This window comes from Spongiibacter sp. (genome assembly GCF_984394615.1).
The window spans coordinates 1-57,671 of sequence record NZ_CFHTQA010000013.1 but is presented as its reverse complement, the minus strand read 5'-3'; the positions used below and the strand labels follow the sequence as shown (position 1 = coordinate 57,671).

Genomic DNA, 57,671 nt, shown 5'->3' with positions numbered 1-57,671 from the left:
AGTCACCGTGATCACACATCTGCTGAATGATGATGCTGATGTCGAACGGCGTGTTAAAGCCGGTGGGGCTGTTGAAGGCCTTCTTCAGCAGCAGGTCAACGTCCCAGGTACGGCGAGTCAGCGGATCTGAGGTCGGCTGGAACGGCGGTTTGGACGCTGAGTTATCGGGCAGATAGTTCAGCAGCTCTTTGACCTTGCGCAGCGCCGCCACTTCATCGGGCACCACGAAATCGGTGACGCCAGACTGGCTGTGAACGCTGGGGCCACCCAGTTCGTCAGCCGTCACGTCTTCACCCAGCACGGACTTAACAACACCGGGTCCGGTCAGACCGAAGAACGTGTCGTTGGGCTGAATAACAAAAGAGCCCTGACGCGGCAGGTAAGCACCACCACCGGCGTTGTAGCCGAACATGCACATAATCGACGGCACCACGCCGTTGATTTTACGCAGTGCAGTAAAGGCCTCGGCGTAGCCATCAAGGCCGCCCACACCCGCAGGGATGTAAGCACCGGCAGAATCGTTCATACCAACCAGGGGAATACCCAGTTTGCCAGCCAACTGGAACAGGTTGGCGAGTTTGGTGCCATTGGTCGCGTCCATGGAGCCCGCGCGAACCGTGAAATCATGGCCATACATGGCCACATCGCGGCCGTTGACTTTGACGATGGCGGTCACCAGTGACGCACCGTCCAAATTCTTGCCCCAGTTCTGATACAGCACCTTGGGCTCGGTACCCGCATCGGCCAGCACCTGAATACGCTCCCAGATGGTCATGCGTTTCTTTTCGTGCTGTTTTTGTACCGCTTTGATACCGGCAGCTTTCAGGGGGCGTTGCTGAAGATCATGACCCGCTTGAAGCGCAGCTTCATAGAGGCCAGGTTCGTAATCAATTTGTCCCGGCACGGTAAATTCGAGTTCGGCTTTTAGCGCGAATGGATTTTCCAGTGAGGGCGTCAAATGCTCTTTTTTGCTCATGCCTGTCAGTCCCAAATGTCATTTTTTGTTTCCGAGACCCACATGCAGACTGAAGCTGTCCTCAGCACTGGCCGTAACCAGACTGTTCGGAGTAAGCCAGAAGGCATGTAAGCGACGGATGATTGAGAAGCCTTGCCGTTCTGTATGTGTTGCATTGACGGCTTGAAAGCTTTCTCAAAGCGGCGGCTAACCTTACTTTAGGGCGCTGCGGCTGTCAATCTGAAGGGGTGACCATATCGATCACTTGGAATGACCAAAATACTAGATTTTTCATAGGCCTAGCGCGTACAATCGCCCCCCTGTCAAAGCCCTTCAGGGAGCTTTTCCAACGCCATGTCCGGCCTTTGCCGCAGCCCGCTGCCCTACTTCCATGACAGCAGTCATTATCTCACCTGGCTGACGGAGGCCCCCTGCCCCCTATTGCTGGATTCCGGCAAACCCGACAGTGAGCGCGGACGCTACAGCCTGATTTGTGCAGACCCGGCTCAGTGCTTTGCCTTCACGCCTGACGACGCAACGCCGGTGGCCACACAAATCGACAGGCAACGGCAGGCCATAGAGGCCGCGATCACCGACTTTGAACATGACCCCGAGCTACCCTTCTGTGGCGGCGCCATCGGTTATATCAGCTACGAGCTGGGGGAGCAGCATCTGCTCGCGCGGAAGACTGGCGACACACTGCCCAGCTGGTTTACCGGCATTTATGACTGGGTCATCGTTGTCGATCATCAACATCAGAAATGTGAACTCGTCGTGCAAGCCGGCAGCCGCAGTGCCTGGCCCGACCGCCTCCGCAACGGGAGTTGCTCTGACAATAAACTCCCCAGTTTCGCGCTGACCGAGCCGTTTGCCAGCTCACTGGACTGGCCCGCCTATCTCGAGGCTTTCAATGCGGTACAGGACTACATTCGGGCGGGTGATTGTTACCAGATCAACCTCACCCGGCAGTTCAATGCCCGTTATCAGGGATCACCACTGGGCGCGTATCGCCAGTTACGCAACACTGCCGCCGCGCCGTTCTCGGCCTACTGGGATTTCGGCGCCGGGCAATTGCTGTCCCTCTCACCCGAACGCTTCATCTGCGCGGAAGACGGGCGACTTCACACCCAGCCTATTAAGGGAACAGCCCGGCGTTCTGACAATACGCGGGAAGATCGACAACTGGCTGACGCGCTTCAGAGCAGTGAAAAGAACCGGGCTGAAAACGTGATGATTGTCGACCTGCTGCGCAATGACCTCGGGCGTAACTGTATCGCAGGCAGCGTGAACGTTGACGCACTCCTTGAGCTGCAGAGCTTCCGCACCGTTCACCACTTGGTCAGCACCATTTCCGGCGAGCTAATGCCCTCGCGCAGCCCCTTGCAGGCCCTGCTGGACTGTTTTCCCGGCGGCTCAATCACCGGTGCTCCCAAACGCCGGGCGATGGAGATTATCGCGGAACTGGAGCCCAGCCGACGCTCGCTGTACTGCGGAAGCCTGTTTTATTTGGGCAGTGATGGGCGCATGGACAGCAATATTCTGATTCGCAGTTTTGTCTGCCAAAACGGTGAAATACGCGGCTGGGCCGGTGGCGGGATCGTGGCGGACTCAGTCGCCGATGAGGAGTTTCGTGAAACAGAGGAGAAACTCGGCAAGCTGATGACAACGCTTGCCGAGTCGGTCTCGGATTAGAGACTGAGGTTGCGATTGGAGGCCTTGATGAACTCCAGTTTCAGTGCCTCGTAATCGTGAACCGCAGGGAATTGCGGAAATTCCTCGATCACATTGCTGGGAGCCTTGAACAGAATACCGGCGTCGGCTTCGGCCAGCATTGTCGTGTCATTGTAGGAATCCCCCGCCGCAATGATGCGGTAGTACAGGGTTTTCAGAGCCAGTACCGATTGGCGCTTGGGGTTTACCTGGCGGATTTTGTAATCCACCACCTTGCCCAGATTATCGGTTTCCAACTTGTGGCACAGCAGCGTTGGCCAGCCCAGTTGCGCCATCAGCGGCGCAGCAAATTCGTAGAAGGTGTCGGAAAGAATCACCACCTGGAAACGCGCGCGCAGCCAGTCTAGAAACTCCCGCGCTCCGTCCATCGGCCGCATGTCGGCAATCACTTCCTGAATATCTGGCAGGCCCAGTCCGTTCTCGTCGAGCAGACGCAGGCGCTGCTGCATGAGCACATCGTAGTCCGGAATGTCGCGAGTGGTGGCCTTCAAGGCTTCAATTCCGGTGCGTTCGGCAAAGTCGATCCAGATTTCCGGAATCAGTACACCTTCAAGGTCAAGGCATGCGATTTCCACGGCTACAGTCTCCTAAGGTCAAAAAAGGCGGTCAATCTAACGGCTCAGCGGGGATAAAGCAATTGCGGGGCCAGGGTATCAGTAGGTCGGCAGTTCGATCGGCGCAAACAATTCGTCCAGCTCCTGTTTGCTGTGGCACTGATAAGCCTGATCGACGAGCTCTCTCGTCAGGTGTGGCGCGAACAACTCAACGAAGTCATACATGAACTTGCGCATATACGTCCCGCGCCGGAAGCCGACCTTGGTCACGCTCGGTTCAAATAAATGGCTGGCGTCCAGTGCGACCAGATCGCTGTCGGCAACCGGGTCGTAAGCCATCTGAGCCACGATGCCAATCCCAAGGCCCAGCCGCACATAGGTTTTAATGACATCGGCATCGGTTGCGGTAAACACCACCTTGGGCTCGAGACCACGCTCACTGAATGCCTCGTCGAGTTTCGAGCGCCCGGTAAAACCAAACACATACGTGACGATGGGATGCGCGGCCACATCTTCCACACTCAGACGGGAAACCGCCGCCAGCGGATGGTCCCGCGGCACCAGAATGGTCCGGTTCCAGCGATAACAGGGCATCATTATCAGGTCAGAAAACAGCTCCAGCGCTTCGGTGGCGATAGCAAAATCCACCCCGAAGTTCGCCGCCAGCTCGGAGATCTGCATGGGCGTACCCTGATGCATGTGCAGCGACACATCCGGATAGCGTTCGATAAATGCTTTGATAACCGGCGGCAAGGCGTAACGCGCCTGGGTATGCGTGGTCGCAATGGACAGGCTGCCTTTGCTGGGATTGCGAAATTCCTGGGCAATACTCTTAATGCCCTCGGCCTTGTGGAGGATTTCCCCGGCCTCCTTGAGTATTGCCTCCCCGGCGGGAGTAATCCGCGTCAGGTGTTTGCCATTGCGGGCAAAGATCTCCACCCCCAACTCGTCTTCGAGCATGCGAATCTGCTTACTGATACCGGGTTGCGAGGTAAACAGGCTCTGTGCAGTTGCCGAGACGTTCATATCGTGGTGGGCGACTTCCCAGATATACCGCAACTGCTGCAATTTCATTGTTATTGGCTCCAGTAAAACAACACTGATCGCGACCAGTATCAGTCGTCATCACGGTGATTGGCAATGCCGTGGGGAACGTGACCCGCGGGCACGTGCTCGCTCGCCGATTCACAGTGACTATGCTGATCGTCAAAGAACACATCTGCGCCATAGGCGCGCAAAAACTCGCCTTTCTCCAAACCACCGAGAAACAGCGATTCATCGATACGAATATTCCATTCCCGCAGGGTGCGAATTACCCGCTTGTGTGCGGGGGCCGAGCGGGCGGTGACCAGCGCGGTGCGAATTGGTGGCGCATCGGCGGGCAACTCGCGTTGCAAGGTATACAGCGCCGACAGGAAAGGCTTGAACGGCCCGCCACTCAACGGCTGGTCAGCGGCCGCTACCTCGCTGGCGGTAAAGGCTTCCAGTCCCTGGCGCTTGAAGACCTGCTCGGCCTCGTCGGAAAACAGGACGGCATCACCGTCAAACGCAAAGCGCAGCTCGCGTCGCGGCGTCTGGTCGGCCTTGCGGGTACGCGGCATCAAGGTGGCGGCCGCCACACCATTATCCAGCGCCCGACGGACATCTTCAGCGTTCGTTGAAAGGAACAGGTGGCAGCCAAATGCAGCAACATACTTATAGGGGCTTTCGCCGCCACTGAACGCGGCACGGCGAATATCCAGGTCGTAATGCTCGATGGAATTAAATACCCGTAGTCCGGTATCGGCAGAGTTGCGGGACAACAGAATCACTTCAACGCGGGCTTTATCCAGCACGTCATTGAGCTGTAACAGACGCTCGACAATATTGAAGGCCTCGCCCTTCTCCAATATCTGGTCTTCATGCTCGATCTGATATTGCTGATAGGCATCCAAGCCCTCATTTTCAAAGACCTGATGGCTGTCGTCGAGGTTAAACAGCGCCCGCGACGAAATAGCAACGACCAGCTTGTCTTCAAATCCCTTGGGCATCAGCATCCCCTTGTGGCAAGAGCTGTAATATACATCACCGCTGCACCGGGGTACTACCGCTGAACATGGCGCCAGTGCACAGCTCGGGGCTTTTCGTTGCGCAATATGCGCTGAATATCTGCCAGTAGCGGTGCCGAAAAGCTCGCCGCAATGGCGCGCTTTTCATGCGCTTGAGTAAGATTTGCCGAGAGAATCGCCACCCCGTTCAGCGGCTCCCCGGGCTGCCACAGCAGAGCCCCACTCTGTCCTGGCTGGCTGTCGCAATCCAGTGACAACAGTCCCATTCGTACCTTGTCACTGCTTGAGATGCTGACAGTTTCTTTCCTTTCTGGGAGGCAAACACTTAGCCACAAACTACTATCGGGCGTGTTTTCAGCGAAGGCATAGCTGTACAGCAGCGAGGAGTCACGACTGGAACCCAGAGTCGGGCCAACCACCTCACCCGGAAGGGCAGCGTCCAATCTCAGCAGCGCCAGATCACTGCCTGCATAGGCTGCAATATCGCCGTTCAGTAGCTGGCGGTGGTTATTCTGCAGCATCCATAGCTGCTCGACGCGAAATGCCTGCGCCGCGTCATTGCCGTTTTTAGGGAAGAATCGCAGAACATCGGCAAGGGGCGCATCGGCCTCTGGCGGGTAAAGGCAATGCGCCGCGGTGATTAGCCAGCGATCGCTGAGCGCAGTAGCCGTACATTGCCCACTCTGGCGGCCATCGTAATAACTGTACAACTGCCCGATGATCAAGTGCCCCACTGGCGCCTGCCAAGCTCGGAGGGCAAACGACGCCTCTTGGCTCCGTGGGTAGAATACGGCTGGCGGAGGCTGCTGAACCTTGCCATAACCCCTGCCATAAGCCCTGCTTACTAGCCGTTGGATATTGCCCTTTTTGTCGCTGGCAAGCAGGCTGCCATCCGGTAACTGCAAGGCATAATGGTCTCTGGATTGGCGCACATCCCCTCGAGCAGCAAGTTGATTCAATACCGCCCAGGCGCGCTGCCTGCGCAGCATTTTCTCAGTCGCCAGCTCCCGCTGAAACACCGCGATAGCTGCGTCCACATCCCCGTGCTGCCGACCGAGTAATACAAAGCCGGCATTGATCAAGCGTAATTGCCATTTCTGCGACGGCGCCACATTGGCAAGCGCGGCATACCGTTGCGTCTCGACAAAGTCAGCCGACCAGTCCGCGCCGCCCCAGAAATACGCCTGCGCGAAATCGGCGGCAAGCTGTGGACATTGGCGTGAGCGGTCCCGCAGCTGCTGCATGGCCTGCCAATGCGCCGGGTCAATAAGCAGCTTGTCGCTGTAAGACGGCGGAGAGAAACGTGGCGGACAGGTCTCGACCAGATCCGCGGCCAAGGCGGGAGAAATCGGCAGTAACAGCAGCACAAGGACTGACAGGCATCGCCCCACAGCGGTAAACTTGGCAACCTCATCGACCGCGTGGCGGTCTCTCTTATCGTGGCAGTGGAGCACTGGCAAACCTTGCGTAATACAAGCTGGCTGGAATTTGACGTGACGGCCCTGCGTCACAATATCTCGGTAGTCAAACAAAGGGCGCCGTCGGCCCGTATCTTAGCCATGCTGAAAGCCAATGGCTACGGACACGGTGCCGACTGGGTGGCCGCCAATATCAGCGCCCTCGCTGACGGCTATGGCCTGGCCCGTCTCTGCGAGGCAGAGTCACTGAGGGCCAGCCAGCCAGAGGCCCGCCTGCTGTTGCTGGGCACCCTGATCGACCGGCCCCTGCTGGAGCGCTGCTCAGAACTGCGATTGGACCTGGTCATCCACCGGCTGGACGATGCCCGTCAACTGTCCCGAACCCCACTGCCCCAAGCCATTAACGTTTGGCTGAAGCGCAATATCGGCATGAACCGACTCGGCATGAATCATGAGGCGTTTGTTGAAGCGCACCGATTGCTGGCCGACAGCCCTCAGGTTGCCGATATTATCCACATGAGTCACTTCAGTGATGCCGATGAACCTAGTACCCCGGTGACCGCAGAACAGTGCCAGCGACTGTGCAGCAGCAGTGCGGAACTTGGTCGGGTGCCGCGCAGCATGGCCAATTCGGCGGCGATTATTGCGCACCCCTACAGTCACTTCGACTGGGTCCGTCCCGGTATTATGCTGTATGGCGACGACCCCACCGGCTATCTGCAAGGTGGCCAGCAGTTGCAAGCGGTGATGCAGTTTAAAAGCCGGATCATTGCGATCAAAGACGTGGAAACGGGTGACGGCGTGGGCTACAACCGCCGCTGGACAGCACCCTCCCCGCGACGCATTGCCACGGTGGGCGTCGGTTATGCCGATGGCTATCCCCGACACGCCGAGGACGGCACACCGATGGTGATTCGCGGCCAGCGCGTGCCGCTGGCAGGTCGGGTGTCGATGGATTTATTGACCGTTGACGTCAGCACCCTGCCCGACGTTGAGGTCGGCGACGAGGTACTTCTGTGGGGACACGGCCTTCCGGCCGCCGAAGTTGCCAGCCATTGCCAGACCATCAGCTACGAGCTGTTCACCGGCATCAGCGATCGCGTGGAGCGTCATTACCCGGACTGACAGCAGTCTCCTAACTGCCTGCGGATTCCGCCTTGCCCAGTGCCGAGGCCAGCCGTGTCTGTGTCAGTTTAAACACCAACGGGCTGAGCAGAATCAGCGCGATCAGGTTAGGCAGCGCCATCATCGCATTGAGGGTATCTGCCAACAGCCAGATAAAGTTGAGCTGCGCCATTGCCCCCATCGGTATCGCCGCGACCCAGGCCAGTCGGAATACCAGCACAGCCTTAGTCCCGAAGAAATACACGACACAGCGCTCGCCGTAATAGGCCCATCCGAGAATCGTGGTAAACGCGAAGATCACCAGCCCGAGCGACACCACATAGTGTCCCCCACTGAGCAGATGATCAAAAGCCGCCGCTGACAATGCCGCCCCGCTCTCGCCGGTTTGCCAAAGACCCGACAGTAAAATTACAAAGCCGGTAACACTGCACACCAGCAAGGTGTCGATAAACGTCCCCAACATGGCAATAAGCCCCTGGCGTACAGGGCTATCCGTGTGCGCCGCCGCATGGGCAATGGGCGCGCTACCCAAGCCGGCCTCATTGGAAAACACGCCCCGAGCCACCCCGTAGCGGATGGCGGCCGCAACACCCGCCCCGGCAAAACCACCAACGGCGGCCGCACCACCAAAGGCAGAATCGAGCACCAGCATCAGCATCTCGGGGATGCGATCGAGGTGCATCCCCAGAATAATCAGCCCCAATACCATGTAACTGATCGCCATAAACGGCACCAGCACACCGGCCACACTGGCAATCCGTTTCACGCCGCCCAACACGACCAGTGCCACGCAAACGGCTAACGCCGTGCCCGTCAGCCACATGGGAACCGAAAACGTGCTTTGCAAAGCGTCCGCAACCGAATTGGCCTGAACGGTATTGCCAATACCAAATCCGGCGAAGATGCCGAAAAACGCAAACGTCCCTGCCAACCATCGCCAGCGCGGCCCGAGACCATTGCGGATGTAATACATCGGTCCGCCGCTGAAATTGCCTTCGCTGTCGCGCTCGCGGAACTCCACCGCACAGACCGCCTCGGCATATTTGGTCGCCATACCAACCAGCGCCGTACACCACATCCAGAACAGCGCACCGGGGCCACCCAGCGCGATCGCGGTCGCCACACCGGCGATGTTCCCGGTGCCGATGGTGGCAGAGAGTGAAGTCATCAATGCCTGGAAGGCACTGATCTCCCCCTTGCCTCGCTCTGCACTGCTGCGACTGAGCAGCAGCCCGAACGCGGCGGGAATATGCCGCAGCGGCATCAGACGCAGCCCCAGCATCAGATACGCGCCCGTACCGAGAATCAGCACCAGCATCGGCCAGCCCCAAACGAGACCGTTGACGTAGCCTATTGCGGTACTGAGTGTGTCCATTTTGTCGCCTTACCGTTGTTGTTGATGATCAAGCGTTGTTAATGATCAAGAAAAGAAAAGTGTTCGCGGTGGGGAAAGACCCCAAAAAGACCGCCGGTGTGCACAAACACCATGTCGCCATCGGCACCAAATCGCCCAGCCTTACGCTCGGTCAGCAAGGCATGGAAAGCCTTGCCCGTGTAGACCGGGTCCAATACCAGCCCTTCACAGGCCGCCAGCTCGGCAATGCTGCGATATATCTCCTCGTCAGCGCGGGCATAGCCAGGCCCGACGTAACCGTCGATAACCCTCACGTCTACCGCATCGACATCGGTATCCAGTGCATAACGCTGTCGCCACTCATGCAGGTCTCGGGCCACTTTATTCAAAAACCAGCGTTCGTCGTCGCAAACATTTACGCCCCACACCGCCGCTTCCGGCAGGTGATAATGTGCCCCCACACTCAATCCAGCCTGAGTACCGCCCGAGCCCGTGGCACACAAGATATGCCGGGGGGAAATCCCCACACGACGACAGTCTGCTGCCAGCTCTTCGCTGGCCTGAAAATACCCCCAGACCCCAATGCCATCTGACGCGCCGGTGGGAATCACAAAAGCACGACGCCCCTGCGCCGCATAATGCTGCTCCCAGTGTTCAAAAAGGGTGGTCAATTCGCGCGTAAACTGCGGCGCCGGATAAACCGAAATTTCCGCACCGGCCAACTGGTCCAGCAGCAGATTGCCATCGGCTGGGGGGCGATGCTCTCCGCGCAGCAGCAAGTGGCATTTCAGCCCCAACTGCGCACAGAGCAAGGCGGTGGCGCGGCAGTGATTGGATTGCAAGCCACCACAGGTGATCACCGTGTCGCAGCCCTCTTCCAGCGCCTGAGCCAGGCTGAACTCCAGTTTGCGGATTTTATTGCCCGACAGCGCGCAGCCGGTAAGGTCGTCGCGCTTCACCCAAATTCGGGGGCCGTCTGGGTAGCGCTGCTGTAAGCGGTCGAGGGGTTGTAAGGGCGTAGGCAGTTGAGCAAGGTGGCGACGCGGGGGACGGGCGTTGACGGGGGAAGTCATGACCGAGACCTATGGCGAAGTAGAAAAAAGGAACAGGCAGAAATAAAAACGGGACGCCGTGGCGTCCCGTTGTGACTTATATCGCTTTCAGCGTGCCTTTCGGCAGTACCGCGTGTACCGCAACACGCTGGAACTTCAGCTCGGTGTTGTCGGCCACCTGAAGAACAACGTAGTCGTCGTCCAGTTTGATGACTTTGCCGAGAATACCTGCCGACGTCACCACTTCATCGCCCTTGGCCAGCGCGGCGACCATGGCAGCATGCTCTTTTTGGCGCTTGCGCTGGGGACGAATGGCAATGAAATAGAACAGGCCGAACATCAGTACCAGAAAACCGATCTGGAACAGCTCGCCACCCGGAGGCGCACCGGCGGCACCGGCAGATTGGGCGTGGGCCTGAGAGATAAAAAAGCTCATGGTATTTCCTTCAACAAGACCAATAGAAACTGGGTTCAGCGCCAGCCAGTGCGGCGCTGTAAAGAGGCTGATAGTACACAAGGCACCGGGTCAAAGCGAGCCATCGTAATCCATAATAAAGGGCGCGTGGTCTGAAAACCGCTCGTCGTTATATACCCAGGCATCGCGGATGCTATCCACCAGCCCCGGTGTGATCACCTGGTAGTCCAAACGCCATCCCACATTGTTGGCGTAGGCCTGCCCGCGGTTGCTCCACCAGGTATAAACCGCCTCTTTATTGATCTCGCGAAACGCATCAACAAAGCCTGCCTCGTCGTAAAGTTTGTCGAGCCAGGCGCGCTCATGGGGCAGAAAACCCGAGTTTTTCTGGTTGGGTTTCCAGTTCTTCAGATCGATTTCCTTGTGGCAGATATTCCAGTCAGCGCAAATAATCAGTTCCCGCCCCTGCTCTTTCAGCTCTACAAAGTGGGGATAGATACGCTCAAGAAAATCGTCTTTCTTGGCTTGCGCGGCGTCACTGCTGGAGCCCGACGGCATATACAGAGAAATCACGCTGATGTTGTCGTAGTCTGCACGGATGTATCGCCCTTCGCTGTCTGCAGGGTCCCAGCCCAAGGCGGTTACGAACTGCTTCGGTGGCGTTTTGCAGTACATGGCGGTGCCGCTGTAGCCTTTTTTCTCGGCATCGCTGTACATCACACTGTAGCCCTCAGGATGAAACTGCGGGTCGTCGAGCTGATCCCGTTGGGCCTTGGTTTCCTGAATACACACTACATCCGCGTCCTGAGTCGCCAGCCATTCGAAAAACCCCTTGCGGGCGGCGGCCCGAATCCCGTTGGTGTTGGCGGTAATAATGCGCATGCGCGGCGGCACTCCTTTCAAACCGAAAAACGGCGACTAGCTTAACAAATGGCAGTGACGCATAGCGATGCTTTCCGGACATTGCTCACGAGGACACGTCGCGGAAAAAATAGCAACGCCTGAACTCGCCCTTACTTCACCCATACAGAGCATGTTGAAAACCCAAACATGCCCCTACAATCGGCGTCAGATGTACAGAACGTGCTCACTGTTTATAACAACACTAAGACAGGAATCCGAACTCATGACTTTAACGTCTGCTGATCAGTTGTTGCTGATCGAAGCTATCAAACGCCTCAAATATGTCTACCTGCGCGCAGTCGATACCCACGACTGGGATCTGCTGGAAAGCACCCTGAGTGAGGATGTAGTCGCTCGCTATGACGGTGGCAAATACAGCTATGACAATCGCAAAGCGCTGATCGACGGCCTGCGCGGCCACATGGATTCGCCCTCCGTCATCACCATGCACAACGGTCATCACCCCGAAATTGAGCTGCTGAGTGACACCGAAGCTACCGGCAAGTGGTATCTGCAGGATCTGGTTTTCAATAAAGAGCAAAACTGGATGCTGTTCGGCACGGCCATCTACACCGACCACTACCGGTTGGAAAATGGCGATTGGAAAATCTATCGAACCGAGTACGAGCGCATTATGGAAACCATCAATGCGCCCATTCCGGCCACGCTCAGCTTTACCCACAATATGTTTGAAACAAAATAATCCAGGGTCTTATCCATGACATCCATTGCCCAAACCCTAAAAGACTGCGAAGCACAACTCTGCGGCCCCGGCGCTCCTTACGAGCTGGAAGAACGACTGGTCAACGGCCAGCCGATGCGGCACTTCAAGAACGCGCCCAACTCCATGCGAGAGCTGTTGGATGCCGGCCGTCAGCATGGCGACGCCGAGTTTTTGGTGTATGCCGAGCCCGGACAGCCCGAAGAACGCTTCAGCTTCAATGACTTTTATCGGCATGTCGATGCACTCGCCTACCAGCTCGTAGCGCGCTTCGACCTGCAAAAAGGGCAGCGTGTGGCGATCGCCATGCGCAACTATCCCGAGTGGATGATGGCTTATGCAGCAGTCGTATCGCTGGGCGCGATTGTGGTTCCGCTCAACAGTTGGGGCACCGCTGAAGAACTGGAGTTTGTGCTTCGCGACAGCGCAGCAGACATCGTATTTGTTGACGAGCGCCGTCGTCAGGCGCTCACCCCCCTGCTGATCGACTTGCCCTGCAAACTGATCGTGGCCCGCGGGCAGGCCGACGAGCATGCCGTTGATATGGCCGCCCTGATCGATGAGGCCAGCGGTAAAAGTATGCCTCAGGCCTGGGAGTTTGACGCAGACGACCCGGTCCAAATCATGTACAGTTCAGGCACCAGCGGCAAACCCAAAGGCGCACTGTCCACCCACCGGAATATCACCCAGGCGCTATTCAGCTTCGAGTGTCAGGCGATCTGCGCAGCGATGGCCAACCCTGCGGCCATCGAAAAAATGTTCGCCGCAGGCAACGCACCCTGCTCGCTGCTGTCGGTGCCGCTGTTTCATGTTTCCGGCTGCTATGCGGCGTTTCTGGTCAACCTGCGCGGTGGCCGCAAAATTGTCATGACCTACAAATGGGACGCCAGAGAAGCTCTGCGACTGATTGAGCAGGAAACCGTCACCGTATTCAGTGCGTCGCCGTCGATGGTTATCGACCTGATGCAACACCCGGATTACGACAAGTTCGACACCAGCAGCCTGTTTTCAGTTGGCGGCGGCGGCAGTGCCTGCCCACCCGCGTTTAAGCGTGTCATTGACCAGCGTCTTGAAAGCGCCTTTGTGGGCACCGGTTACGGCATGACAGAGAGCAATGCTATTGGCTCCAGTTGTGCCGGCGGTGCCTACGAGGAACAGCCCGGCTCGGCGGGAACCCTGTCGCCACTGGTAGATTTTAAAACCTGCGACGAGGACGGAAATGACTTGCCTAAAGGCGAGAAAGGCGAAATCTGGCTGCGCTCCGTAACCAACATTCAATCGTACTGGCACCGTCCGGAAGCCAACGCTTCCGCCTTCAAGGATGGCTGGATGATCACCGGGGATATTGGCTACATCGACGATAACGGCTTCGTCTTCCTTGCAGACCGCGCCAAAGATCTCATTATTCGCGGCGGCGAGAACATCTACCCCGCCGAGATCGAAGCCCTGCTCAGCCAGCACCCCGATGTTCTGGAATCGGCAGTATTTGGGGTACCCGACGAAACGCTGGGAGAGTCCGTAGCCGTGTTACTGCGCCTGAACAATGGCAAAGTCTTGAGCGAAGACGAGGTCAGAAACTTCCTCGCCAAGCACCTTGCAGCCTTTAAACTGCCTAAATATATTGAGTTCGCCAGTGCTCCCCTGCCCCGCAACCCGGCGGGCAAAGTGCTGAAGAAGGATATCAAGGCGGAATACGCTACACTGGCGCAAGCCTAATTCGCGCGGGAGCCTCCCGCTGCGGCGGGAGGACAGCATGAAGTGGTTTTCGGCGCGTCGCGCAAAAAAAATTCTCGATGACGGCGCCAGCCAGGTCGACGAGCAACAGCTCGAAGACACGCTGGCAGAGCGCCAAAAGATTCTCGACAAGGTAGTGCAAAGTCGCCGCCTTGCGCCCTATCTCAATCAGGCTTCCATTCTCTTTCAGCTCCTGCAGGACTATGTGCGCGGCAATTACCGGGAAATCCCCTGGTGGACTCTCGGCGCTGTCGCCACCGCGCTGACATACATCCTCATCCCGCTGGATGCGATTCCCGACGCCATTCCGGTAGCCGGGTTTATTGACGATGTAGCAGTACTCAAATTGTGCCTGGAACTCGTCAGCAAAGACCTGGACAGCTACCGGCGCTTTCGCGATGCGCGGGACAGCATTGAAGAGCCCGTCCGCGGCGCTGACGACGGCAAACCCCAGGCATAAAAAAACCGCGCCGTAGCGCGGTTCTTGTCAGCCGATGGCGATTCAGTTCAGACCCAGTTCGTCCAGTGCCGCCAGTGCAACCTCGTGGTGATCTTTGGTTTTGAACTTGTCCAGCACCTGACGCAGCACGCCGTCTTTATCGATGATAAAGCTGGTGCGCAGAATGCCGTCGAACTCTTTACCCATAAACTTTTTCGGCCCCCAGGCCCCGTATTTGTCGGCGACCGCGTGATCTTCATCAGACAGCAGGGTGAAATTCAGTGCGGCCTCTTCTTTTTTGGGGTTTTCCTCAAATTTTTTGAGCTTTGCCACCGGGTCCGGGCTCACGCCCAGCACCACGGTATTGCGCTTGCCGAATTCCGCGTAGGTATCGCGAATACCACAGGCCTGCACGGTGCAGCCGGGGGTTTTGGCTTTCGGATAGAAGTACAGCAGCACGTTCTTTTTGCCTTTGAAGTCGGCCAGTTTTACCGTGTCGCCATTCTGATCTTTGAGGCTAAAGGCCGGCGCCTTATTGCCCACTTTCGGAAATGCCATGCTTCCCCCTGTTAGTCGTTGTCGTCACTGTCATCCTGCTGAACATCGGCGCGCTCGGTCAGCGCCGTCGGCAGGGTCTTCTTCACTTTTGCTCCGAGCTGTTCAAGGCGCGCCACCCGGCCAACCAGATTGCCCCGCCCCTCGGTCATGCGTTTTATCGTTTTCTCGTAAGCGCTTTGACCGCGATCCAGATGCTTGCCGATGTCTTCCAGCGACTCCACCACCAGCGCAAACTGGTCGTGCAGCGCCCCGGCTTCCCTGGCGATTTTCTCCGCGTTCAGGTTTTGCCGCTCGTAGCGCCAGATACTCTGCACTGTACGCAGGGTCGCCAGCAAGGTGGTTGGCCCCACGACAATAATGTTCTGCTCATACGCGTTGCGGAACAGCTCCGGATCATGCTCAAACGCGGTCATAAAGGCCGCTTCGACCGGAATAAAAATGAAGACAAAATCCAGCGTGCGAATGCCTTCAATATGCTGATAGGCCTTGGTGGAAAGCCCGGCAATATGCTGGCGCACCGACTGGATATGCGCTTTCAGGTAATCCCTGCGCTCGCTCTCACTCTCCGCACTGCAGTAGCGCTCATAGGCGATCAGGGACACCTTGGCGTCGATGATAATGTCTTTCTCATCCGGCAAGCGCACAATCACATCGGGCTGACTCCGTCGGCCTTCGTCATTGGTAAAGCTGAGCTGGGTTTCGTACTCGTGCCCCTTGCGCAGCCCCGACTCCTCCAGCACGCGCTCGAGAATGACCTCGCCCCAGTTGCCCTGTGCTTTGTTATCACCCTTGAGGGCGCGCGTCAGATTCTGTGCCTCGCGACTGATATTGGCGTTCATGTCCTGCAGTGATTTGAGCTGCTCGCGCAGCTCGCCATGCTGGCGGTTTTCGATGTCGTAAATCTGGTTCACCCGCTCCTGAAAGCCTTTCAATTGCTCGCGAAACGGATTAAGAGACTGCTGAAGGTTTTGATGGTTAGCCTCTGAAAACCTTCGACTTTTTTCATCAAAAATGCGATTCGCCAGCTGCTCGAACTGACGACTTAACTCCTCTCTGGCCTGCTTCAGCAAGGCGATCTGCTCGCTTGAGGATTCCTGCAAATGGCGGTAGTCACTCTCCTTGCGGGCCAGCGCTGCCTGCGCATCGGCCTTCGCACGGTCGGCATCCGAGCGCTGCTGCTCACTGTGCGCCAGCCGCTGGCTGACATCCGTCAGACTGCTCTCGGCAACCGCTTTTTGCTGAAGCGCCGCATTCAAGCTCGCCTGCAGTTGTTCACGCTCCTGCGAGGCAGTGGTAAGGCGCTGATTCAGACTCTGCAGCTCTTCCTCCAGCGCTGTGATGCGTCCCTCTTGCAGCTTCTGCTGACGACGGGACAGCAGCAGACCCAGCATCAGCCCTGCTGCAATACACAGGGCTCCGGCCAGCAGAGCAAAGAGGTTAATGTCGTTCATTGCGGTCTATCCCTGTTGCGAAAAAGCCCGCCGGGACAGTTCAGTCGCCGGACTTCCAGTTGACGTGCTCGGCCCACAGGGCGCCGGGCTTGCCGAGCCGGATAGGATAATCATCCCGGCGAAGGTCATCAAAATAATCCACCAGAATATCGGTGACGACCGGAAAGGCCAACTCGGACCAGGGGATCTCGTCTTCGCTGAACAGGCGGCTCTCCAGGCTCTCGGGACCGACGCCAAAATCGCCGTCCAGCTCGCCCCGGAAGAACACATACACCTGATTGATGTGGGGAATATCGAACATGCGGTAGAGCTTTTCGCCGCGCACTTTGGCGGCGGCCTCCTCGCGGGTTTCCCGCAGAGCGCCCTCCAGCATGGTTTCGCCGTTTTCCATAAACCCGGCGGGAATCGTCCAGAAACCGTGGCGGGGTTCGATGGCACGACGACAAAGCAGCACTTTGTCGCCGACCGTAGGCAGGCAGCCCACGACCACTCGCGGATTCTGGTAGTGAATGGTATTGCAGCTCTCGCAGATATACCGGGGCCGATCATCCCCCTCGGGGACTTTCAGACTGACGGGAGCTCCACAATCACAGCAATACTTCATTGACTATCGTTCTCGGCGGCAGACGCAATCAGCGCAGCTCGCGGTAAGCGCCGCCCTGGAACACCAGTGGTTTTCCAGTGGGGCTGAGGTCCATTTCAGTGACTTTACCCACCAGAATCAGGTGGTCGCCACCATCGTAACGCTGCCAGATATCACATTCGAAGCTGGTCAGTGCACCGCGCAGCACCGGCAGACCGCTCTTGCCGATGCGGTAGTGATCCTTGGACAGCTGATGAGCATCTTTTTTCGAGTACTGGTTCGACAGCGCCGCCTGCTCCTGCGTCAACACATTCACCGCAAAGCCGTCGGCAGCTTCGAAGGCCGCGTAGCACTCGGAATCATTGCGCAAACTCCATAGTACCAGCGCAGGGTCCAGAGAAACCGAGGCAAAAGAATTAACGGTCATGCCAAACGGCTCGTAGCCTTTTGGGTTGGCGGTAATCACACAGACACCGGTTGTGAACTGGCCAAGGGCATTGCGGAAGGTCCGGGGATCGAAGCTCATAGTTTTCCTGTCTCGTCGTTTTATGTGCCGGCCGACTAACGGGCGCGGTCGTAGAAGCCGCAAATTATACCTTGGCTTCCTTGAGCATAGCGAGAACTCCAACTAGTCCCAACGGAGGGCAGCGGACGCATCACTGCTTCGGGCATCCACCCAGCGACTGCGTCCGTCGAGCAGCTGTTCTTTCTTCCAAAACGGCGCCTGGGTTTTCAGATAATCCATGATGAATTCGCAGCCGGAAAAGGCCGCCTGCCGGTGGGCAGCGCTCACCGCGACCAGCACAATCTGCTGCCCCGGCAGCAACTCGCCGATTCGGTGAATCACCAGCACCTCGCCCAGCGACCAGCGTCTGGCAGCCTGCTCGGCAATGTCAGTAATACTGCGCTCGGTCATACCGGGATAATGCTCCAGCCGCATTGAGACGACCTCATCACCCTCGTTGCGGGCACGCATTACCCCGACAAACTGTACGATGGCGCCACAGTCTGATGAGGTCAATGCGCGACAGGCGTCACCAGCGTCAAAGTCGGCCTCTTGAACACTCACCCGAATCGCCACGCTCAGCCTCCCGTCACCGGCGGGAAAAAAGCCACTTCATCTCCGGCGACGATCGTCTGCTGTTCAGATGCCACCGCCTGATTCACCGCGCAGCGCAGATTTTCTCGAGACAGCGCCTCCGCCCATTCCGGCCCGCGTTCGCCAAGCAGCGCCTTTAATTCCGCAACGCTGCCGTTGAATTCCAGCTCCAAGGACGCCGTACCCACGTCTTCCCGCAACTTGGCGAAAAACAGCAGCGTAATCATGAGCCGCCCTGCTCCTGATTCTTCTCCTGGGCCTGCCAGTCACCGGAGCGGCCACCGCTCTTGCTGAGCAGGCGGATGTTGTCGATGCGCATGCCCTTGTCCACCGCTTTGCACATGTCATAGATGGTGAGCGCCGCTACCGATACGGCCGTCAAGGCTTCCATTTCCACGCCGGTCTGGGCGGCAAGCTTGCAGCGACTGCGAATATGCACGGCACTGGCCTGCTCATCGATAGCAAATTCCAGCTTCACTGATGACAGCATCAGCGGGTGACAAAGCGGGATCAGATCGCTGCACTTTTTGGCGCCCTGAATGCCTGCCAGCCGCGCTACGCCAAGCACATCGCCTTTCTTATGATCACCGCGGGCGACCATGGCCAGGGTTTCGGGCTGCATCACTACACTGCCCGCTGCCTCGGCAATGCGCTGGGTGACCGCTTTATCGGTCACATCGACCATGCTGGCCTGACCCTGCGCATCAAAGTGCGTAAAACGCTTCTCGCTCATCGCTTCATCCATAGCGGCTGTCAGCAACAAAGGGATTGCTCTGTCGCTCGGCGCCAAACGTGGAGGTTGGGCCATGTCCCGGTACGAAGGTAATGTCGTCACCCAACGGCCAGAGTTTTTCGCGAATAGAGGTAATCAGCGTATCGTAGTCGCCGCGCGGAAAATCAGTGCGGCCGATAGAGCCCTGGAACAGCACGTCACCCACCAGCGCCAGTTTGCTGGGCGCGTGATAAAACACCACGTGCCCCGGTGTGTGGCCGGGACAATGCAGTACCGACATCGTTTGAGCACCGAAGCTCACTGTGTCGCCATCCTCAAGCCAACGGTCCGGGGTAAAGGCATCGGCATGGGGGAAACCAGACATCTGGCACCATTCCGGCAGCTTGTCGATCCAGAACGCATCTTCCTTTTGCGGGCCAATAATCTTCACACCGTATTTCTGACGAAGAACATCCGCCGCAGCACAGTGGTCCATATGGCCATGAGTCAGCAGAATGACCTCCAGCTCTCCGCCGAGCTGCGCTAAGGCGCCCTCAATACGTTCAATATCCCCACCGGGATCGACCACTGCGGCTTTGCCGGTTTCTTCGCAAAGCAGCACCGAACAGTTTTGCTGGTAGGCCGTTACTGGCACCAATGCACACTTCATGCTGTTTCCACCCTCTCAATTCAGGCTGCCAATGATAAGCAGTCAGGCCAGAACTTCATAGGGGCCGCCAGCGCCGGGAAGCACTGGCACAGCGATTGCTTCACACAAAATACGCAATGCGTCATTGCGAAAACAGTGATGTTGTCCACCGCCAGGGATTTGCACTACCCGACGATGAGGTCACCCCCATGCGCCACACTATGCCCCTATCGCGCCGGCGACGGTCTGCGATGCTTTTACCTGCACTCACCCTGATGCTCGCCGCCTGTGGCGGCTCATCCTCTTCCAACAGCGACAATGACACGGCGATAGAGCCGGGCGTCTTTTCGCTGGAAGAAGCGACTGTCGCCGATATCCATGCCGCATTTCGCGGCGAATTACTGCAAGACAATGGAGAGCCTCTCAACTGTGAAGCGCTGGCAAACCTCTATATCCAGCGCATCTTTGCCTACGATAAAACCCCGCAACCCAGTGGCGGCCTGGCCATTCGCAGTGTATTGGCGATTAATCCGCTGGCGATCGAACAGGCCAAGGCGCTGGATGCCCTCTACGCCCGCGACGGTGGTATTGGCGACCGGCCGATCCACTGCATGCCGATTCTGCTGAAAGATAACTACGACACCTACGATTACCCCAGCACCCAGGGCTCCTACAGTATGCTCGGGCATCAGGCCGGTGTGGATGCGAATTCCGTAGCAGGCTTGCGCAAGGCCGGCGGACTCATTCTCGGCAAAGCCAACCAGGATGAATTCGCCTTCTGGACCACCGGCTTTTCCAATCGCGGCATTCAGGTTTCCAACCCCTACAACACCTCCCAGAGCCCGGCGGGTTCCTCGTCGGGAACCGGGGCAGCCATTGCCGCCAACTTTGCGCTGGGCGGCACCGGCAGTGATACCTGCCAGTCCATCCGCCACCCCTCCTCCGTCAATGGCCTGGTGGGTATTCGCCCCAGCCTCGGCGTTATCTCTCAACACGGCATCTTTCCGCTCAGCCATCAGCGCGACACCGGTGGCCCGATGACCCGGACCGTCAGTGACGCTGCCTTGATGCTCGACGCCATGGCCGGCGTGGATTTCCGAGACCCCAAAACCCTCGCGTTTCCCTCGGAGTTACGGCCCGACAGCTACACCGACTTCCTCGATCGCGGACAGCACGGCTTGCAAGGCAAAAACATCGGCATCGTTCGTCAGCTTGGCGATAACAGCGAGGCCGCTGGCACCGACGCTCAGGGCGCACTGATCGCCGAGGCACTCAGTACCATGGAAGCCCTGGGCGCCACGGTGTACGACGTTTACCTGCCGGGGTTTGAAAGCAAGGGCGCTGGCTCCCGCCACTACGATATGAACGAATACTTCGTCACCTTTGAGGCTGAGGGCGGCAACAGCCCCCGCGCCTGCGTCAGCAGCCTCGCCGTTGCGCTGGCTGGCGGCGACGTCGCTCACGGTCGTGATATCTGTGAAGGACTGGACGGAATTATCGAAACAGGACGCGTCGGTTTACGAACTGCACCGCTATTGGCTAACGTCGCCGTCGACGACCTGAACCGGGCACCGACGGAAGAAGAACTTGCCAACATTATCGCCATGCGCGAATACACCACCCAGCAAATGGACACACTGCTGGATGAAAACGGTGCACAGGTCTTCGACAATGACGGTAATCCAGTACGCCTTGATGCACTGATTCTGAGCCCCGGCCCCACAGGAGGGCGCACCTGTGACTTCGGATCGACCACACAGATGGGCTCCATCGTCGTTCCCGTTGGTTTTGATGACAGTGTCGGCGTGCCGAGAGGCATGGAAATTTTTGTTCGTCAGTTTGACGAAGGCACCGGCATCGGTATCGCTTACGACTACGAACAGGCAAGCCAACACCGTCGCGCTCCCGAATTGGTCGCCTCGCCGCTCAGCGGCAATGAAACCATCTCCGGCTTCAATGCCAGCGTGCAACAGGCCTTGATGGATGCGGCCGCCGTCGCTCCAGAAGACCTGCCACTGGAATACTACCTGGAGATTCTTCAGGGCATTGGCGGTTAACTATCGGCCACAAAAAAGCCGGCCTGCGCGCAGTGCGAAGGCCGGCTATTTCTCTGAGAAGCCCGAGCGGCGCTACTTGTTGACCACCTGCCCCCGGTATACCCGCTTGGTGCCTGTCGATGACGCGGCCTCTGCGGCGGGGGCAGCCTCTCGCGCCACCTCCAGCTTGCGCCCTCGATACGTGATCTCTTTATAGCCCTCAGCCACCTCTTTCTCGTCCTTGAACAACAGCGGCCGCCCTGCCAGCGACATCACCTCGGCTATCGTTTTTCGGGCAAAGGGATCACGACTGCTCGGCCCCAACTCCGCAAGCTGATCCAGCAGACCGGGGTCTGCAAGACGAATTCGCACCCCAAATTCCGCGTATATCCGCGACCGCAATTGTTGAAGACGATGCAGCATCTCCGGGGAATACATCATGCCAGCTCCTTACGCTTCGCTCTGCCATGTACACCAAATGCCAATTCGCTCGCAAAAAACATTCCATAACACGCACAACCAGGCATTGATTCCCGACTAAAAATTCGCAATTGCCATCGACAGTAAAATCCCTTAGAGTAGCCGCCCTTAAAACATGAGGCATCCAACGGACGCGCATGTTTACCCGTTCCGGTGAGGTGTCTGAGTGGTCGAAAGAGCACGCCTGGAAAGTGTGTGTACGGCAACGTACCGAGGGTTCGAATCCCTCCCTCACCGCCATAAAAAATCATTAAAGCCCTGTTTTTACAGGGCTTTTTTGTTTTCGCCAATTGTTCAGACCGTCACTCGACCCGTCACTTAATTAGATGCTATTCGCCGAAACACCGCATCGTATACTTCATTCAATGCAGGGGTACGACGTATCAGAGAGAGGTGGTCATCCATAGTCCAAGTCTCAGCGTCAACAGGCTTTCCGTCATGTGTTTCCAGAGCAATCTCCGCGATCGCATACCGCCTAAAAACCTCCTTGAAGCTTTCATCATGCCCCGACTTAGTTAACTTCGCTTCAGCCAGGCGTCGGTCGGAAATCTTGCTAATGAGTGACACGGGAAAGAAAGCTAGATCAACAAAAGGCATACCCCTCTCGAACAACTTGACCAAAGCAGATACGGGTATCGCGTGCTCTGCAATAAACGGCTCCGCCTCATCAAGATTCTTTTCAATATAAAGACAACCAAACCGCCTTGAGCCCGCAGCCATGCCGAGCACGTTGTTAACTGCTCGGAGGCGCCTATTGATTTCGTCCCGGATCTCTCGCTCAGTATTAAACTGAGATATACGCCGGATGGTGGCAATATTAGCCTCACAAAGGGAGTTTATCTCTTGCACTAAATCTGCCGTAGACGCCCCTTTTTTTCCTCTGACGCCCGGCAGCCTATAGCGCTTTTCGTGCACAAATTTTCTAATTAGCGCAAGCAACTTTAGGGCCTCCGCCCTATCCCATCCAATGTCAGACTGGCGCCCTCGTCGTTGCTCGAAGAACAAGCACGCTCTTACCCTGCTAAGGCTTCTATGATCCTTGCTATTCGCAATCACCGCACAGCTGTCCCTACCAGAATTATCAGGAAATTCCGCGTAACCATTGAATGTAAGGGCGAACTCCTGCAGTTCAAAATCAGGTGCATCATCACCTGGAATATCAGCTAAGCGTAATTCTTGATTTGATATTTCTCTCATGCGCCCCGCTAAACCTCAGTTAGTGATGTCGTGCTGCTTAAAATTCTCCGCCTGCTCAAAGATCTCCTTGTAGACCTCATCTCTATCTACCGGCGGGTAGCCGTGTTTGGCCAACACCAGTATCAGCCCTACCTTTAGCTCGGCCTTGATGTCGTCGCGCTGGTTCCAGTCAGTGTATTTGACCTTGTCTTTCACCACGGCCTTCACTTCCTGAGCCAGGGGCAGCAGCTTGTCTTCGGGATAGCTGAAGTCGTACTTCACTGCCAGGCGCTTGAGGATGTCGTAGAAGGCCTTTTCTTCGATGTCGATGCCCAAGTCTTCAAAGGAGGCGTACTCGTCCTTTAGGGCATGGATCATGTCCATGATCTCAACCGAGAAGTCTTCGAGCACATCGCTGACCAGAACATCGTCTTCCTTGCGCTCGTTGTAGGCATCTACCAGTGCCTTGAAGCGCTTGGAAAAGTCTTGCGCCTGCACCTTGTTGACCTTCTTGAAGTCTTCAATGGCTTTGGCCAGTAGTTGCTGGAGGAGCTTGATTTTGGTGTTGGGGAGTTTGATCTTGTCGATCTTAGCCAAGTAATCAGGGTCGAACAGGTCGGAGACGCCCTCGCTTTCCTCGCCCATTTTGAAAATTTCTTCCACGCCATCGGCTTGCAGGGCGTCTTTAATCATTTCCCGCACTTTGGCATTCATCTGCGCAGTATCGGGTGCATTGCCCTTGGTGAGCTTAAAGACGATAGAGCGCACCGCCATATAGAAGTGGATCTGATCACGCTCAGCCTGAGTGATGCCCTCTGAGCCACTGCAGATGTCATAGGCTGCTTTCAGGCGCTTTACCAAGGCCATAAAGCGCTTCTCGATCTTATCGGTGACCTGCACAAACTCAGCAGCACGATTCAGGCAGTGCAGCTGCTGCACCGGGCTGCCGTGGTAGTAGTCGTTGGTATCAAACTTATGGAACAACTTGTTGAGCAGGTCCAGGTGGTCTTTTACCACCACAATGGAGTGGTTGATCTCTTCGATGTTCTGCTGATCAGCTTTGTTGTAGTGGGCCAGCGCCAGGTTCATCTGCTTCTTGATGCCGATGTAGTCCACCACCAGGCCTTTGTCTTTGCCCTCGTACTTACGGTTCACCCGAGAAATGGTCTGAATAAGGTTATGGCGCTGGATGGGCTTGTCGATATAGATAGTGTCGAGGAACGGCACATCAAAGCCCGTCAGCCACATATCCACCACAATGGCGATCTTGAAGTTGGACTTGGGGTTCTTAAACTGGCGGTCCAGCTCTTTGCGGTATTCAGCGGTGCCAAGCATATCGTAGAGCGCTTTGGGGTCATCCTTGCCCCGGGTCATAATCATCTTCACCCGCTCTATGGGCTTGACCTCTTTCTGCTCTTGCTCGGTCAGCGTAGCGCCCGCCTCGCAGGCCAGCACCTCGTTCCACTCCGGCCGAAGGGCTATCACCTCCTGCCAGAAGTCGTAGGCGATCTCACGCTTGCTGCACACAAACATCGCCTTACCTTTAACGGTGGAGCCCTCCTCCAGCCGTGTTTCATAGTGCTGAACAAAGTCTGCGGCAAGTGCCCGCAAGCGGTCGGGATCGCCCAATATGGCGCTCATATTGGCGCTGGCTTTCTTGCTCTCTTCTATTTGGTAGTCGCTGGCGCCTTCTTCGGCGCACTCAGCGTAGTACTGCTCGATCTCTTCCAGTTTGCTGTTGTCCAACAGCACCTTGGCCGCGCGGCCCTCGTACACAATGCGCACGGTAATCTCATCTTTCACTGACTCGGTCATGGTGTAGCTGTCGATCACCTCGCCAAACACATCCAGGGTGGCGTCGATGGGGGTACCGGTAAAGCCCACATACGTGGCATTGGGCAGCGAGTCATGCAGGTACTTGGCAAAACCAAACGTCCGACTCACACCCTTCTCGGTGACCCGTACCTTTTGGTCCAGGTTCACCTGGCTTCTGTGCGCCTCGTCTGAAATACAGATCACATTGCTGCGGTCGGTGAGCAGCTCGGCATCTTCGGTGAACTTGTGAATGGTCGTCAGGAATACCCCGCCACTGCTGCGCCCTTTTAGCAGCTCTCGCAGCTTGGCGCGGCTCTCCACACTCACAATGGTCTGGTCGCCCACATAGGTTTTGGCATTGGTGAACTGCTTGGAAAGCTGGTCGTCCAGGTCGGTGCGATCGGTAATCAGCACAATCGTCGGGCTTTCAAAGGCCAGGCTCTTCATCAGCAACCGGCTAAGAAACAACATGGTGTAGCTTTTACCGCAGCCGGTGGCACCAAAGTAGGTACCGCCCTTGCCGTCACCCTCTGGCTTGCGATGACGCAGAATGTTCTCGTAGAGCTTGGTAGCCGCGTAGAACTGGGGATAGCGGCAAACGATCTTCTCTTCTTTCTTGGACACATCGGGGAAGTAGATAAAGTGACGCAACACCTCCCGCAATCGGCGCTGGTCGAACAAGCCGTCAAGCATGGTGTGCAGAGCATTGATGCCATCTTGCTCGATGGTTTCATCACCGGTGACTTTGCGCCAGGTGTAATAGAAGTCGTAAGGCGCAAACAACGAGCCCACGCGGCTGTTCACGCCATCACTGATCACACACAGGGCGTTGTACTTCATCAACTCGGGAATATCGCGTTTGTAGCGGGTGGTCAGCTGCACGTAAGCATCATGGATTGTTGCCTCTTCCCGCACCGCGCTCTTGAACTCAAACACCACCAAGGGCAAACCATTGATGTAGAGCACCGCATCGGGAATACGCGTCTCGTTGCCCTCAACCGTTAACTGGCTGACTACCCGATAGGTATTCCAGTCATCGCGTTCCAGGGCATAGCCCTCTTCGTCATGCGCTATTACGGAGTCCAGCGAATCGGGGTCAGGCATTCTCGCCTCGGGCAGCCCCGCGTAATCAATGAGCTGGATATAGAGGTCTTTCTGGTTTTTGTGCCGGGCATCGGCCACGGCTTCACGTTTGAGCAAAAAACCATCCGCCACCAAGCGGTGAATCGCCCGGTTAGAGTCATACAGGTCAGCCGCAGAGAAGGCCTCAAGCTTACGGATAATGGCGTCGATTTCACCTGAGGTGATGTTGTCGCTGGCATAGCGGCGCGTCAGATACGCCCGCAGGTCGTCTTTAAGCAACACCTCCCTCGTGTCGCGGGCTAGCTCACCACCCAGGCTATGGGGGTAACCCTGCTCACCCAGCAGGTCGATAATGGCGCGCTCTAGGGCAGACTCATTAAATGACATGTAGCATCCGTTGCTTCCATACTGAGGCAAGATAGCACCCAGTAAATATTCTTATTACACAGCCCCTTAGCGGGCATTCTAGTGAGCTTACTTCAACACATTCCACTGCAAAGGCCAAGCTTTGCCGAGCCTATGCGGCGCTCAGCATGTGCATAATCAGGCGAATCAACACTTCTTTTTGCTTGGGGTCAGACTCCGCTACCAGCAAGGTTAACGCCGCCAAGCCAGTGTCGTTAATTACTGGGTTACCGCTGACATCCAACAAGCGACCATTGCGGTGCAGAAAGTCCACAAACAAAAACGCACCACTGCGCTTGTTGCCGTCCGAGAACGGGTGGTTTTTCACCACAAAGTACAGCAGGTGCGCCGCTTTACTTTCTACTGAGGGATAGGCTGGCTCGCCAAACACCGTTTGATCCAGGTTGCCAAAGATCCCCGCCAGCCCCTCTTCCCGCGGTCGGGCAAACAAGTCTGTCGCCTCACCCTTCTCAATTAACTGCTGCTTTAACGCCAGCAAAGCCTGCACCCCCTCTTCGGGGCTGGGCAATGTGCCGCCGCTCTGCCCTTCAGGCTCTTCTAATAGCCCCTCGTCGTAGCGCTGCAGCCAGAGAAAAGTCTGGGTATAGCGAGAGACAATATCCACCAAGCCACGGCCCGCCTCGCTGCTCAGCTCCGGGCGCTTCGCCGTGCGCTGAATCAACAACAAGGCCTGCTCTAACTCGGCCGCGTTGCGCTCAAAGCGCGCTTTATCCAGCGCATAGCCTTGAGTCAGGTATTCCCGCAGCACACGAGTAGACCACTGCCGAAAACGCGTGGCTTGACTGGAGTTTACCCGGTAACCCACAGAAATAATGGCATCGAGATTGTAGTGCGTCAGAGTTCGACGTACCTGCCGCTTACCTTCCTGACGAACTACCGAGAAATCCTCGGTAGTTGCCCCCTCATCCAACTCCTTGTCTTGATAGATGTTCTTCAAGTGAAGACCAATATTGTCGGTAGAGGTGGCAAACAGCTCCGCTATCTGACTCTGAGTTGCCCAAAGGGTCTCGCCCTGCAGGCGCACCTCCACTTGCTGCTGGTCGGTTTCAAAGATAAGCAGTTCATTCATCGGATTGGTGCTCATATACCCGCCCTGCGATCGCTACACAGGCAAAACACCATCATGCCCAACGCCCAACCCATGATCTACAGCGCCTCGGCCAGCTGTTTTTCCGCCTCGGGGATGCGGAGTTCGCCGGAGAGGAGTCTGGGGAGCAGGGTGTCGCGGAGTTTAGATAGCTGATTAATCTGCTCCGAAGTCACCAATATTCGGCTGTATAGAGATGACGCCTGCTGATTAAACTCAGCTAGCGACACAGAGCCTGGAATCAAAAATGGAATGGGACGAAAATTTTTCTTACTGATCTCGAGAAACGTGCTCCCATTAGCCCGATCTTTAACCTTATCCATATTACTCTGCGCCCAGCAAAGTAAATACATCGGGCCATACAACTCACTCGGTAGTAGGGCTATAACCCCCTGGTTGACTGAGAGAGGTATATTGCTGATCGCTAAATAGCCTATAGGCGCCCTCGAAGACATCAAAACCGTACCCGACGGCAGCAACCCCGAAGACACCTTTGCGATGCCGGCATCAGTCAGGTACCTCTCGGTGTCGGTAAGCACAAGCGAACCCAACTGGGACATATCCTTAGGGGTACAGAAGGCATGTACGCCACCATCCCAGAAAGCGGACTCTTTCGTACTCGGAGTACCGCCACCTGTTGTCTCTACGGCGTCGCCGATAGTGCTTACACCCCACCCCTCCGGCACCCACCCCATTTCCTCGGTAAACACAAACCGATCTGGGAATTGCAGTTGTAGGCCGTCTGGCAAGGGTTTGCGCTTAGCGCCGAGAGTTTTACGCTTGGCAGCTTTGGCTTGCAGAGCGTCAGGGATGTCATTGCCCGCCGCCAGGGCATTGTCGATAACGGGGTCAAAGTCCACAAACCAGCTTTTGAACAGGGCCTGCGCCATGGATTCCAGGGTGGTGTTGATTTGGCGGTTGAGCTCGATTTTGTCGTTCAGGGCATCGAGCTGATCTACAATCCAGTCCTGTTCGTGCCTTTTAGGGATACGCGCTGGAAGGGCATAAAAATCGTCTCGACTTGTAGAGGGGATCGCAGACCCTGAGTCCATTCCATTAATATCCACAAGAAGAAGCGCGTAGTAAGCCCACTTGAGATTGATGTCTGTTTTCGGGTTGATGTAGAAAGCTGTGTCAATAACATGGAACGGCTTATCCGAAAAATGAATGCCTCGGTACGCACCTTTTCGTCCAACAATGACACTAGGAAAGGCGCAAAGAGGTTGTGAACACCAACCAACCGGGCCATTGGTCCCGAATACGGGGAACTCCCCTTCGGCGTCCTTGTAGCCTTTGAGAGCTTTACCGTACTTAAGCTCTACAAGGTTTCCCCAAGAAGTCGACTCCCAATCAGCGGACATAACCCATCCCCGCCAAATTCTCCCGAATCACTGCATCCAGCTTCTCGGCCTCTTCCATCTGCTTGTACAGCTTCTGGGTCAGCTCCGCCATTTTCTCCTCAAAGGGAATGCCGTCATCCTCAATCTCAGCGGCGCCCACATAACGCCCTGGCGTTAGTACATAGTCATTGGCTTTAATGTCGTCCAGCGTGGCGGCTTTGCAGTAGCCGGGCTTGTCCTCGTACTCACCATCCTTCGCTTCACCGCGCCAGGCATGGTAGGTACGGGCAATCTCAGCAATGTCATCACCGGTGAGTTCTTTGTGGGTGCGGTCGATCATGCTGCCCATATTTCGGGCGTCGATAAACAGGGTTTCTCCCTGGCGGTCGCGGTGGTTACTCTCAGGGTGGCCGGGTATGGCCTCGGCCTTTTTGTTTTTGGTGATAAACCACAGGCAAACGGGAATCTGGGTGGTGTAGAACAACTGGCCCGGCAGCGCGATCATGCAGTCCACCAAGTCGTTCTCGATCAACTTTTGGCGAATGGCGCCCTCGCCTTTGGTGTTGGTGCTCATGGAACCGTTAGCCAGCACAAAGCCCGCCACACCGCGATCAGACAGCTTGGAGACCATGTGCAAGATCCAGGCATAGTTGGCGTTTCCCACCGGCGGTACGTCATAACCTGACCAGCGCGGGTCGTCGGTGAGTTCATCGGCGCCGCGCCACTGATCCAGGTTAAAAGGCGGGTTGGCCATAATGAAGTCGGCCTTTAGGTCTGGATGCTGATCTTTAAAGAAGGTATCGGCCGGCACCTCGCCCAGATTGGCGGAGATACCCCGAATAGCCAGGTTCATCTTGGCCAGCTTGTAGGTGGTGCTGGTTTGCTCCTGGCCATAGATGGAGATGTCTTTCTTGTTGCCCTGGTGGTTGTCGATAAACTTAACCGACTGCACGAACATGCCGCCCGAGCCACAACAGGGGTCGTAGATTTTGCCGTGGTAAGGTTCGATCATTTCCGCCAGCAGGTTAACCACGCACTTGGGGGTATAGAACTCGCCCCCGCCCTTGCCTTCAGTGGCGGCAAACTTACCCAGGAAGTACTCATACACCCGCCCGACAATATCCAGCTCGCTGGCGGCCTGCTGCTCCGGGCTGGCCATATCGCTGCGCACCAGGGTGTCGATATTGTTAATGGAGTCGATCAGCGCCGACAACTTGCTCACATCAATGCCCAAACGGGAGAAGTAGTTGTCGGGCAAGGCGCCTTTCAGCGCGGGGTTGTTCTTCTCCAGGGTGTGCAGTGCGGTATCGATCTTCACCGCGATGTCGTCTTGCTTGGCCTGTTTCTGGATAGATGACCAGCGAGCCGCTTCTGGCAGGTAGAACACGTTTTTCATGGTGTAGAACTCCACCATGTCCACGTAGTCGCCTTGCCCTTCGTCGATAAGCTGCTGCTTGCGCTGTTCGAAGGTGTCACTCACAAACTTGAGGAAGATCAGGCTGAGCACCACATGCTTGTACTCAGAGGACTCCACCGTGCCGCGCAGTTTGTCGGCGGTGTCCCACAGGGTTTGCTCAAAGCTCTTTTGTTTGGCGGGGGCTTTCTTTTTCGGCGGGTTCGTTTTGGCAGTTGTCGTCCTGGCCATGCTGCGTTTTCATCCTACTGTTAAGTGCGTTACCGGGTGGGCAACAGAGGATTGTACCAGCACCGAGCGTTGAGTCTTCCCCCCGCCACCGCTATTATTTGCGCCGATTTCCCCATCCCTTATATGCAACCGAGAGCCTCATGGAAAAGCTGTTTGAGAAGTTGATGTATTCCTCGCGCTGGATTATGGCGCCGATTTATCTGGGGCTGAGCCTGGTGCTGCTGGCGCTGGGTATTAAGTTTTTCCAGGAGATTCTGCACGTTTTCCCGCACATCCTGGAGATGAAGGAAAGCGATCTGGTACTGGTGACGCTGTCGCTGATTGATATTGCGCTGGTCGGCGGACTGATTGTGATGGTGATGTTCTCGGGCTACGAGAATTTCGTATCGCGGCTGGATGTGGATGATGACGCCGACAAGCTGGGCTGGTTGGGCAAGCTGGACGCGGGGTCGCTGAAGAATAAGGTGGCGGCGTCGATTGTGGCGATTTCGTCGATTCACCTCTTGAAGGTGTTCATGAATGCCCAGCAGATCAATAACGACAAGATCATGTGGTACCTGCTGCTGCACATCACCTTTGTTGTGTCGGCATTTGCGATGGGTTATCTGGACAAAATCACTCGCAAATAAAAGCGAGTTGGCGGCGCCCACTGTGGCGCCGCCGGTTCTCTCAGCCTGCGGGCTGCGCCTCTGCCTCGCCCTGCTCTTCGCCGCCAAATGCTTCCAGTACCGCCGGAACAAACTTGGCAAACTCCCCGGCCATAATGCTGAAGTCAGCATCGAACTGTTCCGCCATGGTATCGGTGTGCACGTCGTCGGCTTTCTCTTGAACCAAATCGGTAAAGCTCAGGCGCTTGAAGCTGAGCTGATCGTCGACAACAAAATCAATGCTCTCCTGCCAGCTCACAGCGAGTTTGCTGACAAACATGCCAGAGTCGAGGTGGCTTTGGATTTGTGCCGACGACAGGTCCTGATTCTTGGCACGAATCACGGCACTCTCATCAGCGCGATCGCGCAACTCACACTCGCCACCAACCGCAAAGCCCGCCGGGCTGCCACTGCGCACCCATTCGGTAAGAATGTGTTGAGCGATGTTTTTGGCCTTGAGCGGAATGACCGGCAGGCTGCCAAGCGTTTCGCGCAACAGGTTCAACAGTGCCTCGGCACGGTTGTGTGAGGCGCTGTCGACCATCAGCAGGCCGCTGCGGGTGTCGATATAGGCGTACAGACGACGCGAACGCGCAAAGGCTTTGGGCAGCAGTTCAAAGGTGATTTCTTCCTTCAGCTCACTGCGCTCTTTGCGGCCGGGCTTGCGGCCGTCATTGGCTTCGATTTCGCGAACCTTGTCGTCCAGAAATTCGTTGATCACCGCAGAGGGCAGCACTTTTTCCTGCTGTTTCAAACAGAGCATGATGCAGCCATCGGTGGCGTGGTGATACAGCTCGCCGGCATCGCCAAGGGGCTTGCTCCAGCCGATGCTGCTGGGCTGTGTGCCGCTGCATGGCGTGAAGGCGGCGGCGGTGAGTTGCTCTTCCAGTGCATCAAGTTCTGTGGTGAAAGGACGGGTAAAACGGTAAACAAGCAGGTTTTTAAACCACATAATAATTCGGTATCCAGTGACAGGCCTTGGCGAAAAAGCCGCTCATTGTAGAGGGTTTTGTCGGCAAGGCCAGAGAGAATTCAGGGTTGCTGCCCGGCCGCATTCGCCTGCAAGGCCGTCTGCATGGCTTCGCAGCGATTGATGCCATAGGTGTGCTGACACAGCTCGAAAATCGCCGCTTCGGGCTCGAGTCGACACTCCCAGCGCAGGGCATCAAAACGCTGCCCGGACGCCAGGCAGTGCAGTCGCGCCGCGTCGTTGAGCAACGACTCCTGACGTTCGCGGTACATCGCTAATTTGCCGAGCAGCGCGTCGCGCAGCCGCGCGATATCCGTGGCATTTCGACGGCTTTGCCAGGGCCAGTTATCGACCATGGTCGCTGCCTCGGTCTGCCATTGCTGGTACAAGCTGATCAGGCCGAGATAGTCGGCCATCATCGATGGCGCCGGTGCTGCGATGTGCGCCTCCAGCGCAGCCTTTAACTGCTCGGCACGGCGTTCACTCAGACGGCTGCCCACCATCAAGCGCGCAAAGTCCTGACGCATGGCTTGCTGTCGCTCTGTGGCACTGACTTTAAGGGTTTCGATGAGACTGGTCGATGGGAACTCTGTCTGGCTGTTTTCCAATCGATGGCTGACAAACACGGATTCGGTGTGATGCGCCAGCCCCATACCGACCCCCACTGGCTGGCCGTGGCTGGCCATGTAGGCGGCGTGTAACTGACCGTAGTGCCACTCGGTATAAAGCCCGTCGGCGAGTAGTTCGCCTCTCAGCAGCGCCTCGGCATCAACCTCGAATTCACTGGTGTTGCCATGATGCAGAATACGGATCTGATGAAAACGCCCGCTGTTGTCCAACTGCTCAGCGGCAATGCTCAGCACCGATGCTGGCATGGACTCACTCAAGGCGTAGAAGTTACCGTCGTCACAGTCGTAGGCGTAGACGCTGATCAACTCGCGAGGCACCGTGATGTTTGGCGCTTCGCACTCACCAATGACGCTGACGCGCTCATAACTGCCCGGCTCAAAATAGTAGTAGTGGTTTCGCTGATTAGGCAGCTGATAATTGAAGTACTGGCGCTCAACCACATAGCGAGCACCGTCGCTCAATTCGGCGGAGACTTTAGCGACACCCCGAGGCAAGCCCTCTTCGTAGCGGGCATTCACAATAAACGGCCCGGACATGGGACGGTGCACGGTCAGAAAGCGGCGAGGATCACTGGCCGGACTGATATCGCGGCGATACTGGCGGTAGTGGCGCTGCCCATCCAGGGCGAACAAGGCCGGCGGTAGCCGGAACAGCGGTGAGCGATAATCGCTGCCCCAAACACTCTCCCGTCCTTCGGCCAACAGCCGCCCTTCGCTGTCACTGATTTGAAAATCACCCTTGAATTCCAGACGCTGACTGCTGCCACGGTGCTTGAAACGCCCCTCGAGGATAAGCGTCAGCGTCTCGCCCTCCGCGTCGACATAGTGTTGCGTCAGTCGCCCTTTCGCGGGGAAGCCCTCGCGATCAAAACGGCCCTCGAACTGGCTGCCGTTAGCAAAACTGAGCTGACCTTCTGCAGGTAAACCGCTGTGCATGCTTCCTGTGAACTGCACCGGCTGTCCGGATTCTGCGTACAGGGTCTGTGGCTCGCTGGGGCTCATACTGCAGGCGCTGAGTAAACTTAAGCTAACGATCAGTCCCGCTGCCAAACGCGGCAATGGCATGTTCATGCTTTTCTCTCTGTGTCGATGGCGCCATCATACGAGCTTTGCCGGGGCGAAAGTATGAATACCGTCCCAGCTTTACTTGCCCTTGTCAGTCGTGACAAGGTGGCGCTTTTTGTTTTGGAGTGTTCCGTTTTATGACCCATGCGTTGGTCAGTATTCTTGTTTTAGGTATCGGCTGCCAGTGGCTGGCTTGGCGGTTTCGGCTGCCAGCCATTGTGTTGCTCGCCGCTGCCGGTCTACTGGTCGGACCACTGACCGGATGGATTTCTCCACAACAGGATTTCGGGGCAGGATTACAAGCCGTCACGTCCCTGTTTGTGGCAATCATCCTGTTTGAGGGCGGACTCAACCTCCAGTTCCATGAATTGCGGGAAACCGCCAAAGTCACACGCCGACTGACCTCTGTCGGCGTGATTCTGGCCTGGGGTATCGGCACTGCCGTTGCCCATTTCGTCGGGCAAATCAGCTGGGGGGTTTCCGCCCTGCTCGGCGCGATCCTGGTTGTTACTGGTCCCACGGTCATCATGCCCTTGCTGAAACATGCCAAGCTGAATCGCCGCACGGCGTCGTACCTGAAATGGGAAGGCATTATCAACGACCCCATCGGCGTATTACTGGCAGTGCTGGTTTACCAGTATCTGCTCTACTCCGGTGAAGGTCCGGCCATGGGCCATGTACTGACGAGTCTGGCGCTGGCCGTCTCGGTGTCATTTGCATTGGGCGGCGGTATGGCCTGGGCATTGGCGCAGTGTTTCCGGCAAGGCTGGATTCCCGAATACCTTAAGGCCCCCTCAATTATCGCGTCAGTGTTGACGGTGTATGCGCTGGCTGACCTCGTGCAGCACGAATCCGGCCTGCTCGCGACCACCCTGATGGGCATTGTGATGGGCAATATGCGCCTTCGCAGCCTTGAGGAGATGCGCCGTTTCAAGGAATACCTGACGCTGATCCTGGTGTCCTTTCTGTTTGTGGTGCTGACCGCCTCACTCACCCTCGACACCTTGCGCGCCATTCATATGCCGCTGATCCTGATGGTTGCCGCATTTTTGTTTATTGTGCGCCCGGCGGCGGTGTATCTGGCCACTATTGGCGCTGGCTGCGACTGGCGCGATCGCCTGTTAATTGGCTGGATTGCCCCGCGCGGCGTGGTGGCGGCCGCCTCTGCAGGGGCCTTCGCCCCGGCGCTGATCGAGGCGGGTTTTGAGGATGCCAAATATCTGGTGCCCGCGGTCTTCATGCTGATTTTCGTGACGGTACTAGCCCACGGCTTTTCTCTCGGCCCATTGACCCGGATGCTGAAACTGGGCTCCCCCGGCAAGGGACGTGTATTAATTGTCGGGGCGTCGCCCTGGGCCATTGAACTGGCGCTGGTGCTGAAGAACCTCAAACAGGACGTGATTATCGCCGACAGCGAGTGGGCGCGCCTGCAAACCGCACGTCAACAAGGGATTGAAACCTGGTTTGGCGAAGTGCTCTCCGACATGGCTGAGGAAGCCATGGCCCTGGATAACATCTACACCGTGTTAGCCGCCACAGGCAACAACCACTACAACTCCATGGTCTGTAATCACTACGCCCCGCATATTGGCCGCCACCGGGTATTCCAGCCCCATGACGCCGGCAGCGATCGCGAGAAACACCAGGTTCCGGAGACCCGACGCGGTATCACCGCGTTCTCGCAGCCGGTTTCCTACGCCGAAATGTGGACACGACTGATTCGCGGCTGGGGCTTTCGCAAAACCAGCATCACCGACAGCTTTTCCGAAGCCGCTTTTCTGGAGAGCTTGCCAGACAACGCCGTGCAGCTGGCGCTGATTCCCGAAAACGGCAAGCTGGAGTGGATGAGCAAAGGCACCCGGCATCTGCAACGAGGCGATGTCGTGGTGAGCTTTGTGCCGGCAGAGGCAAAAAGCAAACTGGCTAAAGCTGACAAGCCCAGTTCAGCCGCCGAGATTGGCCCGACAGAACTGCCGGGCTGACGGGCTTACAGCGCCATAAAGTCTGGAACGTTGAACACCCAGCTTTTTTCCTCGCAGCGGCTGGCAATCCGCCAGCCCTGCTCCGTGCGGCGGTACTCGTCGACGTACCACAGGCCGAGCATGAACACCTGTTTTTCATCGCCAATGGGCATTTCCATCGGGTTGAAGCACATCACCCGCCCGGTGGCGCGGTCGCCATCCACGCGAATCTGAACATTGGCATTCAGATGCTGGGTGTTGCTGAAGGCCGGCAGCGCTTCTTTGAGAAAGGCAATCGTGGTCTCGAGATCTCCGACCACACCGCCAAAGGCACTGTAGTCCACCGCCGCATCATCGGTGAATACATCGCGAAGCTCATCGGCCGCCTGACGATCAATAATATCGGCGTAGTGATAAAGCATGTCCTGAATTTCAAAACGGTCGGACATTTCCTGAAGGCTGAGCGTCATGGTGGTTTTCCTCGTTTATTGTTGTTATGTGCCGCCTGGGCAAAACAGCAAGCGCAGAAACAAAAACGGCAGTCTAGTGACTGCCGTTTTGTACTGCATGACCCATCGGGGTGAGATCAGTCCAGCTTGAACACGCGGCGCGCATTTTCGCTGAGGAACTTCGGCCACACCTCGTCTTTAAAGGGCACGTTGGGCATGTCTTTAAAGATGCGGTCCAGCGACAGGCCCATGGGGAAATAGCCAGCGTACATCACCTTGTCCGCACCGCGGCTGTTGGCGAAATTGACGATTTCCTGCGGGTAGTGCTTGGGCGCAAAGGCGCTGGTCATGTAATACAGGTTGGGGTACTTGAGCATCAGCTTCCAGGCCAGCTTTTCCCAGGGCTCGGCGCCGTGGCGCATGACCACTTTCAGCTCGGGGAAGAACCAGCAGATTTCATCCAGCAGCTCGACTTTCTGTGGTGCCATCGGCAGACGCGGACCGGGAACGCCGACACAGGGACAGAAAGGAATATCCAGCTCCACCAGCTTGGCGTAGATCGGGTACCAGCGTTTGTCGTTGTAGGGCACCTGGGGGCACAGGCCCGATGCGAAGCCGGTCACCGCCTTGATGCCGTATTCCTCGTGCAGGCGCACGATCTTGCGCACTTCTTCCATGCCATTGTTGGGATTGGCTTCGTAGCTGCAAATGAAACGATCCGGGTGGCGGCGCAGAGCTTCTTTCGCCACTTCGTTGTGATCGTCGATGCCCAGCATGGCGATTTGAATATTGTGCTTATCCATCTGCTCGACGGTGTAAGCAACGTAATCTTCTTTTTTGCCGGTATCGGGAATGTCTTTGAACATGTACTGAGCCGGCATTTTGAACATGGTGCGGCTCTCTTCGTCCATCAGCAGCGGCTTCATGAACTCGTACCACTGGCTGTTATCTTCGCCGGGCACACTCAGCATCAGATCAACGACCTTGATGTCACTGGGCATTGGCATGGCATGGCTCCTTGTTTTCGTTGTGTGGGCACATTCTCGGGGCAAGCCAGTGATGCCTCAATAGCATTAGACGCCAGCGCATGGACAAAATCGGTCAAATCACAGGGCGTTTTTCAGGGCTTCGCGCAATTCACCGGCAAGTTCCGCCAGTTCCTCAGGCTTACCCGGTTCCCGGCCGTGAGCCTTGGCGGGCCGCCCCGCGTAGGCAGGCACCAGATGCATGTGATAGTGAAAAACGGTCTGGCCCGCTTCGGCGCCGTTAAACTGATACACCCCCATGCCGTCAGCATCGCAGTGCTGTTTCAGCAGCGGTGCAAAGCGGCGGGAGAATTCAGCAACGGCAGCCAACGCCTGCTCGCTCATACAGAACAGGTCGTCGTGGTGGGCCAGTGGGACAATCAAGGTATGGCCCGGTGATGCCGGGGCAATGTCGAGAAAGCAAATCAGCGACTCGTCTCGATAAATTTCATGGCAGGGCAGCTCGCCCGCGATGATCCGACAAAAAACACAGTCCGACATCGTCAAACCTCCAGCGGGCCATCATCGGGCTCATGGGGACAACGTGCATAGGGGCTGCCATCGGGATCGAGACTGCTGTAGCGATAGGCGCCCTGCTCGTCCAGCTCGCGCTTCAAGCGCCCCTGGTAATACAGGTAGTGCAAGTGGGCTACCGATTCACCCAGTGCCAGCGTTAACTGGTTCATTTCAATCTCCCGGGCAAACAGCACACTGAACAGCTCCACGGCCGTTTTCGGGGTTTCACAGGCCTTTTCCACCGCGGCCAAATGCCCTTTGTGGTGATCGACCAGATACTCCAGCCGGTAGTGCACACCGTAGAACGGTGCATTGTGAGCAGGCATTACCAGGGTATCGGCGGGCAGCGCCTCGCGGAAACGGCTCAGCGCAGCGAACCAGTCCGCCAGCGGGTTGGCGTCCGGCTCAGCGGGCATCACACTGACGTTAGAGGTGATACGGGGAATAATCTGGTCGCCGGACAGCAGCAGCTTGTCATCGGCGCAGAACAGGCTGACATGTTCAGGCGAATGCCCGCTGCCGGTCATCACCTGCCAGCGCCGCCCGCCAATATTGAGCACTTGCCCGTCTTTCAGACGCTGATAGGCTTTGGGCATGGGCTCAACGATATTGCCAAAACCTTTGAATTTGGCGCGCATTTTTTCAATGGCTTCAGACGGGATGCCCGAGCGCTGAAAATACTGGGCCGTGGTCCACTCGAGATCACCTTCGCCCATGCTGCTGAACATTCTCGAGCTCACATACTCCCCAAAGCTCATATACAGCGGCACCCGGAACTCCCGGCACAGCCAGCCCGCCTGCCCGATGTGATCGGGATGCATATGGGTACAAATGACCCCGAGCAAGGGTTTGCCAGCCATCTGATTATCAAACAACAGTCGCCAGCGTTCCTGAGTATCCCCCCATTTCATGCCCGTATCGACGATATACCAGCCGTTCTCGTCTTCGAGCACATAGAGATTGATGTGATCCAAGGCCATGGGCAGCGCCATCTGCAACCAGTACACACCGGGTGCAACGGCAATCCACTCGCCTTTTTCAGGCGCGTTGGCAAAGGGGTAACGAATCGGGTCTTGTGTGGATGCTTGAGTCATAGGCTACGGCCCACCGCTGCCGCATTATTATTGGAAGATCAACAGACACAGTAGCTGACTATGCTCCACCACTGTGCATAACAGCGATGGAGCATAGCAGCTTTTCTCAGCTCAAGCGCAGCGGGAGCTGGCGCAGACGCTGACCGGTAGCCGCAAAAATCGCGTTGGCCAGTGCCGGTGCGATGGGCGGTGTACCCGGCTCACCAACGCCGCTGGGCGGATTGGTACTGGCCAGCAAGTGGACCTCGATCTCGGGCGTTTCGGGCATCCGAAGCATACCGTAATCGTGGAAGTTGCTTTGCTGAACAGCGCCATCCTGCAGGGTAATTTCGCCTTTAAGCGCCGCGGTCAGTCCGAAAATAATGCCACTTTCCATTTGCGCCACGACGATCTCGGGATTCACCACCATGCCGCAGTCCACCGCACAGACAACCTTGTGGACCTTGAGTTGGCCTCCGTCCACCGAGACCGTGACGACCTCGGCAACCACCGAGCCAAAGGACTCATGCACCGCCAATCCCTGGAATTGACCCGCGGGCGGATTGCCCCAGTCAGCGCGCTTAGCGACTTCACTGAGAACACGGTAGTGGCGGGACGCCTTATCCATGTTTGCCAGACGGAAATCCAGGGGATTGCGGCCTGTGCGGTGCGCCAGTTCGTCGATAAAGCCTTCGATGAAGAAGGCATTTTGAGAGTGCCCTACCGATCGCCAGTAGCCCAACGGCGCCGTAAGCTCCTGCATCACATAATTGCTGCGCTTATAGGGAAATTGATAGGGCGAGTGAATCAGGCCCTCGGTAGCCGCCGGGTCAGAGCCTGCCGCCATATCGCCGATGGTTTCGTGCACGCCACCGGGAAGCCACGCGGGCAACAGACTGCGGGTCATCAGTGGCAGAAACTGCCCGAAAATGCTCGGTGCAACGGCCTTTATCTGCAGGCTGCTGACGGTATCACCATCAACCGTTGCCGCCATCAGCGCCGAGGAATTCGGGCGGTAATAGTCATGCCGCGTATCGTCTTCACGGCTCCAGATCAGACGCACGGGCTTGCCACTGAGCTGGGCAATTCGTGCGGCCTCCACCACATAGTCGTTCTGAATCCGCCGACCAAAGCCGCCGCCCAGAAAATGGTTGTGCACCTGAATTTGCGATTTTTCCAGCCCGGTCGCGCGCGCAACGGCATCCACCGCGAGCTGCACTCCCTGCATCCCCGACCAGATTTCCAGACCGTTCTCAGTGGGCACCGCCAAGGCATTCATGGGCTCCATCGTGGCATGCGCCAGATACGGCACATCGTACATCACCTCGAAACGCTCCCCGGTCGCGGCAGAGGCCTCGCCCAGCTCCTCAACCACCTTGCCCTCTTCGGTTTTTGCCAGCTCATGGCGTTGCGCGCGCAACGCGTCACTGCTGACACCCGCCAGCGGGCCTTTGTCCCAGTCCAGCTGAATCTTGTTGGCAGCCTGGCGGGCATGCCAATAGTTATCAGCCAGCACCGCAACAGCGCCATCAACCTCCAAAACCTGAACAAGGCCGGGACTGCCCTCGGCAGCGCTGGCATCAAACCCCTTCAGGCTGCCACCGAAATGCGGGCAACGCAGCAATACGGCACTGAGTGCGCCGGGATATTGCGCATCGATGCCGAAAGTCGCTGTGCCAGTGGACTTGCTGTGGGCATCCAGGCGTGTGTTCTGCTTGCCAATAAAACGGAATTCTGTCGCCGGTTTGAGTTCAAGCGTTTCCGGCTGCGGGAGCTGGCGAGCCATCTCAACCAGACTGCCGGGCGCAATTTGCTTGTCGCCGACATAAAGACTGCCATCGCGCAACTGTACCTGCTCGATGCCTATGCCCTGCTGTTCTGCAGCCGCCTGTCGCAGCAACTGCGACAGCATCGCCGCCGCTTCACGCAATGGCGTAAAGCTGGTGCGGACCGAGGAGCTGCCTCCGGTCAACATGACGTAAAAATCCGGATCGATAAAATCCGGGTGGAATTGCGCATGCTCAATGCGCAGCATTTCCGGCGGCATATTCAGTTCTTCCGCCACCAGCGTTGCCAGCCCGGTATGCGTGCCCTGCCCCATTTCCACTTTGTGCAGCTGCATAATGAAATCGCCCTGGGGCGTCAGCTGAATAAAAGCATTGGGTTGCAGGTCACCTGCGGCGGCATGAGGCAGCGGCGTCGGACCACAGCCAGTGAGTGAGACTCCCACAACCAATGAGCCGCCAAGCAGCGCGCTGCCTTTGATAAAGTTTCTGCGACTGACTGACATCACACGGCCTCCCCGTTAGCCTGAGCGGGATCAAATTGCTGCACCGCACCGGCCGCCTGATGAATCGCCGCACGAATTTTGGGATAGGTGCCGCAGCGGCAAATATTGCCGGCCATGGCCGCATCGATCTCCGCATCGCTGGGTTGCGGGTTACTCTCCAACAAGGCCACCGCAGACATTATCTGCCCTGACTGGCAGTACCCGCACTGAGGTACACTCAGCGCAATCCAGGCCTCTTGAACCGGGTGTAACTGACCTTCGTTGCCACTCAAGCCTTCAATGGTCGTAATGGATTGACCTTGTGCCGCCATAGCGGGAACGCTGCAACTGCGGATCGGCGTACCATTGAGATGCACCGTGCAAGCGCCGCACAGGCCCATGCCGCAACCGAACTTGGTGCCGGTCATTGCCAGGGTATCCCGAAGCAGCCATAACAGCGGCATTTGTCCATCCACTTCCAACTGCTGCGGCTCACCATTGAGCGTGAAACTCAGTTGCGCCATATCCCCTCCCAAAGTCTGACGTCGTGCCCGGATTGTACCGACAAAGCCAGCCATTATGGCTAAAGCTCGCCAATATGCGCATTACGGCTTGTTCATAAAAAGGTCGAGCCGATGGTATTCAACGCAGCGGCAGTGACGTCCGCTTGAGAATCGGACGCAGGGCAAAGCTCGACTGCACGCGCGCCACACCCGGCAGGCGGGTGAGCTGATTGTGAATACGCTCGAAGTCGGAGGTCCCGGCCACAACCACTCTCAGCATATAATCCACTTCGCCGCTCATTAAATAGCACTCCATGACCTCGGGAACCGACTGAATCGCCGCCTCGAAGCCGCGAAGACTTTCTTCTCGCTGATCGGCCAGCGACACATTCACAAATACCGTGCCAGCGAGCCCGACAGACTCGGCGTTTACATGCGCCGCGTAGTGGCTGATGACGCCCAGCTCATCGAGCTGCTTCACACGCCGCAGGCAAGCCGACTCCGAAAGCCCGACGCGCTCCGCCAGCTCAACATTGGCAATGCGGCCCTGCACTTGCAGCACCGCCAAAATAGCCCGATCTATTCTATCCAGATTTCGCATTCGCAGATTCTTGCAGCTATAAGTAAGTCATGGCGGAATGATTGCAAAATTGCCCTGACAAGCGAGGGATTTTGCAAGCGACTGCCCCACGACCCAGTTTACAGTGAATTCCGAACATTTGTTCACATTATTTAGCGCAGCAGGAAATCACTATGATCATCGGCCTTCCCAAAGAAATTAAAAACCACGAATACCGCGTCGGCCTGACGCCCGCATCTGTCAGAGAACTTTGCAAGCACGGCCACCGTGTGCTGGTTCAGAAGAACGCGGCGTTGGAAATCGGTTTTGACGACACGGCCTATGTCAGCGCCGGAGCCAGCATCGTAGACGACGCCGCTGCGGTCTTTGCACAGGCCGAGATGATCGTCAAAGTCAAAGAGCCCCAGCCATCGGAATTTGCCATGCTGCGTCCGGGGCAAATCCTCTTTACCTATCTCCATCTGGCCCCGGACTTGCCGCAAACTCAGGCACTGCTCAACTCCGGCGCCATCGCCATCGCCTACGAAACCGTTACTGACAGTCGCGGCGGACTCCCCCTGCTGGCTCCGATGTCAGAAGTCGCAGGACGGCTGGCCATTCAGGCGGGGGCCAGCGCCATGGAAATGGCCCACGGCGGTCGCGGCCTGCTATTGGGCGGGGTGCCCGGTGTGGCACCCGCGAAAGTCTGCGTTATTGGCGGCGGCGTTGTCGGCAGCAATGCCGCCCGCATGGCGGCTGGCCTGGGTGCCGATGTCACCATTCTGGATACCTCGCTGGGACGCCTGAAACAACTCGACGAACAGTTCAATGGTCGGGTGAAGACCCTCTATTCCACCGCCGATGCGCTTGAGGATGCCGTTCTGTCAGCAGATTTAATTATTGGTGCAGTGCTGGTTCCCGGCGCCAATGCGCCGCGCTTGATCACCGCTGAGATGGTCAAGGATATGAAACGCGGTTCGGTACTGGTGGATGTTGCCATTGACCAGGGCGGCTGCTTTGAGACGTCCGTGCCCACGACGCACGATAAGCCCACGTACCGGGTTGATGATGTGGTGCACTACTGCGTAGCCAATATGCCCGGCGCGGTGGCCAGAACCTCTACGCTGGCGCTCAACAACGCGACCCTGCCCCATGTGATTGCACTGGCTGACAAGGGCTGGCAACAGGCATTAAAAGACGACCCACATCTGCTGGCGGGCCTGAATATCTGCAAAGGCAAGCTCACTTGCGAGGCGGTATCTCAGGCACACGACCTGCCTTTTACCGCTGCCACGTCACTGCTTCAGTAAGCCTCCGCTAGCTGGCCGCCTCCCCGCAGGGCTCTCCCGGCGGGGCTCTATCCACGGATCTCTACCCTCGGGTCTCTGTCCACCCAGCGTCGTCATTGCGCCTGCATTCATGCAGGCGTATTATCGAACAACTGTTTAAAATGCGAACTTTCCTGTTGTTATGACGAGATATTATGACTAGACGCTTGCTCGCCACGCTCATCGCCACCCTCCTTCTCAATGCGGCCACCGCCATGCCTGTCGATGACGGCCACCAAGACGCCGTCGATGTCATCATCGTCGGCGCGGGCATCGCGGGTCTGTCAGCGGCCGTTGACCTGGCGGCGCAAGGCGTCCAAGTCGCCGTCTTCGATATGAATTCCCAGGGCAGCGGCCACGCCATTCTTGCCAGCGGCATCGCCATGGTGAACACCGAAAAACAACGCGCCGCGGGGATTCAGGACAGCACGGAGCAGGCACTCAAAGACTGGCTGGCATATTCAGAAGACGGTAACCCCAAGTGGTTGCGCTTTTACGCGGATCATTCCAGCGCGATGGTCTACGACTGGCTGACAGAGCTGGGGGTGGTCTTCGATAATCTTGTCGCCGACGATACCAACCGCTCACTCCCCCGCTTCCACTACCCCGACGGCGAGGCCCGGGATATCGTCTTACCGATTTACCGCAAAGCCCTGTCTTTCCCGAACCTCCATTTTTACTTCAATACACAGGTCACCGATATCCTCAGTGAAGGCGGTCGAGCCATTGGCGTGAAAACCCGCAATCTGCGCAGCGGTGCCGCAGGCGACTATCACGCAGCGCATATCGTACTGGCAACCGGGGGCATGGCGGGCAGTCTTGCGCGAATTCGCGATCACTGGCCTGCCCACTTTCCGGACGACGCCGCGCTGCTGGCGGGCGGCAGTCATTTCGCACAGGGGCTGGGCCACGATATGGCGACCAGCCTGGGCGCCGCCCAGCAGCACCTGAACCGTCATTGGTTTTACCCGGTTGGGATACCGGACCCCGCCGCCCCTGACAGCGGTCATGGCATCACCCTGAGTGGTCCGCGGGGTCTCTGGCTCAACGATGAAGGCCAGCGTTTTATTAACCCGCTATCGTCGAACAAAGCCATTCTCGACGTCATGACCACCCTGCCGGAGGCCAGCTTCTGGCTGGTATTCGATGATCGCGTGAGAAGCACGCTCAAACCCCGCACCATCAAATACCGGTATGACCGCTCCCGCTACGAGCGCGAACTCATCAACAACCCCAAGCTCGTCGCCAAAGCCGCAAGCCTGAGCGAACTGGCCGAAAAAACCGGCATGCCCGCGACAACACTCAGTGCCAGTATTGCCCGTTTCAATACGCTGTTGGCAGAGGGAAATGACCGCGATTTCGGCCGTTTCCCGGCCAGCTTCTCCGGTAATGTGACCATGCCGGCGGTGCCGCTTAAACCCATTACTGAGCCGCCCTTTTACGCCATCCGCATTCACCCCAGCAATGCCGAGTCGATGGGCGGAGTGGTCATCGACAAGGGCGCTCACGTGCTGTCTACACAGGGTCAGCATATTCCGGGTCTGTACGCGGCGGGTGAGCTGACCGGTTCCATGGGAATGAATGGCAGCAAATACCGGATCAATGGCTTGTATCTGGGGCCGTCGGTCATGACCGGCCGACTCGCCGCAGCGAGCATTCTCAAGGCACTCGGTGATACTCGCACTGGCGCGATACCTCCACAGATCACGGTTCAGCGCCCCGCGAACAGCCCTTACGACGCCGCCACGATGAAAGCCCGTCTGAAAAGCCCCCAAAATGGATACTGGCACTTTGAATCGGTGCACGATGTGGTGCTCAGTCGCGAATTGAGCTGCGATAGCTGTCACAGCGACGCCTTTCCCAAACGTGCCGCCCTCACCCACCGCGAACGACTGGCGCAAACGCAAGTCTGCACCGTTTGTCATTAGACTCGGTGCTCTTGAACCTTCGTACTCTTTAATCTCGGCAATCTTGAACCTCCGTACTCTTGAATCCCGGTACTATTGAACCACAGTGCTCTCGCGTCCCAGAGCTTGGCAAGCATCAGAACAAGCAGCCAATACCGCGTCAGCATAGGCATAAAAAAGCCGGGCAATGTGCCCGGCTTGTCATCGCAAACAGAAATTCAACGCGCGTAAACGCGCTTACCCGCCAGATAGGTTTCCAACACCTTGGTATCTTTGATGTCGTCGATGTCGCAGCTGAGAATATCGCGATCGATAATCACCATATCGGCGTATTTTCCCGCCTCAAGACTGCCCACGATGTCGTCCCAGTTCAGTGCAAATGCGGCATTAATCGTATACATGCGCAAGGCCTGCTGCCGGGTGATGGCTTGTTCAGGATGCACTGGCTTCTCTACCCAGCGTGCCTTGCGGCTGTGACTGATCCACATCGCCAGAAACGGGTTAAAGGGGTTAACCGCGTTATTCGGATCTTCCAGCGACCAGTGGTCAGAACCACCGGCAACGACGATCCCCTTGTCAAAGTAGGTCTTGAGGGGCTGGAAGTAACGCAGGCGCTCATCACCGAACTGCTTGAGCAGGGCGAAGGAGTCGAGATAGAACCACGCTGGCTGAATATCCGCCACGATGCCCAGCTCAGCCATTTTGTCGATGGCCCAGGGCGTGGTGAAGTTGCCGTGGGTCACCGACGAGCGACTGCCCTTCACCGGCACGGTTTTGTTGACATCATTGTAGGCCTTCACCACTTCCAGCACCGCACCGTCGCCCACCGCATGCGAGGTAAACTGCATACCGGCTGATATGGTTTCCGCCATCATCATGCGCAGCCGTTCCGGGGATATGAAGGATTTGCCGTGGTAATGCGGATCGGTAATACCGTGCACATGGCTTTTCCCCCAGGGCTCGTTGAACAAGGCACTGCCGCTGAGAATACCGCCGTCGAAAAAGGTCTTGATGCCGACAACCTGGACCATCGGGTCATGGCTGTTCACGACGGGAAGCGCCGCAATGCGATGGATTTCGGCCTTAATGTCCTCGTCCTTCACATCCTTGCCCGTACTCAAGGCATGAAACAGACCAATGCGAGTGGTTGCCAGGCCGCGATCCGCCACCGACTGATAGAAGGCCAATACATCGGGGAAGGTATTGCGATCGGCAACGGTGGTTAAGCCCATACTGTTATAGATGCCGCTCATTTTGCGGTACATCGCCGTGCGCTCGTCCAGCGTTTGGGTGTGGTCGGGCGTACCAATATCCTCGATATAGCGGGTGTGATGCCGGATTTTACCGGTTGGCTCTCCCTCTTCATCGACAATAATGTCGTCCGGATGCTCGGCAGCAAACGCCTTATCGATGCCCGCGGCCGCCAGTGCAGATTTGCTCAGCACCGCAAAGGGCGAGATGGTGAACGGCGCAAAGACCACCTTGTGCTCCGGTGCCGCCGCCGTCAGTTCGTCGCCGGTGGGCAAGCGGTGGTCACGCAACCGGGTTGGATAAGTGGTACGCACCCACACCCATCCGCCTTCCGGGGTTTGTGCCGCGCGCTCTTTCACAAAGGCCAGCACGTCGGCCACCGTTTTCATGACCGGAATCGGATAGCGGAACTCAGAAACCGCCGCAGAGAGCGTATGTTGATGACTGTCGATCAAACCCGGCAACAGCGTCTTGCCATCGAGATCAACCAGCTTGGTGACCTCAGATTTGGCTTTCATCACTTGCTCAGTGCTGCCGGTTGCCAGGACCTTGCCGTCTTTTACAGCGATGGCTTCGGCAATCGTAAAGTCATCGTCAACCGTGACGACCTTGCCGTTGTAGAAAATCATATCCGCCGATATGTGCTTCTCGCAGCCAGCCAGCAGCAGACCGCTGAACATCAGGCAAGTCAGAATAATCAGGCGCATGGAGTCCTCCTCGGGTCGCTACTTCGCAAAACGGCCCATAAACAGTGGAACCGTCTTGCGTTCGGCGAGCTTACAGCCCCCCTCAGCCAGGGTATAACGGTCGTGATATTCGCCCATGAACAGGCGGAATGTTTCGATAGGACGCGGCGCATTCGGATCAGCATCGCTGTAATACATCGAGAAATACACCACACCGGTGGCCGAGTCATCGCCGTCTTTTTCGATGTACATATTGTCAATCAGCAGGCGGGCGAAGTTGGCAGAATCCTGCCCCTCTCGAAGTCGGGTGATGATTGCATCGCGACCCTTATAGGGCTTTTTGCCCATGTAGAACACCGCGTTCTCGGCAAACAAGTCGCCGTAGGCATCGGCGTTGCCGCTGTCGCGCGCCTGCGCATAGCGATAGTTAAGGGTTTTACACGCCTCGACAGCAGTCGAATCCGCTGCGGGTCGAGTGGCGGTGAGGCTGCAGCCGGCAAGCAGAACGACCGCCGCCGCTGAGCTGAGAATTCGGTAGACCATAGACAAACCTCCTCTGGCCTTAAACGCAAAAAGGAGCCGGGCCTGCTCCCGCACATGAACAAGCGGAAGCAGGCATCACCGACTCAACAGGGTGGAGACTATCAGTGTTGATCAGTAACGATAGGTGGCGGTGATCCCCAGAGTCATGGGACGGTATGACTCAACATAGTAGAGACCGGCACCGGAACCATCGTGTCCTCTGGCCAACTTGTCGTCGGAATTGGTGACGTTGTCGACAAACAGGGAGACATCCGCACCGTTCAGACGAGCACCTACACGCATCGACAGGAAGTTTGTTCCCGGCAATGCATCGAGGTCGGGGTCGTAGCCAAAGGTGCCAGAACGGCCACCGGCTGCGAGATTGTCGCGAGTGAAGTCATAGTCCATACGGAAGTAACCTTCGTACTCCATGACCATCATCTCGTACTGCAGGAAGGCATTACCGGACCAGCGAGGACCGCTCAGACGCTGACCGGCTGACTTCAGCAGTACGCCGTTACCGGCATAGACGTCGTCGTCATAGGTCGTGTCGTTGTAGCCGACAGCGAAGCCCATTTCCAGACTCGCCAGTGGCGAGAACGAGAAGGAGGCATCCACACCTTTACCGGTGACATCACTGAGGTTACCGATAAACGACAGACTACAGGTGGGCAGATTCACCTCTTGCTGAATATCGGACCACTCGATGTAATAGAGGTTAAGGTCCATTTTCAGCGCGCCGTTGAACAGGTCGTTCTTACTACCGACTTCATAGGCCCACAGAGAGTCCTCGTCATAGGCCGACGGTGCACCACTCAGACCCAGTGCGGCCAGATCCGCGCCACAGAACTCCGTGTTCACGTTAGGCTGTGCACCACCGGGGCGGTAGCCCTTGCTCAAGGTGCTGTAGAACATGTTTTCATCGTCGGGCGTCCAGGTCACGCCAACCTTCGGCGTAAACGCGGTTTCTTTCTGATCGGCGGTCACCACGCTGCGAGTACCGCTGTTCAGCGGACCGTCTTTCATATCCCAGTAATCAAACTTGTTCTGGCTGAGACGCGCCGCTGCGGTAAATACCAGCGCTGCACTGGCTTTCCAGTCCACGCTTGCAAACACCGCTGTTTGCTCATCTTCAACCTCCAGCTCCTGGTACAGGCTGTACTTGCCATCGACCTGAGGGTAGTAATCAAAGCCCGAACCATTCCACGAGGGGAAGTCGCTTCCCGGTGTACGACCCGAGCCGAAGGCCTGCTCCTGAGTCTGTTCGGTTTTGGAGTAATAGAAGCCCGCTGCCCAGTCGAACATGCTGTCGTCGTTATACGACTGCAGACGAATTTCCTGCACAAAGTTCTTCTGAGAGTTATTCATCACCGTATCGGAGTTGTTTTCCACCTTATTGGAGTAATCGCCAAAGGTGTCGCCCGAACGCAGGAAGGACTGATAACGCAGATAGTTAATCGTATCGTCCTGCTCGCGATCGAAGTACGAGGTATTCGAGATCAACTCAAAGGTTTCAAAGTCGTACTGCACCATCAACGACGGCAGCAGGAACTTGTCCGCCATGGGCTCCAGCGACTGAACACCCGTGCGATAGTCATTGTCCGTCGAATCGGTGTAGTTCTCCCAGTATTCGTCACGGGAGTCACCTTCTACCTTCTGGTAATACAATGATGGCGTAATCGTCAGCGCATCACTGGCCCGCCAGGTCGCGGCCAGTTTGATCGCCGTCACCTCTTCGGAGTTGATGTCCTTCTTCAGTACCCGGCCACCACGGTTCTCATTCACCGCCTCCACCTGATCGATATAGCCGCCGATCTGGTTGTGGTAGATGCTGCCTCGCACGGCTACGGTATCGCTGAGTTGCATACCGCCTGCGATACCCGCTTCATAGCTTTCATCACCATGATCCGTGAAAGAAACCTGCGCGCGAGCATACAAACTCGGATCGCCGAACTCCGGTTGCGGGGTAATAAAGCGCACCGCACCACCCATGGCGCTGGCACCAAACTGCGTACCCTGCGGACCGCGCAGCACTTCCACCCGTTCCAGATCGAAGATGCGCGGATAGGGGTTGCCACCCCAATAGCCGATGTTACGGATCTGGATAGGCGTATCGTCTATATAGATAGCCGTGGTGGCAGAACCCACATTCGAGGAAATACCGCGAATGTTAATATCGGTCGAGTTGGAGCCCGACGAACCGGCTTGTCGAGTAAACACCAGACTCGGTGTCAAGCGGCTGATATCTTCGATTTGACGAATACCCTGGATATCCATTTGCTCCGAGGTATAGTTAGTTACAGAAATGGGCACGTCCATGATGTCCGCATCTTTACGTTGGGCGGAAATGACAACCACCTCTTCAACGACCCGCTCCTGAGATTCCTGAGCAAAGGCCGCACTGCTCACTGCACCTTGTATGGCAGCCGCTGAAATGCAGCCAGCCAGTACATTTTTACGGAACCGTTTTCTGGTTGTTTGAGACATGAATATCTCCCCTCTTTCTTGTCGCCTATAAGACGGCCGCCCTTCTCCAAGAGATCACCACCGAGGTGGTCAGACCGGGACAGCCTTAGTACGCATAGCGGTCACCAGTTCACATTGCAAACAACAGGCCAATACAAAGAAGTTTTCAGAGCAATTTTCAGACGGGAAAAAAGCACGCCGTTTCCAAACGGTCGCCGCGTACTGTGTATTTGCTGAGCCTGCAGAAAAAAATCAGGAGGGATAATTAATTTTCAATAATTACAACAAATTACAGAAAAAAAGGAGAAGCAACTGGAACCTTGTCAACAGCGACAACACTGACCTGGCGAGCAAAAATCCACCACCCTTCAGTCATGCCGCTACATACATTGGAAAAGCTGATAAATATCATTAGGAATTCTCATCTATTCCCGACGACAAAAAACACACAGAACAAGGGCACTTTCCATTGCGGCGCATCATCGCGGTTTTTCACGTAAAAATGGCGGTAAAAAGCGCACACATTGAGTGCGGCGGCACTAAATAAAGGCGGTTTTTACCGGGCAATTTCCTGCGTTTTTCATCGAAATAATATGAACTTAACAGCGAACTTAAGTGGCGCTATTTCGGTCTGCAAACGTCGAATTTACATCCTGATTTTTTGGCAAAAAAAAAGGGCCTGGGGAAACCCCAGGCCCTGGAAAAATACGGCGTTACCTGCAGCGTTTCGCGATACTAGCCGCGAACAGAAAAACTGCTTTCCCGGTTGATCTCGCGGCGGCGCGAGAACATGCCAAGATTGATCTCATTGCCGGTATAACGACATTGATAAGTGAGCGGCATCGCATCATGGTCGTAGCCTTTTTCACAGGCATCCACCAATTCTGCCATCAGATCGCCCACTACACCGGCGTTTTTAAACTGGTGACCGCTGGTGCCCACCGCCATGTAAAAGCCCGGCAGTTCTGAGCGATCATAAATGGGAATCCAGTCGTCGGAGACATCGTAGAGATCCACCACACCGGAAGCCTGGCTGGGAATGGGCAACTCAGGAATCCGGCGAGCCGCGCGGTAGACCTGTGCCGTCCACTGACTCTCGGTAAATTCACGATTGAAATTATCCGGATCGTCCACCCAGACCTGGGAATCACACGGCGGATCACCGGAACCAACCGTGACCTTGTTGCCGGTTTCCGGACGGTAGTACAGGTAAAGATCGTCATCCGACGTCATCACCCCCTGATGCTCAAAATCGAAACTTTTCGGGCTGGGCAGGTGGTGAACTTCGCGGCGCAACGCCTTGGTTTTCACGGCCATATCACTGGTGACACCGGCCATTTCATTGATCTTGCCTGAATAGGGACCGGAGGCATTGATCACCACGTCGGCCGTCAATATTTCGCCGCTTTCCAGACGTACTGCCGACACCCGGCCACTCTGGCGGTCAATGCCAACCACGCGTTGGCCGAGCATGAACTGACCACCATTGGCCTCAATGGCGCGACGCAGATTGTGCGTCGCCAATTGTGGATCGCCAATATAACCGGCGTTGGGTGCGAACACGCCGCCAGCCACTTCGCCGTCGTTTTCCGGCACTTCCCAGAAATCCGGGTCTTCTACCGCTACAACCGGGCCGCAGAGTTTCAGATTGAACAGCGGCAGACGCTCGTGAATATACGCGTTATCCCACTCTTCGAAGGGAATATTCAATTGCTTGTAGAACTCCGCCACATGAGGGCGATCGTCCGGCGACGATTTGATCATCAGGTGGCCACACTCGTGGTATTTCGCCAAGCCGCGCTCGTCTTCCACACCGAGAAAATTCGCCCAATCCTTCCAGTAATGATAGCCCTCGTAAGCCAGCGCCGTTGTCGCCAGACTGGAATAGGAGAAGCGCACCACTGCACAGGAATTGCTGGTAGAGCCGTAGCCCACTTCGGGGTTTTTATCGACCAGCGTCACGCTGTATCCCTTGCGGCTGAGTTGCAGACCCACCGCGCAGCCGATCACGCCAGCGCCAATAATTACTGCCTGTTTGTCTGCCATTATTCGATACCCACTTCTTTGCTGAACCAGGCAATGGACTTTTCCGTTGCCTCAACAATTTTCTCGATTTCCTTCTTGGTGGCGCACAGCGGCGGACCAAACTCCACCACCTGATAGGTACGTGCCAAGACGCCGTGTTCGCGGAGCTGGTTGGTCATCTTCGCCATCATCTGTGCTTCGGGCGGGAACATCGCGCGGGTTTCTTTATCCTGAACAAGCTCAACCGCTGTCAGCAGACCTTTACCGCGAACATCGCCGACAATCTTGTATTTACGCAGCTCGTTCAGGCCTTCCAGCAAGTAGTCACCCATTGCGGCGGAGTTTTCGACCATCCCCTCGGTTTCCATGATTTCGATATTCTTCAGCGCCGCTGCGGCCGATGCCGCATGACCACCAAAGCTGATCACATGGTTCAGACCAGACTCGCGGCCCTTGGCGGAATCGAAGACCGAGGTAATTCTTTCGCTGACCATCACCGCGCCCATTGGCGCGTAGCCGCTGGTCAGCCCCTTGGCCATGGTCATAATGTCGGGTTCGATGTCCCAATGTTCCGAGGCGAACATTTTGCCGGTACGACCGAAACCGTTAATCACTTCGTCGATAATCAGCACCACACCGTACTTATTGGCAATCTGGCGTAACTGTTTGAAGTAGGTGTCGGGCGGCAGATAAATCGACGCCGAGGCTGGAATCGGCTCGGCGATAATCGCCGCGACGGTTTCCGGTCCCTCATGGAGAATGGTCTGCTCTACCGCATCAATACAGAACTGCGCGTAGGCTTCCTCGCTCATATTCGGGTCGTGGCGGTAGATATTGTGGTGTGGCACCTGCACGCAGCCGGGCACCATGGGAGAGAAAATTTTGCTGTTAAAGTCGTGACTGGCGCCGGAAATGCTCATCGCGAAGAAGCTGGAGCCGTGGTAAGAACCGCGACGGCTGATGACTTTCGTCCGCTTTTGCTCCCCCTTCAGCCAGTGATACTGCTTGGCAATCTTGATCGCGGTCTCTACCGACTCGGTGCCGCCAGAGGTAAAAAACGCGCGGTGCAAATCACCGGGTGTGATGTCTTTAAGCTTTTCCGCCAGGCGAATGGTGGGCTCGGCGGCAAAGTTGTACGGCGTAACATAGGCCAGCTTGGCGGCCTGTTCGGCCATCGCCTGCGCCACTTCACTGCGGCCGTGACCAATGTTGGTCACAAAGGCGCCGCCAGACAGCGCGTCAACATACTCCTGACCGTGGATGTCGGTGAGATAGCAGCCTTCGCCTTTTTCAAAGACGGTCATCCCGCCCTTGGCGCGCAGTGCCGCCGGAGCCGTGACGTGGAACCAGATGCGATCCAGAGCCTCTTGTTCGAGAGGAAGTTTGTCAGTCATGCGTATCTCCATTCATTGAATGCGGCAGCCCGATTCGCGCCTCTGCGCCACGCGCTGCCAATTACAGCCTTACTCGTTCACAACATGGACCGGGGGCAGACAATGCGCCTCGGTACTCACGCCTAGCGTTTCGGCCTCGTAAGAAAACAGCGCAGGCCAGCCACCGGTGTGCAGAAACACCACGGTGTCATCGGCCGCTATACGCCCTTCCCTAATGTGCTGAATCAATCCGTGCATGCATTTGCCCGAGTACACCGGGTCCAGCAGTACACCTTCGGTTTTTGCCACCAGCGCGATGGCCTCATTGCTGCCGTCGGAGGTCTCGCCGTAGCCACCGCCGATAAAGCGATCGTCAATGTCGAGACTGTCGCCCGCAGGTACCTGGCTCAGGCCAAGCTGAAGCGCCGCTTCGCCCATATCGGCAGGCAGCTTGTTTCGGTAGTGTTCGCTGGCGCGGCTGACGCTGATACCGCGCAGTGCATACGGCAGTTCGAGATTGGCATGGGCCAGCGCCAAACCGGATAACGTCCCGCCAGAACCCACCCCCACGTAGAGGTAATTCGCCGCGACACCGCTGCACTCAAGCTGCTGATACAGCTCGCGACTGGCCTCCACATAGCTGGCCATGCCCTCCGGACTGGAGGCACCCAGCGGTACGACAAAGGGTTTACGGCCTTCGGCAATCAGCTCCTGCTCAACATTGGCAAGCGTGTCGCCGAATTCCCATCGCGGCAGGGTTTCGACAAAGCGCACATTGGCGCCATAGAGGTGGTCGAGCAGCAAATTGCCTACGGGATGTCTGGGCTCGCCGGGCACGCCGCCAAGAATCAGCTCTACCTGCAGACCCAGTTGCGACCCCATCGCCGCAGCAATCCGCGCAAGATTGGATTGAAAACCACCGCAGATCACCAGCGTATCGGCGCCATCGGCCACGGCCCGCCCAATCACATATTCGAGCTTGCGGGCCTTATTGCCACCCAGACCGACATTACTCAGGTCATCCCGCTTGAACAGAATGCGCGGCCCGCCCAGTGCTTCACTCAAACGCGGCGCTTCCATCAATGGGGTGGGAAACTGACCGAGACGGACGCGCGGCATACGGTTAATCCGATCCTGTGTGGCTTGCAGTAATTCCTTGTTCACGAATACCTCACGAAATTATCAGCGGCAGCGGCGATGTCTCAGTCGGCACAGACGCCGGCATTGCCATCCGAGCGTGGGTCAGCGGCGCCTTCCAGTTCTCCATCCGCGCGGCGGCGGACCGCCTGGGCATGGCCCACGCTTTCGGAACAGGCAGGCACGCGAGCCACATCCAGGCCATGTATTTTCAAATGTTGATCCAGTTCGGCGGGCGCATCGGCTTCGATGGCCACCGTAGGGCCAGGAAAATCAATATCCCGGGCGCCGAATACCCAGCGCGGCGTTGCCAGCACAGCCTCCAGCGAGGCCGTGCCCGCCATCACACCCGGCAGCAACTGGGCAAGAATCTGAGGTTGGGCTTTGCCCCCCATGGTGCCCAGCGAGGCGAAGGCGCGGCCTTCGCGGCGCAACAGCAACGGCATCAAGCTGTGAGCGGGACGACAGCCCGCGCGCAGAAAGTTGGGGGCCTCAGGGTCGAGCGAGAATCCCCGCGCGCGATTGTGAAAAATAATGCCGGTCTCGGGCTCGAGGACAGCTGAGCCAAAGGTCTGAAACACACTTTGAATCAGCGAAATCGACACGCCGCTGTCATCCATCGCACAAACGGCAACGGTATCGCCGTGAGCCACCGGATTATTCACCGCAGGTGCCTGCCCGGTCTGAATCGCGTGGCTGAGTCGGTTTGCCAGTGCCGTGCGATCAAACAGCGCGGCCATATCAATCGGATTACGCTGTGGATCTCCCAACAAGGCTTCTCGATCATCGGCCGCCATCAACAGCGCCTGCAGCAGATGCCGGGCACCTTCACCGCGGGCATCCAGTGGCAGGCCGAGTGCGTCCAGCGACGCAAGGGCTTCGAGCAAAACAAAGCCCTGGGAGTTAGGCGGACAGCAGAGAAATTCAACACCGTCATAGTGCAGCGACAGCGCGTCGTCGAGCGCGGTCTGATGCGATGCGAGATCTTCACTGCTGATCGGGCAGCCTTCGGCGTTCAGCCCGCGCACAACGCGCTGACTCAGCGAACCCCGATAAAAACTGTCCGCGCCCTCCTCAGCCAGGATTCTCAGGGTGTCGGCCAAGGCGGGCTGGGCAAAGCATTCGCCTTCCGCCAAGGGTCGATCACCCGGTAGTAACAACTCGCGCAAGGCGCGGTTCATCGCGCCCTGACGGTATAAAATGCCCGCCGCCAACGAGCGCGATACCGCCACGCCGTCGTCGGCCAGCGCAATCGCCGGAGCCAGTAATTCGGCCCACGGCAGTGTTCCCTGCGAGGACGACAGGCTGTACCAGGCCGCGACCAGACCGGGCACCGAGATCGACAGCGGCCCCGCATCGGGAATGCCATCGTAACGGGCGCGAAGCAGGTCGGCGTCGAGCCCGGCGGGCGCCGCGCCAGAGCCGTTGTAGGCGGTGACGTCTCCACTCGCCGACTCGACCAGCGCAAAGGCATCACCACCCAAGGCGCACTGGTGGGGGTAAACCACCGTCAGCACGGCCGCCGCCGCCAGCGCCGCATCGACGGCATTGCCGCCAGCGCGGAACATCTGCATACCGGCTTCGGTCGCCAGCGTGTGCGGTGTGGAGATCACCCCTGCCATCGATCAGCCCTCAGTGATGCCGTCGATAAGAATGGTGCGGGTCGCCGCCCCTTCCGATCCCTTAAGGCGCATGGGCAGGCAGCACATGAAGTACTCACCGTCGGGAATCTCACCTACTTTGGCGCCCTCGAGAATAATCACGTTGTTGCCGCACAGAATGTGGTGTGTCGGCCACTCTACCGAGTGCTCTGGCGCCTCGATGGTCACGTAGTCGATACCGACAAACTGCACGCCGTTGTCTACCAGATACTGGGCAGCGCAGGGAGCAATACCCACCCAGTCATCCGAGAATTCTTTCTTGATCATGCGCTTTGCAGAGTTGGTGGTTTTGAACAGCACGCGGGTCACACCGTCCAGACCGATCGCCTTGATATCGTCAGCTGTAATCGCACGATCACCAATGTGAATCAGGTCCATCACCCGGGTGCGCCCGACAAACATCTCAATGGGCAACTGTTCTACCGTCGCGCCGTCATCAATAAAGTGGCGAGGTGCATCGATATGGGTACCGGTATGTGAACCGATCAACCAGCGGGTAACGTTAGACGGAGCGCCATCTTTGATGGTGGTTACATCCATCACTTCCGGGGTTTTGCCCTCGTGCCAATACAGCATGCCGGGTTCTATATCGAGGGTAATATCGTAAATTTTCATCGTTTCTCTCCGTACTACATCAGCTTTTCGCAATCGACAGGGTTTGCAGCTCGCTGTAACTTTCAAAGCCAAGCTGCCCGTTCTCCACACCGCCCCCCGACCATTTGCGGCCGGATACCGGTGCCTGAGGAATCATGGCCAGGTGCTGGTTAATCCACACCGTGCCGGTTTCGAGGCGTGCAGCGATTGCCGTTGCCTCGGCCACATCGGGCGACCATACCGAGCCCGCCAGGCCAAATTTGCTTTGATTAAGGTGAGCAATCAGTTCATCGATATCACTGAACTCCAGCAGTGGCACAATCGGCCCAAACTGCTCCTCCACGACCAGCCGGCTGTGGCGCGGCAGGCCGGTGACCAGCGTCGGCGCATAGAAGTAGCCCTTGTCGCCCATTCGCTCGCCGCCGGTAATAAACTGCCCGCCATCGGCTTTGGCGTCTTCCGCCAA

The 57,671-nt window shown here is 57.0% G+C and carries 51 protein-coding genes and 1 tRNA gene (1 of these 52 running past the window's edge); 11 read left to right on the top strand and 41 right to left on the bottom strand.

Features of this window, described 5'->3' with window-relative positions; translation table 11 throughout:
- Window positions 1-976 carry the 5' portion of an acyl-CoA carboxylase subunit beta gene (locus AC5DB9_RS07130; protein ID WP_022957133.1) on the bottom strand. The gene continues 758 nt to the left of window position 1, outside the view, so the window shows 976 of its 1,734 coding nt (coding positions 1-976); the start codon lies at window positions 974-976; its stop codon lies beyond the left edge, outside the window.
- A 333-nt stretch (window positions 977-1,309) separates the two neighbouring features.
- On the opposite strand from AC5DB9_RS07130, the gene pabB reads away from it, so the two are divergent.
- The gene (gene pabB, locus AC5DB9_RS07125) at window positions 1,310-2,647 is read left to right on the top strand and encodes an aminodeoxychorismate synthase component I (RefSeq protein ID WP_272993231.1); all 1,338 of its coding nucleotides are present in this window, start codon (window positions 1,310-1,312) and stop codon (window positions 2,645-2,647) included.
- Here pabB and thrH read toward each other — a convergent pair.
- The 4 genes from thrH to AC5DB9_RS07105 all read right to left on the bottom strand — a co-directional run bounded on the left by thrH (window position 2,644) and on the right by AC5DB9_RS07105 (window position 6,742).
- Window positions 2,644-3,261: a bifunctional phosphoserine phosphatase/homoserine phosphotransferase ThrH gene (gene thrH, locus AC5DB9_RS07120; protein ID WP_022957131.1), complete on the bottom strand. Its 618-nt coding sequence runs from the start codon at window positions 3,259-3,261 to the stop codon at window positions 2,644-2,646. The two genes, pabB and thrH, sit on opposite strands and share 4 nt — an antisense overlap.
- Before the next feature lie 78 nt (window positions 3,262-3,339).
- A complete protein-coding gene (gene cysB / locus AC5DB9_RS07115) occupies window positions 3,340-4,314 on the bottom strand; it encodes an HTH-type transcriptional regulator CysB (protein ID WP_022957130.1) in 975 nt (324 codons plus the stop codon).
- A gap of 41 nt (window positions 4,315-4,355) precedes the next feature.
- Window positions 4,356-5,270 (bottom strand): 5'-nucleotidase, encoded by a 915-nt coding sequence (locus AC5DB9_RS07110; RefSeq protein WP_028968005.1) that lies wholly within the window; start codon window positions 5,268-5,270, stop codon window positions 4,356-4,358.
- 53 nt (window positions 5,271-5,323) lie between these two features.
- A complete protein-coding gene (locus AC5DB9_RS07105; protein ID WP_273009737.1) occupies window positions 5,324-6,742 on the bottom strand; it encodes a trypsin-like serine peptidase in 1,419 nt (472 codons plus the stop codon).
- A 9-nt stretch (window positions 6,743-6,751) separates the two neighbouring features.
- Between AC5DB9_RS07105 and alr the strand changes: the two genes are divergently transcribed.
- A complete protein-coding gene (gene alr / locus AC5DB9_RS07100; protein ID WP_273009735.1) occupies window positions 6,752-7,831 on the top strand; it encodes an alanine racemase in 1,080 nt (359 codons plus the stop codon).
- Between the two features lie 10 nt (window positions 7,832-7,841).
- On the opposite strand, the gene AC5DB9_RS07095 is transcribed toward alr, so the two are convergent.
- The 4 genes from AC5DB9_RS07095 to AC5DB9_RS07080 all read right to left on the bottom strand — a co-directional run bounded on the left by AC5DB9_RS07095 (window position 7,842) and on the right by AC5DB9_RS07080 (window position 11,534).
- Window positions 7,842-9,206, bottom strand: coding sequence for an alanine/glycine:cation symporter family protein (locus AC5DB9_RS07095; protein ID WP_272991241.1), 1,365 nt, complete (start codon window positions 9,204-9,206; stop codon window positions 7,842-7,844).
- A 38-nt stretch (window positions 9,207-9,244) separates the two neighbouring features.
- Window positions 9,245-10,258, bottom strand: a complete 1,014-nt coding sequence (locus AC5DB9_RS07090; RefSeq protein ID WP_272991243.1) for a D-cysteine desulfhydrase family protein — start codon at window positions 10,256-10,258, stop codon at window positions 9,245-9,247.
- A 76-nt stretch (window positions 10,259-10,334) separates the two neighbouring features.
- Window positions 10,335-10,673: a preprotein translocase subunit YajC gene (gene yajC / locus AC5DB9_RS07085; RefSeq protein WP_022957124.1), complete on the bottom strand. Its 339-nt coding sequence runs from the start codon at window positions 10,671-10,673 to the stop codon at window positions 10,335-10,337.
- A gap of 90 nt (window positions 10,674-10,763) precedes the next feature.
- Complete coding sequence (locus tag AC5DB9_RS07080) at window positions 10,764-11,534, bottom strand: exodeoxyribonuclease III (protein WP_272991245.1); 771 nt, start codon at window positions 11,532-11,534, stop codon at window positions 10,764-10,766.
- A gap of 244 nt (window positions 11,535-11,778) precedes the next feature.
- On the opposite strand from AC5DB9_RS07080, the gene AC5DB9_RS07075 reads away from it, so the two are divergent.
- From AC5DB9_RS07075 to AC5DB9_RS07065, 3 genes are read left to right on the top strand one after another with little or no spacing between them, the layout of a single operon-like run.
- On the top strand, window positions 11,779-12,258 hold the full coding sequence (locus AC5DB9_RS07075; RefSeq protein WP_022957122.1) for a nuclear transport factor 2 family protein: 480 nt from the start codon (window positions 11,779-11,781) through the stop codon (window positions 12,256-12,258).
- A gap of 15 nt (window positions 12,259-12,273) precedes the next feature.
- Window positions 12,274-13,992 (top strand): class I adenylate-forming enzyme family protein, encoded by a 1,719-nt coding sequence (locus tag AC5DB9_RS07070; RefSeq protein ID WP_272991248.1) that lies wholly within the window; start codon window positions 12,274-12,276, stop codon window positions 13,990-13,992.
- A gap of 37 nt (window positions 13,993-14,029) precedes the next feature.
- Complete coding sequence (locus AC5DB9_RS07065) at window positions 14,030-14,470, top strand: YkvA family protein (RefSeq protein WP_272991250.1); 441 nt, start codon at window positions 14,030-14,032, stop codon at window positions 14,468-14,470.
- A 42-nt stretch (window positions 14,471-14,512) separates the two neighbouring features.
- Here AC5DB9_RS07065 and bcp read toward each other — a convergent pair whose 3' ends face one another.
- From bcp to AC5DB9_RS07025, 8 genes are all read right to left on the bottom strand, one after another.
- Window positions 14,513-15,007, bottom strand: a complete 495-nt coding sequence (gene bcp / locus AC5DB9_RS07060) for a thioredoxin-dependent thiol peroxidase (RefSeq protein WP_022957119.1) — start codon at window positions 15,005-15,007, stop codon at window positions 14,513-14,515.
- Between the two features lie 11 nt (window positions 15,008-15,018).
- Complete coding sequence (locus AC5DB9_RS07055; RefSeq protein WP_272991252.1) at window positions 15,019-16,458, bottom strand: DNA recombination protein RmuC; 1,440 nt, start codon at window positions 16,456-16,458, stop codon at window positions 15,019-15,021.
- Between the two features lie 40 nt (window positions 16,459-16,498).
- Window positions 16,499-17,062, bottom strand: a complete 564-nt coding sequence (locus AC5DB9_RS07050; RefSeq protein WP_022957117.1) for an NUDIX hydrolase — start codon at window positions 17,060-17,062, stop codon at window positions 16,499-16,501.
- Window positions 17,063-17,090: 28 nt separating this feature from the next.
- Entirely contained in the window at window positions 17,091-17,567 is a 477-nt protein-coding gene (locus AC5DB9_RS07045) for a flavin reductase family protein (RefSeq protein WP_022957116.1), read from the bottom strand.
- Window positions 17,568-17,669: 102 nt separating this feature from the next.
- Entirely contained in the window at window positions 17,670-18,122 is a 453-nt protein-coding gene (gene moaE / locus AC5DB9_RS07040; RefSeq protein ID WP_022957115.1) for a molybdopterin synthase catalytic subunit MoaE, read from the bottom strand.
- A gap of 2 nt (window positions 18,123-18,124) precedes the next feature.
- Entirely contained in the window at window positions 18,125-18,367 is a 243-nt protein-coding gene (gene moaD / locus AC5DB9_RS07035; RefSeq protein WP_022957114.1) for a molybdopterin converting factor subunit 1, read from the bottom strand.
- Window positions 18,364-18,873, bottom strand: coding sequence for a cyclic pyranopterin monophosphate synthase MoaC (moaC, locus tag AC5DB9_RS07030; protein WP_028968001.1), 510 nt, complete (start codon window positions 18,871-18,873; stop codon window positions 18,364-18,366). The genes moaD and moaC overlap by 4 nt, the downstream gene beginning before the upstream one ends.
- 4 nt (window positions 18,874-18,877) lie before the next feature.
- Complete coding sequence (locus AC5DB9_RS07025; protein WP_272991254.1) at window positions 18,878-19,522, bottom strand: MBL fold metallo-hydrolase; 645 nt, start codon at window positions 19,520-19,522, stop codon at window positions 18,878-18,880.
- A gap of 230 nt (window positions 19,523-19,752) precedes the next feature.
- On the opposite strand from AC5DB9_RS07025, the gene AC5DB9_RS07020 reads away from it, so the two are divergent.
- The gene (locus AC5DB9_RS07020) at window positions 19,753-21,558 is read left to right on the top strand and encodes an amidase family protein (protein ID WP_272991255.1); all 1,806 of its coding nucleotides are present in this window, start codon (window positions 19,753-19,755) and stop codon (window positions 21,556-21,558) included.
- A gap of 72 nt (window positions 21,559-21,630) precedes the next feature.
- Here AC5DB9_RS07020 and AC5DB9_RS07015 read toward each other — a convergent pair whose 3' ends face one another.
- A complete protein-coding gene (locus tag AC5DB9_RS07015; protein WP_022652404.1) occupies window positions 21,631-21,978 on the bottom strand; it encodes a hypothetical protein in 348 nt (115 codons plus the stop codon).
- Window positions 21,979-22,169: 191 nt separating this feature from the next.
- Between AC5DB9_RS07015 and AC5DB9_RS07010 the strand changes: the two genes are divergently transcribed.
- Window positions 22,170-22,257, top strand: a tRNA-Ser gene (locus AC5DB9_RS07010).
- A gap of 78 nt (window positions 22,258-22,335) precedes the next feature.
- Here the strand turns inward: AC5DB9_RS07010 and AC5DB9_RS07005 are convergent.
- The 5 genes from AC5DB9_RS07005 to AC5DB9_RS06985 form a co-directional block, all read right to left on the bottom strand.
- Window positions 22,336-23,214, bottom strand: coding sequence for a hypothetical protein (locus AC5DB9_RS07005; protein WP_272991257.1), 879 nt, complete (start codon window positions 23,212-23,214; stop codon window positions 22,336-22,338).
- A gap of 15 nt (window positions 23,215-23,229) precedes the next feature.
- Entirely contained in the window at window positions 23,230-26,478 is a 3,249-nt protein-coding gene (locus AC5DB9_RS07000; RefSeq protein WP_272991259.1) for a type I restriction endonuclease subunit R, read from the bottom strand.
- Window positions 26,479-26,608: 130 nt separating this feature from the next.
- The gene (locus AC5DB9_RS06995) at window positions 26,609-27,601 is read right to left on the bottom strand and encodes a virulence RhuM family protein/type II toxin-antitoxin system death-on-curing family toxin (RefSeq protein WP_272991262.1); all 993 of its coding nucleotides are present in this window, start codon (window positions 27,599-27,601) and stop codon (window positions 26,609-26,611) included.
- Window positions 27,602-27,663: 62 nt separating this feature from the next.
- Complete coding sequence (locus AC5DB9_RS06990) at window positions 27,664-28,965, bottom strand: restriction endonuclease subunit S (protein WP_272991264.1); 1,302 nt, start codon at window positions 28,963-28,965, stop codon at window positions 27,664-27,666.
- A complete protein-coding gene (locus AC5DB9_RS06985) occupies window positions 28,955-30,589 on the bottom strand; it encodes a type I restriction-modification system subunit M (RefSeq protein ID WP_272991266.1) in 1,635 nt (544 codons plus the stop codon). The genes AC5DB9_RS06990 and AC5DB9_RS06985 overlap by 11 nt, the downstream gene beginning before the upstream one ends.
- Before the next feature lie 140 nt (window positions 30,590-30,729).
- Here AC5DB9_RS06985 and AC5DB9_RS06980 point away from each other — a divergent pair, with 140 nt between their 5' ends.
- Window positions 30,730-31,218, top strand: a complete 489-nt coding sequence (locus AC5DB9_RS06980) for a TIGR00645 family protein (RefSeq protein WP_272991268.1) — start codon at window positions 30,730-30,732, stop codon at window positions 31,216-31,218.
- Window positions 31,219-31,258: 40 nt separating this feature from the next.
- Here AC5DB9_RS06980 and rdgC read toward each other — a convergent pair whose 3' ends face one another.
- Window positions 31,259-32,188 (bottom strand): recombination-associated protein RdgC, encoded by a 930-nt coding sequence (gene rdgC, locus AC5DB9_RS06975; protein WP_272991270.1) that lies wholly within the window; start codon window positions 32,186-32,188, stop codon window positions 31,259-31,261.
- Window positions 32,189-32,268: 80 nt separating this feature from the next.
- Window positions 32,269-33,906, bottom strand: coding sequence for a hypothetical protein (locus tag AC5DB9_RS06970; RefSeq protein ID WP_272991272.1), 1,638 nt, complete (start codon window positions 33,904-33,906; stop codon window positions 32,269-32,271).
- 131 nt (window positions 33,907-34,037) lie between these two features.
- Here AC5DB9_RS06970 and AC5DB9_RS06965 point away from each other — a divergent pair, with 131 nt between their 5' ends.
- The gene (locus tag AC5DB9_RS06965) at window positions 34,038-35,882 is read left to right on the top strand and encodes a cation:proton antiporter (RefSeq protein ID WP_273010055.1); all 1,845 of its coding nucleotides are present in this window, start codon (window positions 34,038-34,040) and stop codon (window positions 35,880-35,882) included.
- 5 nt (window positions 35,883-35,887) lie between these two features.
- Here the strand turns inward: AC5DB9_RS06965 and AC5DB9_RS06960 are convergent, their stop codons facing one another.
- From AC5DB9_RS06960 to AC5DB9_RS06930, 7 genes are all read right to left on the bottom strand, one after another.
- Window positions 35,888-36,331: a nuclear transport factor 2 family protein gene (locus AC5DB9_RS06960; RefSeq protein WP_022960268.1), complete on the bottom strand. Its 444-nt coding sequence runs from the start codon at window positions 36,329-36,331 to the stop codon at window positions 35,888-35,890.
- 116 nt (window positions 36,332-36,447) lie between these two features.
- The gene (locus tag AC5DB9_RS06955; protein ID WP_022960267.1) at window positions 36,448-37,317 is read right to left on the bottom strand and encodes an amidohydrolase family protein; all 870 of its coding nucleotides are present in this window, start codon (window positions 37,315-37,317) and stop codon (window positions 36,448-36,450) included.
- A 99-nt stretch (window positions 37,318-37,416) separates the two neighbouring features.
- Window positions 37,417-37,836: an HIT family protein gene (locus AC5DB9_RS06950; RefSeq protein ID WP_272991274.1), complete on the bottom strand. Its 420-nt coding sequence runs from the start codon at window positions 37,834-37,836 to the stop codon at window positions 37,417-37,419.
- Window positions 37,837-37,838: 2 nt separating this feature from the next.
- Window positions 37,839-38,945, bottom strand: coding sequence for an MBL fold metallo-hydrolase (locus AC5DB9_RS06945; protein WP_272991275.1), 1,107 nt, complete (start codon window positions 38,943-38,945; stop codon window positions 37,839-37,841).
- 106 nt (window positions 38,946-39,051) lie between these two features.
- Window positions 39,052-41,214 carry a xanthine dehydrogenase family protein molybdopterin-binding subunit gene (locus AC5DB9_RS06940; protein ID WP_272991277.1) on the bottom strand — a complete coding sequence of 721 codons (2,163 nt, stop codon included), beginning with the start codon at window positions 41,212-41,214 and terminating at the stop codon, window positions 39,052-39,054.
- Entirely contained in the window at window positions 41,214-41,717 is a 504-nt protein-coding gene (locus AC5DB9_RS06935) for a (2Fe-2S)-binding protein (protein ID WP_022960263.1), read from the bottom strand. Before AC5DB9_RS06935 ends, AC5DB9_RS06940 begins: the two co-directional genes overlap by 1 nt.
- Window positions 41,718-41,835: 118 nt before the next feature.
- A complete protein-coding gene (locus AC5DB9_RS06930; protein ID WP_272991278.1) occupies window positions 41,836-42,297 on the bottom strand; it encodes an Lrp/AsnC family transcriptional regulator in 462 nt (153 codons plus the stop codon).
- A gap of 152 nt (window positions 42,298-42,449) precedes the next feature.
- On the opposite strand from AC5DB9_RS06930, the gene ald reads away from it, so the two are divergent.
- The gene (gene ald / locus AC5DB9_RS06925) at window positions 42,450-43,565 is read left to right on the top strand and encodes an alanine dehydrogenase (protein ID WP_272991279.1); all 1,116 of its coding nucleotides are present in this window, start codon (window positions 42,450-42,452) and stop codon (window positions 43,563-43,565) included.
- A gap of 173 nt (window positions 43,566-43,738) precedes the next feature.
- On the top strand, window positions 43,739-45,511 hold the full coding sequence (locus AC5DB9_RS06920; RefSeq protein ID WP_273009709.1) for an FAD-dependent oxidoreductase: 1,773 nt from the start codon (window positions 43,739-43,741) through the stop codon (window positions 45,509-45,511).
- A gap of 197 nt (window positions 45,512-45,708) precedes the next feature.
- Here AC5DB9_RS06920 and AC5DB9_RS06915 read toward each other — a convergent pair whose 3' ends face one another.
- From AC5DB9_RS06915 to AC5DB9_RS06875, 9 genes are all read right to left on the bottom strand, one after another.
- On the bottom strand, window positions 45,709-47,448 hold the full coding sequence (locus AC5DB9_RS06915) for an amidohydrolase (RefSeq protein ID WP_272991281.1): 1,740 nt from the start codon (window positions 47,446-47,448) through the stop codon (window positions 45,709-45,711).
- A gap of 18 nt (window positions 47,449-47,466) precedes the next feature.
- Complete coding sequence (locus AC5DB9_RS06910) at window positions 47,467-47,970, bottom strand: nuclear transport factor 2 family protein (RefSeq protein WP_272991283.1); 504 nt, start codon at window positions 47,968-47,970, stop codon at window positions 47,467-47,469.
- 111 nt (window positions 47,971-48,081) lie between these two features.
- Complete coding sequence (locus tag AC5DB9_RS06905; protein ID WP_272991284.1) at window positions 48,082-50,436, bottom strand: TonB-dependent receptor; 2,355 nt, start codon at window positions 50,434-50,436, stop codon at window positions 48,082-48,084.
- A 714-nt stretch (window positions 50,437-51,150) separates the two neighbouring features.
- Entirely contained in the window at window positions 51,151-52,461 is a 1,311-nt protein-coding gene (locus tag AC5DB9_RS06900; protein WP_272991285.1) for an NAD(P)/FAD-dependent oxidoreductase, read from the bottom strand.
- Complete coding sequence (locus AC5DB9_RS06895; protein ID WP_022960255.1) at window positions 52,461-53,834, bottom strand: aminotransferase family protein; 1,374 nt, start codon at window positions 53,832-53,834, stop codon at window positions 52,461-52,463. Before AC5DB9_RS06895 ends, AC5DB9_RS06900 begins: the two co-directional genes overlap by 1 nt.
- A 69-nt stretch (window positions 53,835-53,903) precedes the next feature.
- Entirely contained in the window at window positions 53,904-54,977 is a 1,074-nt protein-coding gene (locus AC5DB9_RS06890; RefSeq protein ID WP_272991286.1) for a 1-aminocyclopropane-1-carboxylate deaminase/D-cysteine desulfhydrase, read from the bottom strand.
- A 38-nt stretch (window positions 54,978-55,015) separates the two neighbouring features.
- The gene (locus AC5DB9_RS06885; RefSeq protein ID WP_272991287.1) at window positions 55,016-56,572 is read right to left on the bottom strand and encodes a gamma-glutamyltransferase family protein; all 1,557 of its coding nucleotides are present in this window, start codon (window positions 56,570-56,572) and stop codon (window positions 55,016-55,018) included.
- Between the two features lie 3 nt (window positions 56,573-56,575).
- Window positions 56,576-57,226 carry a cyclase family protein gene (locus AC5DB9_RS06880; protein WP_022960252.1) on the bottom strand — a complete coding sequence of 217 codons (651 nt, stop codon included), beginning with the start codon at window positions 57,224-57,226 and terminating at the stop codon, window positions 56,576-56,578.
- 19 nt (window positions 57,227-57,245) lie between these two features.
- Window positions 57,246-57,671 (bottom strand): aldehyde dehydrogenase family protein (locus AC5DB9_RS06875; RefSeq protein WP_491732034.1); only part of this gene is annotated, 426 nt, incomplete at its 5' end.

Excerpts from the sequence above, each read along its gene's own strand:
- AC5DB9_RS06930 (WP_272991278.1), bottom strand. The coding sequence starts at position 42,297 with ATGCGAAATCTGGATAGAATAGATCGGGCTATTTTGGCGGTGCTGCAA.
- AC5DB9_RS07005 (WP_272991257.1), bottom strand. The coding sequence starts at position 23,214 with ATGAGAGAAATATCAAATCAAGAATTACGCTTAGCTGATATTCCAGGT.
- AC5DB9_RS07025 (WP_272991254.1), bottom strand. The coding sequence starts at position 19,522 with ATGAAGTGTGCATTGGTGCCAGTAACGGCCTACCAGCAAAACTGTTCG.
- AC5DB9_RS06955 (WP_022960267.1), bottom strand. The coding sequence starts at position 37,317 with ATGCCAATGCCCAGTGACATCAAGGTCGTTGATCTGATGCTGAGTGTG.
- AC5DB9_RS07070 (WP_272991248.1), top strand. The coding sequence starts at position 12,274 with ATGACATCCATTGCCCAAACCCTAAAAGACTGCGAAGCACAACTCTGC.
- AC5DB9_RS06960 (WP_022960268.1), bottom strand. The coding sequence starts at position 36,331 with ATGACGCTCAGCCTTCAGGAAATGTCCGACCGTTTTGAAATTCAGGAC.
- AC5DB9_RS07090 (WP_272991243.1), bottom strand. The coding sequence starts at position 10,258 with ATGACTTCCCCCGTCAACGCCCGTCCCCCGCGTCGCCACCTTGCTCAA.
- AC5DB9_RS06920 (WP_273009709.1), top strand. The coding sequence starts at position 43,739 with ATGACTAGACGCTTGCTCGCCACGCTCATCGCCACCCTCCTTCTCAAT.
- moaD (WP_022957114.1), bottom strand. The coding sequence starts at position 18,367 with ATGATTACGCTGCTGTTTTTCGCCAAGTTGCGGGAAGACGTGGGTACG.
- AC5DB9_RS07080 (WP_272991245.1), bottom strand. The coding sequence starts at position 11,534 with ATGCGCATTATTACCGCCAACACCAACGGGATTCGGGCCGCCGCCCGC.
- pabB (WP_272993231.1), top strand. The coding sequence starts at position 1,310 with ATGTCCGGCCTTTGCCGCAGCCCGCTGCCCTACTTCCATGACAGCAGT.
- AC5DB9_RS06980 (WP_272991268.1), top strand. The coding sequence starts at position 30,730 with ATGGAAAAGCTGTTTGAGAAGTTGATGTATTCCTCGCGCTGGATTATG.
- AC5DB9_RS06995 (WP_272991262.1), bottom strand. The coding sequence starts at position 27,601 with ATGAGCACCAATCCGATGAATGAACTGCTTATCTTTGAAACCGACCAG.
- AC5DB9_RS06910 (WP_272991283.1), bottom strand. The coding sequence starts at position 47,970 with ATGGTCTACCGAATTCTCAGCTCAGCGGCGGCGGTCGTTCTGCTTGCC.
- AC5DB9_RS06895 (WP_022960255.1), bottom strand. The coding sequence starts at position 53,834 with ATGACTGACAAACTTCCTCTCGAACAAGAGGCTCTGGATCGCATCTGG.
- AC5DB9_RS06990 (WP_272991264.1), bottom strand. The coding sequence starts at position 28,965 with ATGTCCGCTGATTGGGAGTCGACTTCTTGGGGAAACCTTGTAGAGCTT.
- moaC (WP_028968001.1), bottom strand. The coding sequence starts at position 18,873 with ATGAGCGAGAAGCGTTTTACGCACTTTGATGCGCAGGGTCAGGCCAGC.
- bcp (WP_022957119.1), bottom strand. The coding sequence starts at position 15,007 with ATGGCATTTCCGAAAGTGGGCAATAAGGCGCCGGCCTTTAGCCTCAAA.
- yajC (WP_022957124.1), bottom strand. The coding sequence starts at position 10,673 with ATGAGCTTTTTTATCTCTCAGGCCCACGCCCAATCTGCCGGTGCCGCC.
- AC5DB9_RS06945 (WP_272991275.1), bottom strand. The coding sequence starts at position 38,945 with ATGACTCAAGCATCCACACAAGACCCGATTCGTTACCCCTTTGCCAAC.
- AC5DB9_RS06880 (WP_022960252.1), bottom strand. The coding sequence starts at position 57,226 with ATGAAAATTTACGATATTACCCTCGATATAGAACCCGGCATGCTGTAT.
- AC5DB9_RS06935 (WP_022960263.1), bottom strand. The coding sequence starts at position 41,717 with ATGGCGCAACTGAGTTTCACGCTCAATGGTGAGCCGCAGCAGTTGGAA.
- AC5DB9_RS06905 (WP_272991284.1), bottom strand. The coding sequence starts at position 50,436 with ATGTCTCAAACAACCAGAAAACGGTTCCGTAAAAATGTACTGGCTGGC.
- AC5DB9_RS07110 (WP_028968005.1), bottom strand. The coding sequence starts at position 5,270 with ATGCCCAAGGGATTTGAAGACAAGCTGGTCGTTGCTATTTCGTCGCGG.
- AC5DB9_RS07075 (WP_022957122.1), top strand. The coding sequence starts at position 11,779 with ATGACTTTAACGTCTGCTGATCAGTTGTTGCTGATCGAAGCTATCAAA.
- AC5DB9_RS06940 (WP_272991277.1), bottom strand. The coding sequence starts at position 41,214 with ATGTCAGTCAGTCGCAGAAACTTTATCAAAGGCAGCGCGCTGCTTGGC.
- AC5DB9_RS07095 (WP_272991241.1), bottom strand. The coding sequence starts at position 9,206 with ATGGACACACTCAGTACCGCAATAGGCTACGTCAACGGTCTCGTTTGG.
- AC5DB9_RS07055 (WP_272991252.1), bottom strand. The coding sequence starts at position 16,458 with ATGAACGACATTAACCTCTTTGCTCTGCTGGCCGGAGCCCTGTGTATT.
- AC5DB9_RS06985 (WP_272991266.1), bottom strand. The coding sequence starts at position 30,589 with ATGGCCAGGACGACAACTGCCAAAACGAACCCGCCGAAAAAGAAAGCC.
- AC5DB9_RS06950 (WP_272991274.1), bottom strand. The coding sequence starts at position 37,836 with ATGTCGGACTGTGTTTTTTGTCGGATCATCGCGGGCGAGCTGCCCTGC.
- AC5DB9_RS06900 (WP_272991285.1), bottom strand. The coding sequence starts at position 52,461 with ATGGCAGACAAACAGGCAGTAATTATTGGCGCTGGCGTGATCGGCTGC.
- AC5DB9_RS06965 (WP_273010055.1), top strand. The coding sequence starts at position 34,038 with ATGACCCATGCGTTGGTCAGTATTCTTGTTTTAGGTATCGGCTGCCAG.
- AC5DB9_RS07000 (WP_272991259.1), bottom strand. The coding sequence starts at position 26,478 with ATGTCATTTAATGAGTCTGCCCTAGAGCGCGCCATTATCGACCTGCTG.
- AC5DB9_RS07015 (WP_022652404.1), bottom strand. The coding sequence starts at position 21,978 with ATGATGTATTCCCCGGAGATGCTGCATCGTCTTCAACAATTGCGGTCG.
- AC5DB9_RS07045 (WP_022957116.1), bottom strand. The coding sequence starts at position 17,567 with ATGAGCTTCGATCCCCGGACCTTCCGCAATGCCCTTGGCCAGTTCACA.
- AC5DB9_RS06970 (WP_272991272.1), bottom strand. The coding sequence starts at position 33,906 with ATGAACATGCCATTGCCGCGTTTGGCAGCGGGACTGATCGTTAGCTTA.
- AC5DB9_RS07020 (WP_272991255.1), top strand. The coding sequence starts at position 19,753 with ATGCTTTTACCTGCACTCACCCTGATGCTCGCCGCCTGTGGCGGCTCA.
- AC5DB9_RS07065 (WP_272991250.1), top strand. The coding sequence starts at position 14,030 with ATGAAGTGGTTTTCGGCGCGTCGCGCAAAAAAAATTCTCGATGACGGC.
- AC5DB9_RS06885 (WP_272991287.1), bottom strand. The coding sequence starts at position 56,572 with ATGGCAGGGGTGATCTCCACACCGCACACGCTGGCGACCGAAGCCGGT.
- AC5DB9_RS06915 (WP_272991281.1), bottom strand. The coding sequence starts at position 47,448 with ATGCGCCTGATTATTCTGACTTGCCTGATGTTCAGCGGTCTGCTGCTG.
- cysB (WP_022957130.1), bottom strand. The coding sequence starts at position 4,314 with ATGAAATTGCAGCAGTTGCGGTATATCTGGGAAGTCGCCCACCACGAT.
- AC5DB9_RS07050 (WP_022957117.1), bottom strand. The coding sequence starts at position 17,062 with ATGAAGTATTGCTGTGATTGTGGAGCTCCCGTCAGTCTGAAAGTCCCC.
- rdgC (WP_272991270.1), bottom strand. The coding sequence starts at position 32,188 with ATGTGGTTTAAAAACCTGCTTGTTTACCGTTTTACCCGTCCTTTCACC.
- ald (WP_272991279.1), top strand. The coding sequence starts at position 42,450 with ATGATCATCGGCCTTCCCAAAGAAATTAAAAACCACGAATACCGCGTC.